Source organism: Streptosporangium fragile (assembly GCF_039534445.1).
In the GTDB taxonomy this organism is placed as follows: Bacteria; Actinomycetota; Actinomycetes; order Streptosporangiales; family Streptosporangiaceae; genus Streptosporangium; species Streptosporangium fragile.
On sequence record NZ_BAAAVI010000017.1, the window covers coordinates 56,040 to 112,106 of the forward strand.

The 56,067-nt window shown below is 72.9% G+C and carries 51 protein-coding genes (1 of these 51 cut by a window edge); 31 read left to right on the plus strand and 20 right to left on the minus strand.

Going from position 1 to position 56,067, the window contains the following annotated elements:
- A protein-coding gene (locus tag ABD841_RS13815) for an LCP family protein (RefSeq protein ID WP_344971302.1) crosses the window boundary here: on the minus strand, window positions 1–214 show its start. The gene continues 1,370 nt to the left of window position 1, outside the view; 214 of the gene's 1,584 nt are visible here — the first part of the coding sequence; it begins with the start codon at window positions 212–214; its stop codon lies beyond the left edge, outside the window.
- Window positions 215–1,275: 1,061 nt separating this feature from the next.
- Here ABD841_RS13815 and ABD841_RS13820 point away from each other — a divergent pair.
- Both ABD841_RS13820 and folP read left to right on the plus strand, forming a co-directional pair.
- The gene (locus ABD841_RS13820; RefSeq protein WP_344971304.1) at window positions 1,276–2,142 is read left to right on the plus strand and encodes a LysR family transcriptional regulator; all 867 of its coding nucleotides are present in this window, start codon (window positions 1,276–1,278) and stop codon (window positions 2,140–2,142) included.
- Window positions 2,143–2,235: 93 nt separating this feature from the next.
- Window positions 2,236–3,132, plus strand: a complete 897-nt coding sequence (gene folP / locus ABD841_RS13825) for a dihydropteroate synthase (RefSeq protein WP_344971306.1) — start codon at window positions 2,236–2,238, stop codon at window positions 3,130–3,132.
- On the opposite strand, the gene ABD841_RS13830 is transcribed toward folP, so the two are convergent.
- The 4 genes from ABD841_RS13830 to ABD841_RS13845 form a co-directional block, all read right to left on the minus strand.
- The gene (locus ABD841_RS13830) at window positions 3,123–4,541 is read right to left on the minus strand and encodes a pyridoxal phosphate-dependent decarboxylase family protein (RefSeq protein ID WP_344971309.1); all 1,419 of its coding nucleotides are present in this window, start codon (window positions 4,539–4,541) and stop codon (window positions 3,123–3,125) included. The genes folP and ABD841_RS13830 overlap by 10 nt on opposite strands.
- A 265-nt stretch (window positions 4,542–4,806) precedes the next feature.
- Window positions 4,807–5,445, minus strand: coding sequence for a TetR/AcrR family transcriptional regulator (locus ABD841_RS13835; protein WP_344971311.1), 639 nt, complete (start codon window positions 5,443–5,445; stop codon window positions 4,807–4,809).
- Between the two features lie 59 nt (window positions 5,446–5,504).
- A complete protein-coding gene (locus ABD841_RS13840; RefSeq protein ID WP_344971313.1) occupies window positions 5,505–6,905 on the minus strand; it encodes a sensor histidine kinase in 1,401 nt (466 codons plus the stop codon).
- On the minus strand, window positions 6,895–7,569 hold the full coding sequence (locus ABD841_RS13845) for a response regulator transcription factor (RefSeq protein ID WP_344971315.1): 675 nt from the start codon (window positions 7,567–7,569) through the stop codon (window positions 6,895–6,897). Before ABD841_RS13845 ends, ABD841_RS13840 begins: the two co-directional genes overlap by 11 nt.
- Before the next feature lie 157 nt (window positions 7,570–7,726).
- On the opposite strand from ABD841_RS13845, the gene ABD841_RS13850 reads away from it, so the two are divergent.
- The 4 genes from ABD841_RS13850 to ABD841_RS13865 all read left to right on the plus strand — a co-directional run bounded on the left by ABD841_RS13850 (window position 7,727) and on the right by ABD841_RS13865 (window position 11,881).
- Window positions 7,727–8,917: a LolA family protein gene (locus tag ABD841_RS13850; protein ID WP_344971317.1), complete on the plus strand. Its 1,191-nt coding sequence runs from the start codon at window positions 7,727–7,729 to the stop codon at window positions 8,915–8,917.
- A 505-nt stretch (window positions 8,918–9,422) separates the two neighbouring features.
- Window positions 9,423–10,400 carry an ABC transporter ATP-binding protein gene (locus ABD841_RS13855; protein WP_344971319.1) on the plus strand — a complete coding sequence of 326 codons (978 nt, stop codon included), beginning with the start codon at window positions 9,423–9,425 and terminating at the stop codon, window positions 10,398–10,400.
- Complete coding sequence (locus tag ABD841_RS13860; protein WP_344971321.1) at window positions 10,387–11,430, plus strand: ABC transporter permease; 1,044 nt, start codon at window positions 10,387–10,389, stop codon at window positions 11,428–11,430. The genes ABD841_RS13855 and ABD841_RS13860 overlap by 14 nt, the downstream gene beginning before the upstream one ends.
- Window positions 11,431–11,599: 169 nt before the next feature.
- Entirely contained in the window at window positions 11,600–11,881 is a 282-nt protein-coding gene (locus tag ABD841_RS13865; RefSeq protein ID WP_344971323.1) for a hypothetical protein, read from the plus strand.
- Window positions 11,882–11,957: 76 nt separating this feature from the next.
- Here the strand turns inward: ABD841_RS13865 and ABD841_RS13870 are convergent, their stop codons facing one another.
- The 5 genes from ABD841_RS13870 to ABD841_RS13890 form a co-directional block, all read right to left on the minus strand.
- Entirely contained in the window at window positions 11,958–12,173 is a 216-nt protein-coding gene (locus ABD841_RS13870; RefSeq protein ID WP_344971325.1) for a DUF3072 domain-containing protein, read from the minus strand.
- Between the two features lie 94 nt (window positions 12,174–12,267).
- Entirely contained in the window at window positions 12,268–14,319 is a 2,052-nt protein-coding gene (locus ABD841_RS13875; protein ID WP_344971327.1) for a beta-galactosidase, read from the minus strand.
- Between the two features lie 121 nt (window positions 14,320–14,440).
- Window positions 14,441–15,808: an ABC transporter substrate-binding protein gene (locus tag ABD841_RS13880; RefSeq protein ID WP_344971329.1), complete on the minus strand. Its 1,368-nt coding sequence runs from the start codon at window positions 15,806–15,808 to the stop codon at window positions 14,441–14,443.
- A gap of 43 nt (window positions 15,809–15,851) precedes the next feature.
- A complete protein-coding gene (locus tag ABD841_RS13885) occupies window positions 15,852–16,691 on the minus strand; it encodes a carbohydrate ABC transporter permease (RefSeq protein ID WP_344971330.1) in 840 nt (279 codons plus the stop codon).
- Window positions 16,688–17,599: a carbohydrate ABC transporter permease gene (locus tag ABD841_RS13890; protein WP_344971332.1), complete on the minus strand. Its 912-nt coding sequence runs from the start codon at window positions 17,597–17,599 to the stop codon at window positions 16,688–16,690. Before ABD841_RS13890 ends, ABD841_RS13885 begins: the two co-directional genes overlap by 4 nt.
- Window positions 17,600–17,826: 227 nt before the next feature.
- Between ABD841_RS13890 and ABD841_RS13895 the strand changes: the two genes are divergently transcribed.
- Window positions 17,827–18,876: a LacI family DNA-binding transcriptional regulator gene (locus ABD841_RS13895; protein WP_344971334.1), complete on the plus strand. Its 1,050-nt coding sequence runs from the start codon at window positions 17,827–17,829 to the stop codon at window positions 18,874–18,876.
- Between the two features lie 195 nt (window positions 18,877–19,071).
- On the opposite strand, the gene ABD841_RS13900 is transcribed toward ABD841_RS13895, so the two are convergent.
- Together ABD841_RS13900 and ABD841_RS13905 are read right to left on the minus strand one after the other, a co-directional pair.
- Window positions 19,072–19,800: a YcnI family copper-binding membrane protein gene (locus tag ABD841_RS13900; RefSeq protein ID WP_344971336.1), complete on the minus strand. Its 729-nt coding sequence runs from the start codon at window positions 19,798–19,800 to the stop codon at window positions 19,072–19,074.
- Window positions 19,801–19,851: 51 nt separating this feature from the next.
- Complete coding sequence (locus ABD841_RS13905) at window positions 19,852–20,409, minus strand: MFS transporter (RefSeq protein WP_344971338.1); 558 nt, start codon at window positions 20,407–20,409, stop codon at window positions 19,852–19,854.
- A gap of 140 nt (window positions 20,410–20,549) precedes the next feature.
- On the opposite strand from ABD841_RS13905, the gene ABD841_RS13910 reads away from it, so the two are divergent.
- From ABD841_RS13910 to ABD841_RS13935, 6 genes are all read left to right on the plus strand, one after another.
- The gene (locus tag ABD841_RS13910) at window positions 20,550–20,990 is read left to right on the plus strand and encodes a hypothetical protein (RefSeq protein ID WP_344971340.1); all 441 of its coding nucleotides are present in this window, start codon (window positions 20,550–20,552) and stop codon (window positions 20,988–20,990) included.
- Between the two features lie 523 nt (window positions 20,991–21,513).
- Window positions 21,514–21,657 carry a glycosyltransferase gene (locus tag ABD841_RS13915; protein ID WP_344971342.1) on the plus strand — a complete coding sequence of 48 codons (144 nt, stop codon included), beginning with the start codon at window positions 21,514–21,516 and terminating at the stop codon, window positions 21,655–21,657.
- Between the two features lie 35 nt (window positions 21,658–21,692).
- Window positions 21,693–23,840, plus strand: a complete 2,148-nt coding sequence (helR, locus tag ABD841_RS13920; protein ID WP_344971344.1) for an RNA polymerase recycling motor ATPase HelR — start codon at window positions 21,693–21,695, stop codon at window positions 23,838–23,840.
- A gap of 446 nt (window positions 23,841–24,286) precedes the next feature.
- Window positions 24,287–24,751: a hypothetical protein gene (locus tag ABD841_RS13925; protein ID WP_344971346.1), complete on the plus strand. Its 465-nt coding sequence runs from the start codon at window positions 24,287–24,289 to the stop codon at window positions 24,749–24,751.
- Window positions 24,752–25,168: 417 nt separating this feature from the next.
- Window positions 25,169–26,536, plus strand: coding sequence for a hemolysin family protein (locus tag ABD841_RS13930; RefSeq protein ID WP_344971348.1), 1,368 nt, complete (start codon window positions 25,169–25,171; stop codon window positions 26,534–26,536).
- Complete coding sequence (locus ABD841_RS13935) at window positions 26,533–27,546, plus strand: CNNM domain-containing protein (RefSeq protein WP_344971350.1); 1,014 nt, start codon at window positions 26,533–26,535, stop codon at window positions 27,544–27,546. Before ABD841_RS13930 ends, ABD841_RS13935 begins: the two co-directional genes overlap by 4 nt.
- A 215-nt stretch (window positions 27,547–27,761) precedes the next feature.
- Here the strand turns inward: ABD841_RS13935 and ABD841_RS13940 are convergent, their stop codons facing one another.
- A complete protein-coding gene (locus tag ABD841_RS13940; protein WP_344971352.1) occupies window positions 27,762–28,166 on the minus strand; it encodes a hypothetical protein in 405 nt (134 codons plus the stop codon).
- A gap of 234 nt (window positions 28,167–28,400) precedes the next feature.
- Between ABD841_RS13940 and ABD841_RS13945 the strand changes: the two genes are divergently transcribed.
- The 5 genes from ABD841_RS13945 (at window position 28,401) to ABD841_RS13965 (ending at window position 34,952) form a co-directional block, all read left to right on the plus strand.
- A complete protein-coding gene (locus ABD841_RS13945; protein WP_344971354.1) occupies window positions 28,401–29,168 on the plus strand; it encodes a DeoR/GlpR family DNA-binding transcription regulator in 768 nt (255 codons plus the stop codon).
- A 117-nt stretch (window positions 29,169–29,285) separates the two neighbouring features.
- Window positions 29,286–30,842 (plus strand): amino acid permease, encoded by a 1,557-nt coding sequence (locus ABD841_RS13950; protein ID WP_344971356.1) that lies wholly within the window; start codon window positions 29,286–29,288, stop codon window positions 30,840–30,842.
- Window positions 30,839–32,272, plus strand: coding sequence for an FGGY family carbohydrate kinase (locus ABD841_RS13955; RefSeq protein WP_344971358.1), 1,434 nt, complete (start codon window positions 30,839–30,841; stop codon window positions 32,270–32,272). The genes ABD841_RS13950 and ABD841_RS13955 overlap by 4 nt, the downstream gene beginning before the upstream one ends.
- Window positions 32,269–33,699, plus strand: coding sequence for an NAD(P)/FAD-dependent oxidoreductase (locus ABD841_RS13960; RefSeq protein ID WP_344971360.1), 1,431 nt, complete (start codon window positions 32,269–32,271; stop codon window positions 33,697–33,699). Before ABD841_RS13955 ends, ABD841_RS13960 begins: the two co-directional genes overlap by 4 nt.
- On the plus strand, window positions 33,696–34,952 hold the full coding sequence (locus tag ABD841_RS13965) for an NAD(P)/FAD-dependent oxidoreductase (protein WP_344971362.1): 1,257 nt from the start codon (window positions 33,696–33,698) through the stop codon (window positions 34,950–34,952). Before ABD841_RS13960 ends, ABD841_RS13965 begins: the two co-directional genes overlap by 4 nt.
- Before the next feature lie 61 nt (window positions 34,953–35,013).
- Here ABD841_RS13965 and lysA read toward each other — a convergent pair whose 3' ends face one another.
- On the minus strand, window positions 35,014–36,294 hold the full coding sequence (gene lysA / locus ABD841_RS13970; protein ID WP_344971364.1) for a diaminopimelate decarboxylase: 1,281 nt from the start codon (window positions 36,292–36,294) through the stop codon (window positions 35,014–35,016).
- Between the two features lie 144 nt (window positions 36,295–36,438).
- On the opposite strand from lysA, the gene ABD841_RS13975 reads away from it, so the two are divergent.
- The 5 genes from ABD841_RS13975 (at window position 36,439) to ABD841_RS13995 (ending at window position 41,532) form a co-directional block, all read left to right on the plus strand.
- Window positions 36,439–37,323: an ABC transporter substrate-binding protein gene (locus ABD841_RS13975; protein ID WP_344971366.1), complete on the plus strand. Its 885-nt coding sequence runs from the start codon at window positions 36,439–36,441 to the stop codon at window positions 37,321–37,323.
- Window positions 37,320–38,234 carry an amino acid ABC transporter permease gene (locus ABD841_RS13980; RefSeq protein WP_344971368.1) on the plus strand — a complete coding sequence of 305 codons (915 nt, stop codon included), beginning with the start codon at window positions 37,320–37,322 and terminating at the stop codon, window positions 38,232–38,234. Before ABD841_RS13975 ends, ABD841_RS13980 begins: the two co-directional genes overlap by 4 nt.
- On the plus strand, window positions 38,234–38,998 hold the full coding sequence (locus tag ABD841_RS13985; protein WP_344971370.1) for an amino acid ABC transporter ATP-binding protein: 765 nt from the start codon (window positions 38,234–38,236) through the stop codon (window positions 38,996–38,998). The genes ABD841_RS13980 and ABD841_RS13985 overlap by 1 nt, the downstream gene beginning before the upstream one ends.
- A complete protein-coding gene (locus tag ABD841_RS13990; RefSeq protein WP_344971373.1) occupies window positions 38,995–40,599 on the plus strand; it encodes an N-acyl-D-amino-acid deacylase family protein in 1,605 nt (534 codons plus the stop codon). Before ABD841_RS13985 ends, ABD841_RS13990 begins: the two co-directional genes overlap by 4 nt.
- Window positions 40,600–40,728: 129 nt before the next feature.
- Window positions 40,729–41,532, plus strand: a complete 804-nt coding sequence (locus ABD841_RS13995) for a serine hydrolase (RefSeq protein WP_344971375.1) — start codon at window positions 40,729–40,731, stop codon at window positions 41,530–41,532.
- A gap of 40 nt (window positions 41,533–41,572) precedes the next feature.
- On the opposite strand, the gene ABD841_RS14000 is transcribed toward ABD841_RS13995, so the two are convergent.
- Window positions 41,573–42,484 (minus strand): LysR family transcriptional regulator, encoded by a 912-nt coding sequence (locus ABD841_RS14000; protein ID WP_344971377.1) that lies wholly within the window; start codon window positions 42,482–42,484, stop codon window positions 41,573–41,575.
- Window positions 42,485–42,557: 73 nt separating this feature from the next.
- Window positions 42,558–43,121, minus strand: coding sequence for a CGNR zinc finger domain-containing protein (locus ABD841_RS14005; protein WP_344971379.1), 564 nt, complete (start codon window positions 43,119–43,121; stop codon window positions 42,558–42,560).
- Window positions 43,122–43,214: 93 nt separating this feature from the next.
- On the opposite strand from ABD841_RS14005, the gene ABD841_RS14010 reads away from it, so the two are divergent.
- From ABD841_RS14010 to ABD841_RS14025, 4 genes are all read left to right on the plus strand, one after another.
- The gene (locus ABD841_RS14010; RefSeq protein ID WP_344971381.1) at window positions 43,215–43,805 is read left to right on the plus strand and encodes a DinB family protein; all 591 of its coding nucleotides are present in this window, start codon (window positions 43,215–43,217) and stop codon (window positions 43,803–43,805) included.
- Entirely contained in the window at window positions 43,805–45,013 is a 1,209-nt protein-coding gene (locus ABD841_RS14015; protein ID WP_344971383.1) for a MalY/PatB family protein, read from the plus strand. The genes ABD841_RS14010 and ABD841_RS14015 overlap by 1 nt, the downstream gene beginning before the upstream one ends.
- Before the next feature lie 512 nt (window positions 45,014–45,525).
- Window positions 45,526–46,962 carry an MFS transporter gene (locus ABD841_RS14020; protein WP_344971385.1) on the plus strand — a complete coding sequence of 479 codons (1,437 nt, stop codon included), beginning with the start codon at window positions 45,526–45,528 and terminating at the stop codon, window positions 46,960–46,962.
- A gap of 137 nt (window positions 46,963–47,099) precedes the next feature.
- Window positions 47,100–47,948 carry a GNAT family N-acetyltransferase gene (locus ABD841_RS14025; RefSeq protein WP_344971451.1) on the plus strand — a complete coding sequence of 283 codons (849 nt, stop codon included), beginning with the start codon at window positions 47,100–47,102 and terminating at the stop codon, window positions 47,946–47,948.
- A gap of 16 nt (window positions 47,949–47,964) precedes the next feature.
- On the opposite strand, the gene ABD841_RS14030 is transcribed toward ABD841_RS14025, so the two are convergent.
- The 4 genes from ABD841_RS14030 to ABD841_RS14045 form a co-directional block, all read right to left on the minus strand.
- On the minus strand, window positions 47,965–48,741 hold the full coding sequence (locus ABD841_RS14030) for an ABC transporter ATP-binding protein (protein ID WP_344971387.1): 777 nt from the start codon (window positions 48,739–48,741) through the stop codon (window positions 47,965–47,967).
- Between the two features lie 3 nt (window positions 48,742–48,744).
- Entirely contained in the window at window positions 48,745–49,533 is a 789-nt protein-coding gene (locus ABD841_RS14035; protein ID WP_344971389.1) for an ABC transporter permease, read from the minus strand.
- 39 nt (window positions 49,534–49,572) lie between these two features.
- The gene (locus ABD841_RS14040) at window positions 49,573–50,343 is read right to left on the minus strand and encodes an ABC transporter permease (protein ID WP_344971390.1); all 771 of its coding nucleotides are present in this window, start codon (window positions 50,341–50,343) and stop codon (window positions 49,573–49,575) included.
- Between the two features lie 172 nt (window positions 50,344–50,515).
- Window positions 50,516–50,905 (minus strand): hypothetical protein, encoded by a 390-nt coding sequence (locus tag ABD841_RS14045; RefSeq protein ID WP_344971392.1) that lies wholly within the window; start codon window positions 50,903–50,905, stop codon window positions 50,516–50,518.
- Between the two features lie 110 nt (window positions 50,906–51,015).
- Here ABD841_RS14045 and ABD841_RS14050 point away from each other — a divergent pair, with 110 nt between their 5' ends.
- From ABD841_RS14050 to ABD841_RS14065, 4 genes are all read left to right on the plus strand, one after another.
- On the plus strand, window positions 51,016–52,053 hold the full coding sequence (locus tag ABD841_RS14050; protein ID WP_344971394.1) for an alpha/beta hydrolase: 1,038 nt from the start codon (window positions 51,016–51,018) through the stop codon (window positions 52,051–52,053).
- A 264-nt stretch (window positions 52,054–52,317) separates the two neighbouring features.
- On the plus strand, window positions 52,318–53,913 hold the full coding sequence (locus tag ABD841_RS14055) for a serine/threonine-protein kinase (RefSeq protein ID WP_344971396.1): 1,596 nt from the start codon (window positions 52,318–52,320) through the stop codon (window positions 53,911–53,913).
- Window positions 53,914–53,996: 83 nt separating this feature from the next.
- Window positions 53,997–54,812, plus strand: coding sequence for an ABC transporter ATP-binding protein (locus tag ABD841_RS14060; protein WP_344971397.1), 816 nt, complete (start codon window positions 53,997–53,999; stop codon window positions 54,810–54,812).
- A gap of 112 nt (window positions 54,813–54,924) precedes the next feature.
- On the plus strand, window positions 54,925–55,659 hold the full coding sequence (locus ABD841_RS14065; protein ID WP_344971399.1) for a DUF7873 family protein: 735 nt from the start codon (window positions 54,925–54,927) through the stop codon (window positions 55,657–55,659).
- The last annotated feature ends 408 nt before the right edge of the window (window positions 55,660–56,067 follow it).

The following is a 56,067-nucleotide window of genomic DNA, read 5'->3' on the forward strand; positions in this document are numbered from 1 at the left end:
CCGCGGTCGCCAGCAGCAGGCCGAAGATCCCGAGCAGGATGTAACCGGTGCGCCGGTGCCCGGCCCGCAGGTGCGCAGTGCCCGGGAGGATCGCCGACAGCGCGGTCCAGCCGATGAGCCCGGCGGGCGTCAGCGGTTTGGCGAACCGGGGGCGTCCCTTCTGCGCGGACCCGGCCGGTCCCCTGGAGGCCCCCGCGGCCTGGCCGGGCCGCACCCCCGGCGGAGTCGTGTCCGGACTCTCGGGCGCCTCCCGCGTGAGGACCGCGGCTTGCGTGGCGGCTTGCGCGCCCGCCGGTGCGGTGTCCTGCGGGCCCGGGACGCTGTCCCCGCCGGATGCGCCGGGGGAGGGGGCGTCCGCGTGGCCGGGGGCGCTCTGGGCGGCCACCGGGTCCGACGCGCCGTGAGGACCTGGAGGACCTGGAGGACCGGGAGGGCCGGACGGCACCGCGGAGCCGGAGCCGGGACCGGGTCCGTTCGCCGGGGCGGGGCCGGAGCCGGGTCCGTTCGCCGGGCCGGACGGTCCCGCCGGGCCGGGCGCACCACCGGGGGCGCGGCCTGTGCTACGCCGGCGGGAGCGCCGTTTCCCGCTTTCGTCGGCGAGATCCCCCGAGTCTTGCCCAAGGCGCATCGTTACACCGCTTCCTACTATGTATATCCCGGTCCACCAGGCAAAATGGCCATGGTTCCCCGATTCCACGGAATTGCCTGGATTCTAGTCCCCATACCGGAACATGGCGGACAGATGGCCAATCTATGGTGAATGACCTCTTAACCTATGGCGTCGAGGACGCCGGGCCGGTCAGGTGCCGTACGCCGGAGGCCCTGTCCTTCTCGCGATCCCGGCGGGGGCGGCGGTTGCCGTGGGCCGGGGAGCCGTGGTCGCGAGAAGGGCGGCGGCGGTGGCGGGGCCGGGCGGTCGTACGGCATCGGCCCCCGGGGCGGCGGTCCCGGCGGAAAGCTCCACCCGGGCGGGAATCCCCGCGGCGGTCCCCGCGACCACGGCTCCCGGGAGGAGGGTGTCCGGTCCGGCCGGCCCCGGTCGTCTCCGGGGCGGTGGAGGCGGCGGATGCTGGCCGCTGCCTGTCACTCCGCCTCCCCGGTAATCCGAGTGCCCATAGACCTGCAGGTCCGGACTTTTGCCGAATTTAGGGCGTAAGCATACTGATTTATCAGCCGTCACGGATGTCGCTGCGTTCGGTTACATTCCGAAATCATCCAAGGTGATCTCCGCGATGTCCGGGACCGCACCGGGTGCCGTGACCTAGCTTCGAAGTCATGAATCTGCAGCAGCTCCGCTATGTGGTCGCGACGGCGGAGCATCGCACCATGACCGACGCGGCCAGGTCGCTCTACATCGCCCAACCTGCGCTTTCCCGTGCGATCAGAGATCTGGAACGGGAGCTCGGGATGACGTTGTTCGCACGTTCGGGACGTGGGGTCGTCGTCACGGCGCAGGGACGTCGGGTGGTCAAGCTGGCCCGGGAGGCACTCGACGCCGTTCGCGAGATCGAGTCCCTGTCCACGCATGGCCACACCTCCGAGGCGGAGCTCCGCATCGCCTCGACGCCCAGCCTCGAATCGGGGCTGGCTGGACGCCTCCTCCCCGCCTACACCGCCGAGCACCCCGGGGTGCGCGTCCACATCGTCCGCTGTGACGGGCGCGACGGCGTGGTCAACGCCATCAGGGACCACCGGGCCGACCTCGGCCTGACGGACCTGCCCGTCCCCCCCGATCTGGTCAGCCACCCGCTGGAGCGCCAAGAGATCGTCCTGATCTCCCCGCCCGGCGTGGACCTGCCCGATCCGGTGCCGGTGAGGAGGCTCAACGGCATGCGGCTGGTGCTGCCGAGCCCCGGCAGCGCCCGGCGCAAGGAGTTCGACGCGCTCTTCGCCAAGCACGGTGTGGCCCCCGTGGTGGTGAACCACGTCGACGAGCGCGGCAACTGGCTGAGCGCGATCTCGGGTACGGCCTCGATGCTCTGGTACCGGGGGACGGCCGACCAGGCCGCCCGCGCCGGGCTCGTGGTCCGCACCCTCGATCCCTCGGTCCGCCGGGTGATCGCCCTTGTCCACGCGCGACGGCGGCTGCCCGCCATCGCCCAGGAGTTCCTGTCCGTGGCCGAAGGTGGGTCGGCCGCGTAAGGACGCCGTGGGTCGTCCGTTCTCCCATTCCCCCAGAGGCGGCGCAGGTGGGAGCGCCGTCCTCTCCGACACCGGGCGATAGGCTCGGTCTCGATGACTATCTTGCGCCTGCGCGGCCGTGAGTTCCGGCCCGGCGAATTCGCGATCATGGCGGTGGTCAACCGCACCCCCGACTCCTTCTTCGACCGGGGAAGGACGTACGGCTTCGACGCGGCCCTGGAGGCCGTGGACGCGGCGGTGGCCGCGGGGGCCGACATCGTGGACATCGGCGGAGTCAAGGCGGGCCCCGGGGACGAGGTCGACCCCGCGGAGGAGATCCGCCGGGTGGCCGACCTGGTCGCGGCGGTCAGACGGCGCCATCCCCGGCTCATCATCAGCGTCGACACCTGGCGTGCCGAGGTCGGCGAGGTCGTCGCCCAGGCGGGCGCCGACCTGCTCAACGACACCTGGGGCGGGGTCGACCCCGCGCTGGCCGGCGTCGCCGCCGAGCACGGCATCGGGCTGGTCTGCGCGCACGCCGGACGCGTCGCCCCGCGCACCCGCCCGCACCGCATCGCCTACACCGATGTGGTCGCCGACGTCGTCCGCTACACCGTGGACCTGGCCGAGCGCGCCGCCGCCGCCGGTGTGCCCAGGGAGTCGATCCTGATCGATCCGGCGCACGACTTCGGCAAGAACACCTGGCACTCCCTGGAGGTCAGCCGCCGCCTGGACGAGATGGTCGCCACCGGCTGGCCGGTGCTCGTCGCGGTCTCCAACAAGGACTTCGTCGGTGAGACCCTCGGCGGCCTGCCGGTCGCCGAGCGCCACGCCGGCACCCTGGCCACCCTGGCGGTCTCCGCGTGGCAGGGCGCCAGGGTCTTCCGGGTCCACGACGCCGCCTCCGCGCGCACCGCCCTGGCCACCGTCACCGGACTGCGCCGTCGACCCGGGCGTCCCGCCCCGCCGCCGGACGCGCCCGGTGACGGGAGGCGGACGAATCAGGAATAGATCACCGACAGGAAGCGGATCAGGATCTCCTCCCGCTTGCTCGCCGGAAGGGCGTCCAGGACCGCGTTGACCACGGCCATCTCCGGCTGGCCCGAACCGCCGAGGTCCACCCCGACCGAGGCCGCCAGCTCGGCGAACGCGGCGTCGTCCAGCGCGTCCAGGTCCAGCCCGGCCACCAGCTCCACCAGCCCCTCGGGCAGCCGCGCGGGACCCCGCTCGCGGGCCGCCCGCGCCGACTCCGCGATCACCTCCAGCATCGCCTCGACCCCCCGCAGGGTCACCCCCGTCACCGTGACGTGGATGTTGGCCGGGATGCCCGCGTAGGAGAGCTGCGGCTGCAGGAACCAGCCGCGCTTCCTGGCCTCGTCCGACAGTACGAACACGTCCAGCTCGTCCGAGCCGAAGGCCACCAGCGCCGACTCGGGGTCGCCGAGCACCCGCAGGCCCGGGATCGCGGCGAGCCCCTCACGGAGCCTGCGGGCGGCCGCCAGCGTGGCGCGGCCGAGCTCCAGGTAGCCCTCCCGGCCCAGGGCGTGCAGGGTGGCCCACGCGCCGCCCAGCGGCCCGGCGGACTTCGAGCTCTGCACGGTGGCGTTGATCACCGTGTAGCCGGGCCAGGACGCCGAGGCGAAGTACGCCCTGCGCCGCAGCGCCGGATCGGCGAACAGCACCACCGAGGCGCCCTTGGGGGAGTAGCCGAACTTGTGCAGGTCGCAGGAGAGCGAGGTCACCCCGGGCACCGACAGGTCGAACGGCGGGATCCGCGCCCCGGCCTCGCGCAGCCACGGCAGCAGCCACCCGCCCACGCACGCGTCCACGTGGCACGGCACGCCGCGTGCGGCGGCGATCCCGGCGAGCTCGGCGACCGGGTCGACCACGCCCTGCGGGTAGGACGGGGCCGAGGCGACCACCAGCACCGTGTCCTTGGTGATCGCGGCCTCGGCGGCCTCGGGGGAGGCCCGGAACGTCACCGGGTCCACCTCGACCGGGTCCACCTCGACCCCCAGGTAGTGCGCGGCCTTGTGGAAGGCCGGATGCGCGGTGACCGGGACCGCCATCCGGGGGCGCCCCGGCACCCGCCGCGAGTCCCGCGCCGCCTTCACGGCCAGCATGATCGACTCGGTGCCGCCGCTGGTGAAGATGCCGCAGCCGCCGCCCAGCAGCTCGGCGACCGCGCCGACGACCTGCTTCTCCATCTCCACGACGCTGGGAAAGGCCGTCGGGTCGAGGGTGTTGACCTCCAGCATCTCGAAGTAGGCCGCCGCCGCGGCCTCGTGCACCTCCGGCCGCCCGGTGTCGTAGACGTACGCGGTCACCTTGCCGCCGCGCACCGGCAGGTCGTCCTGCCGCAGACGGGCGATCTCGGCCAGCAGTTCCTCGGCGCCGCGGCCCTTCTCGGGCAGGCTCATCGGTCTCCTCGGGGGGACGGCTCGCGGGGAGCCGGAAAGGGACGGGACCCGGCGGGCACCGGGGGATGCCAGGATCACACAGATCGCGGGCGAGGGGATCACGGGGCGGCCGGGCGGACGCGGGGGAACGGGCCGGGGAGCCCCCCGGTGAGGGGACGGCGGCCGGGCAGGGGGCCCGGACGGGGTGTGCGGCGCGGCCGGGCAGGGGACCCGGTCAGGTGCGTGGCGTGGCCGGGCAGGGGACCCGGGCGGGCACGCGGCGCGGTCAGGCAGGGGGCCCGGGCAGGCCCGCGGCGCGGTGGACGGTCCGGTGCAGGTTGGTGCGGAACCAGCGCAGTGTGACGGGGTCCTCGGCACCCCCGAACCCGCCGTCCCTGTTCAGCACCCCGCCCATCAGGAAGCCGTTCACCGACCACATCAGCGTCCACATGATGTAGCGCAGGTCGACGTCGGGGCCGACGTGTCCGGCCTCCGCCGCGGCGTCGATCACCATGGAGACGAGGTCCATCAACGGTTTCATGTACTCGCGCTCCGGCTCGACGAGGTCGCCGGCGTCGGCGAGCCACCGGTGCATCCGGAGCGCCGGCGTCTCGGGATGCACCAGGCAGTAGTCGATGTAGTGGTCGACGATCCGGTGGATCACCGCCGCCGTCTCCTCGGGGGTGGACGGGACGAACCCCTTCAGCGCCGCCTCCAGCGACTCCCGCTCCGCCAGGTACGCGCGGTCGAGCACCGCGAGGTACAGCTCCCGCTTCCCGCCGAACTCCTCTCTCAGGACGTCGGGGCTCAGCCCGGCCGCCTCGGCGATCTGGCCGCTGGACGTCCCGTCGTACCCCAGGGCGGAGAACAGGCGGGCCGCGACCTGAAGGATCATCTCGCGCCGGTCCTCGTCACCCGAAGTCATGACTGCGACGGTAGGCGCGAGCGGATCACGTGACCAAGCACCTGATTGGCAAAGATCGGTCAAGATAGCGGAAGTCGTACGACCGCCCGCAGACCGGGAGAAGCGTCCTCCAGGTGGACCGCGCCCCCGTGGGCGTGGACGGTCTCGCGCACGATCGCCAGGCCCAGTCCGGCCCCGCCCTCGTCGCGGCTGCGCGCGCTGTCCAGCCGGGTGAAGCGGTCGAACACCCGCTCCCGGTCGGCTTCCGGGATGCCGGGCCCGTCGTCGGTGACGGTCAGCACCGCGTCGGCCCCCTCGGTCCGCAGCGCGACGACCACGGGGGCGGAGGTGTGCCGCAGCGCGTTGTCGACCAGGTTGACCAGCACCCGCCCCAGGTCCAGCGCGTCCCCGGTGACCACGATCGCCCCGTCCTCACCGGCGGGGCCGGTCGCGATCTCGACGGTGACCGCCTCGCCGTACCGCTCGACGGTCTGCGGCACGAGCTGGTCCAGCTCCACGGGCTCCCGGCGGGCCAGCGCGCCGCCCCGCTCGTCCAGGCGTGCCAGCGCCAGCAGGTCCTCCGCCAGCCGGGACAGCCGCATGGTGTCCTCCAGCACGCCCTCGGCCGTCTCCCGCCAGTCCTGGCCCTCCGGATGCCCCAGCGCCACCTCCAGCTGGAGCCGGATGCTCGCCAGCGGGCTGCGCAGCTCGTGCGCCGCGTCGGAGACCAGGGCCCGCTGCCGCTGGTCGGCCTTCTCCAGCCGGCCCAGCATGTCGTTGAGCGTGATGGCCAGGCTGTGCACCTCGTCGCGCGCCTCGGGAACCGGCAGGCGGCGCGAGCGGGCGGTGTCGGTGATCTCCTCCGCGCCCCGGCGCAACGCCGCGATCGGCCGCAGGGTCCTGCCGACGATCAGCCAGCTGGCCCCGGCGAGCTGCAGGAGCAGCAGCGGCGTCCCGATGAGCAGCACGTGCCCGGCCGTGGCGATGCTGGTCTGCACCTCGCTGAACGGGCGTGCGGCGATCACCGTCCGCCCGCCGTCGGCGCTGAGCACCCGGACGCGCAGCACGTGCGGGATGCCGTACGGCTCACCGTTCAGGAAACGCGCCTCGCCCTTGTGGATCGCCGCGGCCCGCTGCCGCGCGTCCAGCAGCGGGACCAGCCTGTCGGTGCCGGCGGTGGCGTGGGTGATCCGCCCGGAGGCGTCGAGCACCTGCAGCAGGACGCCGTCGGGGGAGCTCAGCTCGTCCGGCAGCCGCCCGGCGTCGGCCAGGGAGACCGTGCTCCTGGCCCGCTGGTGGATCGAGTCGTCGATCGTGATCAGCAGCGCCCTGCCGAGCACGTCGACCATCACGTACGCCGAGATCGCCAGCGCCACCGCGAGCACCGCCGAGGCCGCGGCGGTCACCCGGAAGCGCAGGCTCTTCCGCCGCCACCAGCCGACCGTGCGCCGCACTCTCTGCGGGGCCGGATCAGCCGCCATCGCCGGCCAGCCGGTAACCCGCTCCCCGCACCGTCTGCAGCGCGTTCCGGGAGAACGGCGCGTCGATCTTGCGGCGCAGGTAGCCGACGTAGACCTCGACCACGTTGGGGTCGGTGTCGAAGGTGTCCCAGACGTGCTCCAGGATCTCCGACTTGGAGACCACCTCGTCGCGATGGCGGAGCAGGTACTCCAGGAGGGCGAACTCCCGGGGAGTCAGCTCCACCGGCGTGTCGCCCCTGCTCACCCGCCGCCGCGCCGGGTCGAGCGTCAGGTCCCCGGCCCGCAGCACGGCCGGCCGCCGGTGCGCGCCGCGCCGCAGCAGCGCCCGCAGCCTGGCCACCAGCACGACGTACGAGAACGGCTTGGTCAGGTAGTCGTCCGCGCCCAGGTCGAGCCCGTCGGCCATGTCGTACTCGCCGTCCTTGGCCGACAGCATCAGGATCGGCACCCAGTTCTCCTCGGCGCGCAACTGCTTGCACACGTTGTAGCCGGAGACCCTGGGCAGCATGATGTCCAGCACCACGACGTCGTACTCGCCGTGGCGGGCCAGGTGCAGACCCTCCTCCCCGTCGTGCGCGAGATCGACCGCGAACCCCTCCGCCTGCAGCCCGCGCTGGAGAGCCGCGGCCATCCGCCGTTCGTCCTCCACGACGAGAACTCGCATCCCCACCCCTTCCTTGCCGGACCCCATTTTCGGCCAGCCGGCCTGAGAGCCGGCTGAGAACCCTGTGAGCCCTCTCAGTCTGTCTCAGCGTCGGCACAGGAGCCCTCCCGCAGTCTGGTGGTCAACAGGGATTGACGGCATACCGTGGAGGAGTGAAATGTCTGAGGAAGCGAGACGAGGTCGTGCGGTGAGGTGGGCCGTGCCGGTCGCCGCGTTCGCGGTGGTCGCCGGGGTCATCGGCGCGGGACCGGTCATCGCCGCCGTCCAGGGGGATCCCGCACTGCCGGAGCGCACCGCCGGGCAACTGCTCGCCGACGCCGCCCAGGCCAGCCGGTCCGGGTTGAAGCCCATGTCGGGCACGGTCATGCAGACCGCCTCCTTCGGCCTGCCGGGGCTGCCCGAGGTGCAGGGGGGCATGGGCGGAGCCTCGCCCACCGCGCTGCTGGTGGGCTCCCACGAGCTCAAGGTCTGGTACGGCGGGGAGAGCAAGCTCCGCCTCGCCCTTCCCGGCCGGATGAGCGAGACCGACCTGATCGTCAACGGCGACCAGGTGTGGCTCTGGGAGAGCGAGGCCAACAAGGCCACCCGGGTCAAGGTCGACGCCGGCGCGCACGAGAAGGCCGGCGGGCATCCCAAGCCCGAGGAGGCCCTGCCCACGGCGGTCACGCCGCAGCAGCTCGCCCAGCAGGTGCTGCAGGCGGCCGAGGCCGACACCGTGGTCAGCGTGACCAACACCGAGCGGGTCGCCGACCGCGCCGCCTACCAGCTCGTCCTGGCGCCCAAGGACGCGTCGTCGCTGGTGAAGGAGGTCAAGCTGGCGCTCGACGGGGAGACCTTCGTCCCGCTGCGGATCCAGGTCTACGCCAAGAGCTCGGCTGAACCGGCCTTCGAGGTCGGCTTCACCTCGGTCACGTTCTCCCCGCCCGCCGCGGAGAACTTCACCTTCACCCCGCCCGCGGGCGCCAAGGTGGAGGAGAAGTCACTCGGCACGCTCGTCGGGGAGCACGGGGCCGACCGCGGTGAGGGAGCGGATCCCACGCACGGGCGGTTCGAGGACGGCGAGCTCAAGGGCAAGATCAGGACCGTCGGCGACGGCTGGACCACGGTCGCGGTGCTCCCCGTCTCCGAGCGGGACCTCAGGACCCCGGACACCGGTGGGCAGAGAGGTCAGGACGCCGGCGCGATCGCCGACACCATCCTGAAGTCCGCCAAGCCGATCAGCGGGGCGTGGGGCAGCGGCAAGGTCATCCAGACCAAGCTGGTCTCCGCGCTGCTGACCGACGACGGCCGCCTGCTGGTCGGCGCGGTCACCCCGGAGAAGCTGGCCGAGGCCGCCGGGCGGAAATGAGCCGGACGCCGGGAACCGCCCGGTCCCGGGCGGTGTGCTCCGGGGTGTCCGGGCGGCACACTCCGGGGCCACCCGGGCAGAGCGGCTCGGGCTGTGCGCTCGGGCGCGCTCGGGCGCGCTCGGGCGCGCTCGGGTGGGCTCGGGCTCGGAACCGTCCGGGCCCGGGTGACGGGTGACCCCGCAGGCCGCGCGAGCGGGGCTTGCGGTGCGGAGCCCGGTGGGGATCCGGTGCGGGGCCGGTGAGAATCCGGGGGCGCCCGAGAGGGCGCCCCGGTCCCGGCGAGTCCCCGTCCCGGCGAGTCCCCGTCCCGGCCCCGCCGGGCCGTCCGGGATCCGCGCGGGGAGGTCCGGCGGGCGGGCCGTCCCGGCCGCCCGGGAACCGGCGGACCGTTTGAACCGACGAATCGATGAGCAGTGGGGGAGACGTGCCGATCGCCCAGAACGCGAGGACCGGGGAGGTCCCGCATGACACCCCGGAAGGGGACGGCAGGCGAGGAGGGGGGCCGTGCTGACCGCCGAGAGACCGGTACCGGGTGAGGCCGTCGCCGACGCGGACCTCTCGATCGTCACCGCCGGCCTGACCAAACGGTTCAGGAGCGGGCAGGTGGCCGTGGACGCCCTCGACCTGGCCGTACCCAGGGGGTCGGTCTTCGGCTTCCTCGGACCCAACGGCTCGGGCAAGACCACGACCATCCGCATGCTGCTCGGCCTGGTGGCGCCCACGTCGGGCAGCTGCCGGCTGCTCGGCACGCCGATGCCGGGCGGGGTCGGCACCGTGCTGCCGAGGGTGGGGGCACTGGTCGAGGGGCCGGCCTTCTACCCCTACCTGTCGGGCGAGGCGAACCTGCGCCGCTACGACGCGGCCGACCCGTCGGCCGATCCCCGCACCGCCCCGGCGAGGATCGGGCTCGCCCTGGAACGGGTGGGCCTGTCCGCGGCGGCACGCAAGCGCTACCGCGCGTACTCGCTGGGCATGCGCCAGCGGCTGGCCATCGCGGCGGCGCTGCTCGTGCCGAGGGAACTGCTGATCCTGGACGAGCCGACCAACGGCCTGGACCCGCAGGGCACCCGCGAGGTGCGGGCCCTGGTCAAGGAGATCGCCACCGACGGGACGACCGTGTTCGTCTCCTCCCACCTGCTGGCCGAGGTGGAGCAGATGTGCTCCCACGTCGCCGTCATGCGGGCCGGGCGGCTGGTCGCCCAGGGGCTCATCGCCGAGCTCCGGGCCGCCGAGGCGGTCAGGATCCGGGTGGAGACCCCCGACACCGCCGAGGCGGCGGCCGTGCTCGCGGGTCTCGGCCTGCCGGAGATCCGCCTCGGCGACGGTGAGGTCAGCGCGGGACTGGCGGCCGAGGCGCCGGAGCGGATCTGCGCCGCCCTGGTCACCGGAGGGGTCGCGGTCCGCGGCCTGGCCGTGCAGCGGCCCAGCCTTGAAGACGTGTTCGTCGGCCTGACCGGGGAGGGTTTCGATGTCGACGGTTAGCGGGAAGGAAGCCGTGTCCACCGAGAACGCCACGCGCGCCGCCTTCGGCCCGGTCGCGGCCCCGGCAGCGGGACCGGCCGGGGCCGCAACGACGGACCCGGCCGGGACCCTGGCGGCGGGGCCGGGCGGGGTACCGGGCCCGGTCGCGGAGGCGGGCGCCGTCCGGGCCGGGACCGGCGCCCCGCCCCGTCCGGTGGGCGCCGTCCGGGCGTGGCTGCGGCTGCTCGGCTCGGAGGTGGGCCTGACCCTCCGGCGGCCCAGGAACATCGCCATGCTGGCCGTCCTCGCCGTGATCCCGGTGCTGTTCGGCATCGCGCTGCGCGTGTTCGGCGGGCCCGACGAGGGCGAGCCCGGCGGCGGACCGGCGATCCTGCAGCAGGTCACCGGGAACGGGTTGTTCCTGGCCTTCGCCGCTCTCTCGGTCCTCGTGCAGTTGCTGCTGCCGGTCGCCGTCGCGGTGGTCTCCGGCGACTCCATCGCCGGGGAGGCCGGTACCGGCACCCTGCGCTACCTGCTCGCGGTCCCCGCCGGCCGGACCCGCCTGCTGGCCGTCAAGTACGCCAACACGGTCGTCTTCTGCCTGGCCGCCGTCACCGCGGTGGTGCTCTCGGCGCTCCTGACCGGCCTGGCGCTCTTCCCCGCGGGCCCGATCACCCTGCTCTCGGGCGGGACGATTCCCTTCGCCGAGGGGGTGCTGCGCATCGGCGTCGTCGTCCTGTACGTCACCGCGGGCATGGCGGCCCTGGCCGCCGTCGCGCTGGCCCTGTCGACGTTCACCGAGGTGTCCATCGGAGCCATCGCCGCGACCGTGGTCGTCGTCATCGTGGCCCAGGTCCTCGGCGTCGTCCCGCAACTCGCCGTGATCCAGCCCTACCTGCTCACCACGTGGTGGAGCGGCTTCGACGGCGTCCTTCGGGACCCGGTCGCCCTCGGCGACATGGCCGACGGCCTCCTGGTCTTCGGCGCCTACGCCGTCGTCTTCGGCTCCGTCGCCTGGGCCCGCTTCACCGGCAAGGACATCACCTCCTGACCCGCCGGCCGGTGCCCGGGGCCGTGCGCCGCGGTCCCGGGCACCTGCGTGTGTATCCGCAGGCCGGGCGGGTACGCGTGTCCTCGACCGCCGGTCCCGTGGGGTCGTGCGGTCACGTCGAGCGTGCCCGCCGGGCGCCGGTCCGCAGGCACGCGCCTGGGGAGGGAACATGAGCGAGCAGCCCGGACACGAGGAGCACCGGCCGGTCGAGCGCGGGGAGGGGGAGAAGACGGGCGGCGCGTCGCTGACGCCGGCCGAGGAGAGGAACCTGATGCGGCCCGCGGGTTCCACACCCGGCTCCGGGTCCGCACCCGGCTCCGGCGGCGCATCCGGCTCCGCATCCGGTTCCGGCGGCGCATCCGGCTCCGCATCCGGTTCCGGCGGCGCGGCCGAGGTGAGCGACGCCGAGTACATGCGGCTCAAGGAGCTGAACCCCGACGACTTCGAGTGACGCGGGAGGTCCCGGAGGCCGCCCGCGATCGGGCGGCCTCCGGGACGTCGCGGCGACCTTCCCGGACCGCCGGTGACTACCGGTCCGCGGGCCGGTCCCCCCGGCGCAGCCGCTCACTCCGGCCCTGGAGCTCGTCGATCAGCGTGGAGGCCTCGGCCTTGCTGAGCCCCTCCGGGACCTCCCGGCCCGCCTCCCGGGCGAGCGTGCGCAGGTACGACTCCTGAGGCGCGGTCATCGGCTCGTCCCCCGTCGCCCACTCTTCCGGGCTCTTCTCCACCGGTCCTCGATCCATGATGCTCCCCTTTCGAACCTCCGTTCGCCCTACCCGGTCGGTCGCGCGGTAACCGTCGGGGAGGGCGGACCGGCCGGGCGCGGCGGCCCGGAGGTCACGGGCGGCGGGTGCGCAGCACGACCAGGTCTCTCGGCGGGACCTCGATCCACCCTTCCGGGGCGTGCTCGGTCCCGGTGAGCAGGTCCGTGCCGCCCGCGCGGAGCCGGGCGGGGGCGTCGGAATGGTTGAGGGCGAACAGGAACTCCGCCTCCGGACCGCTGCGCCGCACCAGTTCAAGGCCCGGTGCGGCGTCGGCGGCCGGGGTCGCGCCGGCCTCGGCCCGGACCCGGACGAGCAGCGCGGCCATGGCCTCCGGGGCCAGCTGGGTGGCGACGTACCAGGCCCGGCCGGCACCGTACCGGTTGACCGTGACCGCGGGCACCCCGGCGAGCGGGCCGTCGGCGTAGCGGGCGACGGCGGTCGCGGTGTCCAGTTCGAGCAGTTCGGTCCAGTCGGCGGCCGTCCACCCGGGGCCGGCCGCGTCGGTGCGCACGGCGGTGGTGACGCCCGGCAGCAGGGGGAAGAACTCCTCCACCCGCACGCCGAGCAGGTCGCGGAAGGCGCCGGGGTAACCGCCGAGGCGGATGTGGTCGTTCTCGTCGACGATGCCGGAGAAGTAGGTCGTGAGCAGGTGGCCGCCCGCCTCGACGTAGGCGGCCAGGCGGCGGCCGGTCTCGTCGGTGGTCAGGTGCAGTGTCGGGGCCAGGACGAGCCGGTAGCCGGCCAGGTCCGTGCCCGGCGGGACCACGTCGACCTGGACACCGGCCTGCCACAGGGCCTCGTACCAGCCGAGGGCGATCTCCCGGTAACGCAGCCGGTCGCTCGGGTGCGAGTCGAGCTCGCTGGCCCACCACGACTCCCAGTCGAAGAGCAACGCGACCTCGGAGACCACCCGCGAGCCGGCGACCTCCGCCAGGGCGGCCAGGTCGCGGCCGAGCCCGACCACGTCGCGCCAGATCTTCGAACGGGTGCCCGCGTGCGGCAGCATGCCGGAGTGGTACTTCTCCGCCCCCGCCCGGGAGGCCCGCCACTGGAAGAAGCAGACCCCGTCGGCGCCGCGCGCGACGTGTGCCAGGCTGCCCAGCCGCATGCCGCCGGGCGGCGTGGCGACGTTCACCGGCTGCCAGTTGACCGCGCTCGTCGCGTGCTCCATCAGCAGCCACGGCTCACCGCCCGCCACGCCGCGCGTCAGGTCGGCGGAGAAGGCGAGCTCGACCTCGGGCCGGGCCCGCGCCCCCTCCGGGCAGGCCCGCGCCCCCTCCGGGTAGTGGTCGTTGGAGACCAGGTCCACGTCGCCCGCCCACGAGGCGTAGTTCATGTTCCTGGTCTCACCCATGATCATGAAGTTGGTGGTCACCGGCACGTCGGGGGTGATCCTGCGCAGCACGTCGCGTTCGGCGCGGAGTTGGTCGCGCAGCGCGTCGGAGGAGAAGCGCGCGAAGTCGAGCTGCTGGGACGGGTTGACGAAGGAGGCGGCCAGGCGCGGGGGGAGGATCTCCTCCCAGTCGGAGTAGACCTGGCTCCAGAAGTCGGTGCCCCAGGCGGCGTTGAGCGCGTCCAGGGTGCCGTGCCGCTCGCGGAGCCAGCCGCGGAACGCGGCCGCGGAGACGTCGCAGTAGCAGCGGGCGTTGTGGCAGCCCAGCTCGTTGGAGACATGCCACAGGACCAGCGCGGGGTGCCCGCCGTAGCGGGTGGCGATCTCCTCGGTCAGCCGCAGCGAGTGCTCGCGGTAGATCGGGGAGCTGGGGCACCACGCCTGGCGCCCGCCGTGGTGCAGGCGACGGCCCTCGCGGTCGATCGGCAGCACCTCGGGGTGGGCGCGGGTCAGCCACGGCGGGGGAGAGGCGGTGGCGGTGGCCAGGTCGACGGAGATCCCGCCCTCGTGGAGCAGGTCCAGGACCCGGTCGAGCCAGCCGAACTCCCACGTCGTGGGGGTCGGCTGGAGACGTGCCCAGGAGAATATCCCGACGCTGACCAGGTTGACACCGGCTTCGCGCATGAGCCGGACGTCTTCGTGCCAGACCTCCTCCGGCCACTGCTCGGGGTTGTAGTCGGCGCCGTAGGCCAGGCCGGCGGGCCGGGGCCAGCGGATCCAGCGGTGGGGCATGTCCGTCCTTCGGGGGAGATTCCGGCGCGTGCACCGGAAAGGAGGGGCCGGGGACTCCCCGGCCCCTCGGCGGGCGTGCGAGATGGGGTTCCGGTGGGTGCGTGGGAAGGGGCGGGGCGGGTCAGGATCCGGAGACCGTGAAGCCCTGCTGCCGCGCATACGAGGTGATCTGCTCCTGCCAGGCGGTCAGGCCCGCGTTGACGTCGCCCGCCCCGGCGATGGACTGGCCCACGGTGTCCTTGAAGACGCTGTTGGCGTACACCTGGAACGGCAGGTACTGCCAGCCCTTCGCCACCTGGGCCGAGCCCTCGGCGAACACCTTGTTGGCCTGCTGGTCACCCAGGAACGGGATCTTGGCGTCCAGGAAGTCGGGGCTGTTCAGCAGCTCCTTCGTCGCGGGGAACAGGCCGGAGGCGGTGTTCAGCGACCTGACGGCCTCGGGGTCGGAGTTGAGCCACCGGGCGAAGCCGACCGCGGCGAGGGGGTTCTTGCTCTGCGCGAGCACCGCCACCCCCGAGCCGCCGTTCTCGGCGTTGGCGGGCGCCGCGGCGTCCCACTGGGGCATGGGCGCGGCCCGCCACTTGCCCTTGGTCTGCGGGATCGTGCTCTCGATGGCGCCCGGAGCCCAGGCCCCGGCCAGCCACACCGCGTACTTGCCGGCGGCCATGCTCTGCCACCACGCGTCGTTCCAGCCGGCGACCGGGTCGACGAGCTTGTCCTGGGAGAGCTTCGTCCAGAACCCGGCCCACCGCTTGGTGGCCTCGTCCTGCAGGTTGATCCGGGTGGTCGTGGCGTTCTCGATGGCGAACGGCCTGCCGCCCGCCTGCCAGATCAGGCTGTCAACGCCGCCGGCGTCACCGGGGTCGATGCTGGTGACGAACGCCCCGGGGTCGTCCTTCTTGATCTTCTCGGCGACGGCGGCGAACTCGTCCCAGGTCTTCGGCGGCTCCAGGCCGAGCCGGTCGAAGACGTCCTTGCGGTACATCATGGTCATCGGGCCGGTGTCCTGGGGGACGGCGTAGACGCCGCCGTTGACGCTCACCTGCTCCCAGGCCGAGGCGCTGAAGGCGTCCTTCATCCCGGCGGCGCCGTACGGGCCGAGGTCGATCACGGCCTTGGAGAGCGCGAACTGCGGCAGGGCGAAGTACTCGATCTGCGCGACGTCGGGGGCGCCGCTCCCGGCCTTCACCGCCGACTGCAGCTTGGTGTACTGCGCGGCGGACTGGCCGGCGTTGACCAGGTTGATCTTTACCTTGGGGTACTTCCGCTGGAACAGGGCGACCGTCTTGTCGATGTTCGGCACCCACGACCAGAAGGTGAGTGTCGTGTCGGTCTGCAGCGCCTTCTCGATGTCGGCGGCGCTCGCCTGGCTCGCCGGAGCCTGGGCCGCGGGAGAGGGCGACCCGCCGCACGCGGTGAGGGCGAGCAGGGAGAGGGAGAGCGCGGCGACCGCCGTCGCCCGCGCGGTCGAACGTGGAGCCGAACGCATGGTGGAAACCTCCCGGGGGTGAGTGGACTGCTGACCGGCGGGGCTACTGCTTGACGGCGCCGGCCGCCAGGCCCGACTGCCAGTAGCGCTGGAGGAAGAGGAAGGACAGGATGAGCGGGACGATCGCGATGAGCGACCCGGTGAGCACGAGGTTGTAGACGGCCTGGCCGCCCGAGGCGCTGCCGGCCTGGCTGTTCCACTGGTTCAGCCCGACCGTGAGCGGGTACCAGTCGGGCTCGCTCAGCACGATCAGCGGCAGGAAGTAGTTGTTCCAGGTGGCCACGAGCGTGAACAGCAGCACCGTGACCAGCCCCGGCCGCAGCAGGCGGAGCGAGATGCTGAGGAAGATGCGCAGCTCCCCGGCGCCGTCCAGCCGGGCGGCCTCGATCATCGAGGTCGGCACCGCGTCGGCGGCGTAGACGCGCATCAGGTAGAGCCCGAACGGGCTGGCCAGCGCCGGGATCAGCACCGCCCACGGCGTGTTCACCAGCCCCAGCTTGGTGAACAGCAGGAACGTCGGCACGGCGAGCGCGGTCGTGGGCACCGTGATCGCGCCCAGGACGATCGCGAACAGCACCTTGGACCCGGGGAAGTCGTACTTGGCCAGCGCGTATCCGCCCAGGGCGGCGATCGCGGTGGCGCCGCCCGCGCCGACCCCGGCGTACAGCAGCGTGTTGAGGAACCAGCGGCCGTAGGCGCCGTCCTGGTAGGTGAAGACCTGCCGGACGTTGTCGAGGAGGGCGACGTCGTCGGCGAACCAGAGGCCGAAGCTGTCGAACAGGCCCGTGTTGCTCTTGGTGGCGCTGAAGAACAGCCACACCAGCGGCAGCAGGCAGTACGTCAGCATGGCCAGCATCGGGACCGTCAGCACGGCGCGCTTCACGACAGGCGCTCCCTTCGCGCGGTGATCAGCTGCACGGCGTAGGCGACGGCGATGGTCACGCCGCCGAGTACTACGGCGATCGCGGCGGAGTAGTTGTACTGCTGGCCGTTGAAGGCGAGGTTGTAGGCGTACATGTTGGGCGTGTAGTAGGTGGTGATCTCCGCCGGGGCGAGCGTGGCCAGCACGTTCGGCTCGTTGAAGAGCTGGAAGCTGCCGATGATCGAGAAGATCGTGGCCAGCAGCAGGGCCGGGCGGAGCGCGGGGAGCTTGATGCTCACGGCCTTGCGGATCTCCCCGGCGCCGTCGATGGCCGCCGCCTCGTACAGTTCCTCCGGGACCGTCCGCAGCGCGGCGTAGAGGATCAGCATGTTGTAGCCGGTCCACTCCCAGGTGGCGATGTTGCCGATCGAGACGAGGATCCACGAGCCGGAGAGCGCCTCCCCGCCCAGCAGGCCGAACTCGTCGCCGTACAGGTAGCCCCACATCAGGGAGGCGACGACCGCCGGGACCGCGTAGGGAACGAAGATCCCGACGCGGTAGACCCCGGCGAAGCGCAGCCGGCCGCTGTCGATGGCGAGCGCGGCGAGGGTGGCGATGCCGAGCATGATCGGGACCTGGACGGCCAGGAAGAGCGCCACCCGGAGCAGGCCGACGTGGAACAGCCGGTCCTCGAAGGCCGCCACGTAGTTGGCCAGACCCACGAAGACGTTGCCGCCCACGAGCCTGTCCTGGAAGAGGCTCAGGTATACGGCGTAGGCCAGGGGGGCCACGATCGCGATGAGGAAGACCACGCAGAACGGGGCGCTGAAGGCCCAGCCCGCCCAGTGCTCCCGGGTGGGCCCCCGGCGAGGCCGGACGCGGGAGGCGGGTCGCTCGACCGTCCTCACGCTTGTGGGCGCGTCTGCCATGTGATTTCTGCCCTCCTTGCCCGTGTTAGCGCTGCCATGGCTGCACGGCATGAGCATCACAGTGCGCGATCAGCCCGTCAATAGGATCCCGTGGCGAGCAGGAAACATTTCTGTAACGCGCCCCTGCCGTCGGGGCGCACCGTAGCGCTAGTGTGTTAGCGCTGCCATAAGAGTCCGGGTAACCGGGTGGGACATGGCACCATTCTGCGGGGAGAGGGGAGGCGTAGGTGACCGCAGTCGACGGCGGGTCGCGGGCCGGCCGGGGGCGTGGCCACGGGGCCCCGTCCATGGCCGATGTGGCACGGCTGGCCGGAGTGTCCCCCCAGACCGTGTCCCGGGTGGCCAACAACCGCACCAACGTCGAAGAGGCGACGAGGGAACGGGTGCTGGCGGCGATGCGGGCGCTGGGCTACCAGCCCAACATCGCCGCCCGGGCCCTGGCCACCGGCAGGTTCGGCACGATCGGCGTGATCAGCTTCACGCTGAACAGGTACGGGAACGTGCGCACCCTGGACGGCATCACCACCGCGGCCCGCGCGGAGGGGTTCTCCATCAGCCTCGTCGGCGTCACCGCCCTGACCCACCAGGAGGTCAACGACGCCTTCACCAGGCTCACCACCCAGGCGGTCGACGGGGTGGTGATCATCGAGTCCGAGGTGCTCGACATGCGGTCGCTGCGCCTGCCGCCGGGCGTGCCCGTCGTGATCTCCGACGGGCACGGCGGCGAGGAGTTCCCGGCGGTCGACTCCGACCAGGCCGGCGGCGCGCGCCTGGCCACCGAGCACCTGCTCGACCTCGGCCACCCGACCGTCTGGCACGTGGCCGGGCCGCCGGATTCCAACTCCGCCCGGCACCGCCACGCCTCCTGGCGGCAGACCCTGGAACGGGCCGGGCGTCCCGTGCCCCAGGTGCTCTTCGGCGACTGGACCGCCGAGTCGGGATACCTGATCGGCGGCTACCTGGCCGCGCTCCCCGAGGTCAGTGCCGTCTTCGCGGCCAACGACCAGATGGCCCTGGGCGTGATCCGCGCCCTGCACGAGGCCGGCCGCGCCGTCCCCGGCGACGTCAGCGTGGTCGGCTTCGACGACATGCCCGAGTCGGCCTACTTCTGGCCCGGCCTCACGACGATCCGCCAGGACTTCGACCAGGGCGGCCGGATCTGCGTCGACATCCTGCTGGAGCAGATCCGCATGCGGAGGCCGGCCGAGAAGGGCATGCGCGTGGTCCCCGTCGAGCTGGTCGTGCGGGGCAGCTCCGCCTCCTGGCGAGGGGCGTGAGCGATCATCGGGGTCTGCCCGGCCGGCGACGGCGTACCCCGCCTCCCGGCGGGGGTGTGACCGATCACCGAGGTCTGCCCGGCGGCGACGGCGCCCTCCGCTCCATGGCGAGAGAGGTGACTTCCCGGCCCGCCGGGCCCGCGACCGGTCCCCGCGTCCTGGTCACCGGCCGCTGACGTGCCCGGCGGGGCGGCTTCAGGAGGCCCGGCCGGCGCGGCGCAGGCCGAGGACGCCGATCACGGTTCCGACGACCCCCACCGCCAGGCCGGCCCCGCCGAGCAGGCGGGCGGTGCCGTCCGAGGCGGCCGGGGCGGCGGCGACCGGGGCGACCGACGGGGCGGCGGCGGACGCCGAGGGGGTGGCGGCGCCGTGGCCGCCCGCCGCGGAGGCGGGGGTGAGCTTGAGCACCGGTGCCGGGCGCTCGGGCTCCGACCCGTCGGCTCTGGGCTCGTCGGCCCACTTGACGGTCTCGCCTCCGCTGTAGGTCTGGGTCGCGGGGAAGACGAGCCGGTCGGTGCCGGTGGGCAGCATGCCCATGGACACCTCGAACTCCTGGAACTGGCCCGGCTCGATCTTGCCGCCCGACCAGGTGATCTTCGTGACGGCCTCGGTGATCTCGCCGTACTCGGTCGTGACCGGCGTGGGGAGCTTGCTCTCCACCACCTTCACGTCCCAGCCCGGCACCGGCTTGACCGAGACGAAGGGCAGCGGGTGGTCGACCGGGAAGGCGATCTCCAGCTTGGTGGTCGAGGCGTCGTCACGCTCGTTCGGCACGCGGAAGGCGACCTTGGTGAAGCCGCCCTGCTCGGCGCTCGCGGGGTTGACGGTGACATGCGCGAGGGCGGGCAGCGCGATACCCACGGTGAGAGCGGCGGCACCTGCGGTGACGACCGCGAGGCGGCGGCAAGCATGCGAAAACGACACGGGTGTTCTCCACTTCGATACGTCGGAACGTCGGGAAACGCGGGGATGAGGTCAGCCGGCGCGGAGTGGAGGGCCGCGCCGGCTGACGGAGTGCCGTAGGACCGCGCCCGCCGGCAGCGGCGCGGGGACGGCGCGGTGCCGGGCACCCGGGACGACCCGGGGCGCGGGCGGGGCCACCGGCAGCGGGAACGCCGCGAGCAGGCGACGGCCGGCCGAGCGGAGCAGCGACCACAGCGCGTCCTCACCCCGCGAGAGCCACCAGCCGGTGATCAGCGTCGCGGTGAGGTGCGCGGCGAGCATGCCGAGGCTCTCGCCCAGCCCCTTGGCGTGCAGGTGCGGGGCCAGGGACGTCCCCGCCGGGTCGCCGAGGGCGAACAGCTCGTGCAGCAGCAGTTGCAGGGCGGAGAGGCCGGTGCTGATCGTCACCGCCGAGCGCTCGCGCCCGGCGAGCAGCACGGCCGCCGCGGTGACCGCCGACCCGCCGGTGACCACCGCCCACGCCGCCGGCCCCGAACCCCCCGCGGCCACGTGGCCGAGGACGGCGAGCGCCACGCAGACGGCCGAGAAGGCGGCCGCGCGCGTGAGGCGTAACGGAAGGCGGGCGCGCATGGTGCTCCGTATGATCTCACGCCCGCGTAACACCTGCCGCTGTGCGATTTTTGCCGCTATGGTGGCCGCGACCGCGACACGTCCTCGACGCCTAGGTGGTGGGCATGCGGCATGTCTTCGGGCTGCTTGTCGGATTGGTCATGACCGCTGTGCTGCTCCTCGGCGCGGGATGGGCCGTGCAGGAGGCGGAGGCGGGCCTGGCCCCGGAGTTCGCCCAGGGCGGCCCGAAGGTCTGGATCGCGTTGGGGGCGATGGCCGCCGCCGGCCTCCTGGTCGGCCTGGTGGTCGCCGGGCGCGTCTCCCCGATCGCCACCTTCGTCCCCTCGATGGTGCTGCTCGCCTGGACCGTGGTCTACGCCCTGGACGCCAGGCGCGCCGTGACGCTGGTCCCCGCCGACCCAGCCTTCCCCGAGCTGCTGCTCCAGGCCGGTCAGGGCATGGGCCGGCTGCTCACCACCGGTGTCTACGCGCTCCTGGGCGTCGTACTGTTCCTGCCCGTCATGATGCCCTCGCGCTGGAGCCCGCGGGCGGGTGACGACGAGGAGGAGTACGAGGAGTCGGACGACCAGGGCTACTACTGAGCCCCGGACCGCCGCCGAGGAGTCCGCGCCCCCGCGCGGCGTGCGAACTCCGCGACCGGCCCCGTCGCCGCTACGGCGCCCCGGGAAACACGACACGGAGAAAACCTGCGAAAGACAGTGTCGCGGTCACCGATCGGCAGGTCCGCCGCCGGGGCGGCGTAAGTGGGGCCGCGCCGGCGGAGAAACGCGGTGCCCGCGCCAGTACTCGGCGGCGTTGTCGGCGGCTCGGAGACCGAGTGAGGCTCTGGCGCGGTACGGAATCGCCGTCATCGGCAAAGGTGACCATGACCTGGCGGCGGTGTCGGTCTGTGAGGGCCTGACGGTGTGGTGCAACGGGGAGCGGTTCTGGTGGTACGCCGGGCCCCGAAGAGCTTGTCCGTCCACGGCGGACGATGAGGGGAAAGGGGAGTACCCACTCCTTTCCACTCCCAACGTATAGCGCACCGGGGGGCTTGCCACAAGACCCGGGTCGTGCCGCAGAATCGTCGGCCGAGGCCAGAACCTGCGGAAACGGGGATGCGAAATGCGGGTGTTGTTGTCGACGTACGGGTCGCGCGGGGATGTCGGACCGGTGGTGGCACTCGCGGTGCGGTTGCGGGCACCCGGCGCGGAGGTGCGGGTGTGCGCGCCGCCGGACGAGGAGTTCGCGGAGCGGCACCGCGCGTAATGGTTGCAGGCGACCCCCAGATCGGAGCTGATGACGTGAACCCCCTGACCACCAGCGCGTTCGACCTTCCCGACCACCTCTCCCCCAAGGCCGACCCGACGCTGATCGCCGGCGATGAGCAGCACTTCGCGGCCATCGCGGAGAGTCTCGGGCAGTCGATCGCCGACCTGTCCGACCGCCTCGACGCCGAGCGCAGGGCGCCCGGCGGCATAGGCCGGCAGGCGATGGACCGGGACCTGGAGATCCACCGGCTGGCCGCTCGCCTGCGCGCGCTGCGTCGCTTCGGTTTGGACCTGTGCCTCGGACGCATGGTCGGCGCGGACGACCCCGAGCCCGTGTACGTCGGACGACTCGGCCTCACGGACAGCACGGGTCGCCGGCTGCTGCTCGACTGGCGCTCCCCCGCGGCTGAGCCGTTCTTCGGAGCCACCCACGCCAACCCGATGGGGCTGGCGAGCCGCCGCAGGTACCGCTGGACCCGCGGCCGGATCAGCGACTACTGGGACGAGGTGTTCACCTCGGACGGGCTTGTCGGGCACGCCGCGCTCGACGACCAGTCCGCCTTCATCGCCAGCCTGGGCGGCAGCCGGTCGTCCCGGATGCGAGACGTGCTCGGCACCATCCAGGCCGACCAGGACGCCGTCATCCGCGCGGGATCCCACGGCGCTCTCGTCGTCGACGGCGGTCCGGGCACGGGGAAGACCGTCGTCGCTCTGCACCGCTCCGCCTACCTCCTCTACGCCGACCCCCGCCTCGGTCACCGCCGGGGCGGCGTGCTGTTCGTCGGTCCGCACCAGCCCTACCTGGCCTACGTCGCCGACGTCCTCCCCAGCCTCGGAGAGGAGGGCGTGCAGACCTGCACCCTGCGGGACCTCGTCGCCGAGGGAGCCGCGGCGGCGATCGAGGCCGACCCGGACGTGGCCCGCCTGAAGTCGTCCGCGAACATGGTGAAGGCGATCGAGCCGGCCGTCAGGTTCTACGAGAACCCGCCCACCAAGGGGATGACGGTCACGACCGACTGGTCCGACATCTGGCTGAGCGCCGACGACTGGGCCGAGGCGTTCGAAGCAGCGGAACCCGGCACTCCGCACAACGAGGCGCGCGACCGGATCTGGGAGGAGCTGCTCACGATCCTGGTGGACAAGCACGACGGCGACGCACCGGAGCACCTGCTCCGCAAGTCGCTGCTGCAGAACAGGGAACTGCTCACGACCTTCAACAGGGCGTGGCCGCTGATCGAAGCGGCCGACCTCGTCGGAGACCTGTGGTCGGTACCCGCCTACCTGCGGATGTGTGCTCCCTGGCTCAGCCCCGACGAGGTCCGGAAGCTGCAGCGCGCGGACGCCCAGGCCTGGACGGTGTCCGACCTGCCGCTCCTGGACGCGGCACGGCAGCGGCTCGGCGACCCGGAGGCGTCACGGCGCAGGCGCCGGAATGACGCCGCCATCGCCGCCCAGCGCGAGCACATGGCGCGGGTCGTCGACGACCTGATCGAGGCCGACGACTCCGAGATGCTCGTGATGTCGATGCTTCGCGGTGAGGACATGCAGAACACCCTGGTCGACGAGACCGCGCTGCCCGGCACCGATCCGGACCGGCTCGCCGGCCCGTTCGCCCACATCGTCGTGGACGAGGCTCAGGAACTCACCGACGCGGAGTGGCAGATGCTGCTGCTCCGCTGCCCGTCCCGGAGCTTCACCATCGTCGGGGACCGCGCCCAGGCCAGGCACGGGTTCACCGAGTCGTGGCAGGAGCGGCTCGAGCGGGTCGGGCTCGACCGGATCAACCTGGCCTCCCTGAGCATCAACTACCGGACGCCGGAGGAGATTATGGCGGAAGCCGAGCCGGTCATCCGGGCCGTGCTCCCGGACGCCAACGTGCCGACCTCCATCCGCAGCAGCGGCGTCCCCGTCGTCCACGGACCCGCCTCGGATCTGGGCGCGGTCCTCGACACCTGGCTCGCCGGGCATGCCGACGGGATCGCCTGCGTCATCGGCGATCCCACGTTCCAGGGGACGTCCCGCGTCCGGTCGCTGACCCCGGAGCTGTCGAAGGGGCTCGAGTTCGACCTGGTCGTCCTCATCGACCCGGAGAAGTTCGGCGAGGGCATCGAAGGAGCGGTCGACCGCTATGTCGCGATGACCCGGGCGACCCAGCAACTCGTCATCCTCACGAGCTCCTGACGTCGGCCGGACGAACGCCCGCTCCCGGCCGAGGCCGGTGACCTCCACTCCGACGACCCGCGGAACGGGGGTCACCGGCCCCGGCCGGTTGATGCGCTCCGGACCCCGGCCGGAGCCGAGGCTGAGAATCGGCGACGGCACCGAGCAGCCGCACCGCAGCCCCGGGCACAGGCAGGATCACGATCGAGTCGACGGGGACCGAAGGAGGACCATGGGCGAGCCTGACGAGCACGCCATGCCGGGCGTGCGCGAGGCGCCGGCGACGATCGCCGCGGCGGCGCGCTCCGCCTGCGCCGACGGCTCCGATCTGCGGGTGCGCTCCTCCGGCATCGACAGGTTTATCTGGGGTTGTCAAGTGAACTGGCTGGTCAGAAGCTTGAAGGTCGTTAAGGCGCGTCAGGCAAGTAGGCTGACCGCGATCGCCCACGACGGTGAAGGAGCTGCTCGTGACCACCGACCCAACGATGACCCGGATCGGCCAGGGGGTGGAGTTGCATCACCACCAAGGTCAGCGTGAAGCCGCTCGCGACTTGTTCGCGCAGATCTGGGACGACATCGGCGGTGAGCAAGGCGACCCGCTGCATGTTTGCGTCCTCGCCCACTCGATGGCCGACGTGCAGGACGACGTGCACCAGGAGCTGATGTGGGATCTGCGGGCGCTTGCCGCCGTCGATCTCGTCACCGATGAGCGGGTGGCCCAAGCCGGGGTGCCACTTTCAGCGGCCGGCTTGTATCCGTCGTTGCACCTGAACTTGAGTGAGTGCTATCGCAAGCTGGGCGATTTCGGCCGCGCCCGTGAGCACCTCCAGCAGGCGCGGGCCAAGATCGGCGCGCTTGGCGACGACGAGTATGGGCAGCTCATCAGGGGCGGCCTGGAGCGGCTGGCCGAACAGTTGGGTGAGGCCACTTGATTGCGCCCCGGCGAATTCTCTGCACCAGCTGTTGATCTCCTTCGTGGATGCTTTGAGCCGGGGTGCCCTCAGGCCGGGAGCCCCAGGGACGCGATGCGTCCGCAGGCGGCTGCCGTGACGTGAAGGCGGTCCTGGTAGGGGGATCGCGTCGATCGTGGCGCGCGGGCGGGCCGGCTCCGCAACGGCGGCCCCGGGGGATCAGCCGGTATGACCCTCGCCACAGGCGGAACTCTCCCGAACCCGGCGGCGTTGACCTGGGCAAAAGGCTCCCACCGCCGGGGGCGGATGCAGCCGTGCCGACACCGCGCGGGAAGATGAGACGGCCACGAGTGCCGATGGAAGGGATGAGGTGGTGGCGTCCGTGTCGTCGGACCCCAGCCATAGTAAGGATCGCCTGCGACGGGGCGGGGCGCCGCGGTGAGCATCGCTCTTGGCCTGCTGGCCGTGCTGGTGCTGACGCTGGCCACCGGCTACTTCGTCGCCCAGGAGTTCGCCTACGTCACCGCCGACCGCCTGGCCCTGTCCCAGCAGGCCGCCGAAGGTGACAGGAAGGCCGCCCGCGCGATCAAGGTCATGGAGCGGCTGTCGTTCATGCTCTCGGGCGCCCAGCTCGGCATCACCGTCACCGCCCTGGTCGTCGGCTTCATCGCCAAGCCCGCCCTGGCCGAGCTCATCGCCCCCGCGCTGCGCGCGGCCGGCCTGACCGGCGGCGCGGTCGATGCCCTCGCCCTGGCCCTCGGCTTCGCCCTGGCCACCATCATCCAGATGGTGCTGGGCGAGCTGGCCCCCAAGAACCTCGCCCTGGCCAAGCCCGAGCCGCTGGCCCGGGCCCTGGCCGCCTCCACCCTCGTCTACATGACGATCGCCGGGCCCGTCATCCGGCTGTTCGACACCGCGGCCAACCGGCTGCTGCGCGCGGTCGGCATCGAACCGGTCGAGGAACTGCACCACGGCGCCACCCTGGAGGAGCTGGGGCACATCATCGGCGAGTCCGAGGCCCACGGGCACCTGCCGGGCGAGCAGGCCGACCTGCTGGAGCGGGCGCTGGCCTTCTCCGACCACACCGCCGAGGAGGTCATGGTCCCCCGCGCCGACGTCGTCACGGTCGCCGGCTCGGCCTTCGTCCCCGAAATCGACGAGGTCATCGCCCGGTACGGCCACACCCACTACCCGGTGCTCGGCGACGGCGTGGACGAGGTGGTCGGCATCGTCGGCCTGCGCGAGCTGGTGCTCGTCCCCGCCGGCAAGGCGGCCGCCACCCGGGCGGCCGACATCGCCCGCGAGGTGCCGGTGGTGCCGTTCTCGATGCCGCTGCCGGACCTGGTCGCGCAGCTGCACGCCCGCGGTGAGGAGGTGGCCTGCGTGCTGGACGAGCACGGCGGCCTGGCCGGCCTGGTCACCTGGGAGGACGTCGCCGAGGAACTCGTCGGCGAGATCGCCGACGAAAACGACCTCGACATCCCCCCGGTCGTCGAGGTCGCAGGCGGCTGGGAGGTCGCCGCGGGCCTGCGCGTCGACGAGGTCGCCCTGGCCACCGATCTGGAGCTGCCGGACGAGGACGACTACGACACCATCAGCGGCCTGATCCTGCACCGCCTGGAGCGTTTCGCCGCGGTCGGCGACACGGTCGTCGTCGAGCTGGTGCCGTCCATGGCCGAGGGCGCGCCCACCCGTCTGGAGATCGAAGTGGTCAGCGTGGACCGGCATGTGCCCGAGCGGGTCCGGCTTCGCCCGGTCCGCAGCACCACCGTCAGCGCCCAGCACGAGGAGCGGGAGGACACGTGAACCTGCCCACCGGTCTGGCCCTGACCATCGCGCTGCTGGCCGGCAACGGGTTCTTCGTCGCCGCCGAGTTCGCCCTGGTCGCCGCCAAACGCCACCGGCTGGAAAAGGCCGCCGCCCACGGCAGCCGGGCGGCCGCCGCCGCGGTCAAGGGCATCCGCGAGCTGTCGCTGATGCTCGCCGGCGCCCAACTGGGCATCACCTTGTGCTCCCTGGGCCTGGGCGTGGTCTCCGAGCCGCTGATCGCCGGCACCCTGACCCCGCTCTTCGCCGCCGCCGGCCTGCCCGAGGCCGCCGCGCACGCCGTCGCGTTCGCCATCGCGCTGGGCGTCGTGACGTTCCTGCACATGGTCATCGGTGAGATGGCGCCCAAATCCTGGGCCATCGCCCACCCCGAACGCTCGGCCACCATCCTGGCCCTGCCGTTCCGTGCCTTCACCGTGGCCGTCCGGCCGGTCCTGACCACGCTCAACGGCGTCAGCAACCTGCTGCTGCGCGCGGTCCGGGTGCAGCCCCGCGACGAGGTGTCCACCCCGCGCACCCCCGCCCAGCTGGAGCGCCTGGTGGAGGAGTCGCGCAGGCTCGGCCTGATCGACCCCGCCGACCACGCCGTGCTCAGCCGGGCGCTGCGCGCCCCGGCCGCCGAGATCACCCCGCTCGTCGTCCCGCGCTCCGACATCGTCGGCGTCCCGGGCACGGCCCCGCCCCAGGAGGTGATCGACACCTCGGCCCGCACCGGCCGGACCCGCCTGGTGGTGTGGGACGGCGAGCGCCTCGCGGGAGTCGCGCACGTTCGCGACGCCTATCTGGCCCGCCGGCGCGGCGCGACCATCCCGGCCGCCGACCTCGCCCACCACCTGCCCGACCTGCCGTCCGACATCTCGATCACCGACGCGGTCGCCACGCTGCGCGCCGCCCGCAGCCAGCTCGCGGCCGTCCGCGCCGCCGACGGCACCCCGGTGGGAGTCGTCTTCCTGGACGACCTGCTGGCCACGCTGCTCATCACCGCGTAGCGCGCCGCCCCGGTCCGGGTGCCGCCCCGGTCGGGGCGGCACTCAGCACGTCACCAGCAGCTCGTAGACATTGGGAAACATCGTCACGGCCCACAACGCGACCGCCGAGAGGGGGTGCCGTAGTGATTGCCCGGTTCCCCAGCACTTTCTGAGGCCCGGGAGTATGAGAGGGCGGTGTTCGGTCAGGCCGCCCGGGATCGTTCTGCCGGGAGTTCTCACCCTCCCGGACAGTCGCTGTCCCCGCCGCTGCGCTCGACGCAGTAGCCGGGCGGCAGCGGCTCCGGAGACGGGACCGAGCTGACCCGGAGATCCACGGAGACGAGCACCGCACCGGCAACGAAGCAGAGGGCCGCCGCGACTCCGAACACCAGCGCGGCCCCCTCCCTCCGGGTCTTTCCGGCGACGATGGCCGCGAGCGCGGGCGCGGTGACTCCGACGACAGCCGCGGCGATGAGGAACCGCATGGCGCGGTCGCCATCGGAAGGACCTCCGCGCGAGGCTCGCAACCCTTCCGCGAACACCTGCAGGAACAGGAGCGGGGTCCCGATCAGCCAGATCAGGGTCAGGACGACCAGGGCGAGGCCGCTCCACGGCCCCGGCTTTTCGGTTGCCGACTCCATGATCTGGATTATCTCTCCGAGATCGCGGTCATGGTGCCGGGAGTCCGGCGGGAGCGACCGGCCTTTCGGGCTTCCGGTGTCCTCCGTGATCGCCCGGCGGGGCCGGGCGATCACGGAGGATGCCGGCTCGTGGCGGACCGGAGCGAATGCGTTACTCCAGTGTATTGACGGTGTAACACCATCCATCCATACTTTCCGTCATGGAGACACAGAAGTCCACAGAAGCGGGCAGTCGTGCTCCCGGCTGAGCGGCACTCGCGGATCGGGGAGGCGCTCCGGGCCTCCCGCGTGGTCAGCACGGAGGAACTCGCCCGCGAGCTCGGCGTGTCGGTGGAGACCATCCGCCGCGACCTCCTCCTCCTGGAGCGTCGCGGCGTGCTGGCGCGCGTGCACGGGGGCGCCACGATCGCTCTCGGGCCGCCGACGGGGGAGGAGGCCCCGTTCGCCGAGCGGGCCGGGTCCGGCACGGAGGCGAAGAGGCTCATCGGACGGGCCGCGGCGGCGCTCGTGCGGACCGGCCAGACGATCGTGATCGATGTGGGGACCACCGCCGTCAACGTGGCCCGCGCCCTGCCGCTGGACTTCTCCGGTACCGTGGCCACCTGCTCCCTGCTGGTCGCCGCCGAGCTCGCCGAGCGGCCCGGTCTCGACGTCCTGGTCTGCGGGGGGAGGCTGCGCGGGGGAGACCTCGCGCTGTCCAACGCGATCGCCCAGTCGTTCTTCGCCGACCTCCACCCCGACCTCGCGTTCCTCGGATCCGGCGGGGTCGACGCCGCGACCGGCCTGACCGACTACTACCTGGACGAGGTCGCCGTGCGCAGGACGATCCTGCGGAACGCGGCCCGATCCTACGTGCTCGCCGACTCCGGCAAGTTCGGCCGGATCGCCCGCCACCGGGTCGCCGGCCTGGACGAGTTCACCGGTCTCATCACCGAGACCGACCCGCCGTCGAGCATCCGTGACGCCGTCACACGCAAGGGCGGCGAGGTCGTCCTGCCCTGACGGCCCCGATCGTCCCACCCCCACGGCCCCGATGAGCCGGGCGGCGCGGCAACGCCACCCGGCTCGGACCACCCAGCCGATGCACCGTTGAGAAGTAACAAAGGAGTCGGGCAGCCAATGACCCAGTATTCCCCATCCGCACCCGGCGGCCGGACAGCCGACGCCGGCGTCGAGGAGTTCGGCTACAGGCAGGAGATGAGGCGCGGCACCGGCCGGTTCGCCTCCTTCGCCGTGGCCTTCGCCTTCGTCTCGATCGCCACCGGAATCTTCACCACCTACGGCTCGGTGCTGAACAGCTCCGGACCGGCCGGCATCTGGACCTGGCCGATCGTGATCGTCGGGCAGACCGCCGTCGCCCTCATCTTCGGCGCCCTGGCCGCGCGCATCCCCGTGACCGGCTACTCGTACCAGTGGGTCTCCCGCCTGGCCAATCCCGTCCTCGGCTGGATTATGGGCTGGATCTCGTTCACGTTCCTGGCCGTCGTGGTCGTCGCGGTCGACTACACCATCGCCTCCACCGTCCTGCCCGTCCTGCTCCAGTACGAGGGGACGGCGCTGAACGCGTGGGTCATCACCGCCGTGGTCCTGCTGTTCCAGGCGCTGCTGGTGGGTCTGTCCACCCGGTGGACCGAGCGGGTGAACAACTTCGCCGTCACGGCCGAGCTCATCGGCATGATCGCCCTCGTCGTGCTCCTGCTGGCCGTCGGCTTCGTCGCCCGGGAGCTGAACGTCGCGAACCTGTTCAGCACCGGCGCCGTCCCCGCCCAGGGGTATCTGAGCCCTGGCACGCTCACCTCGGCGGGCCCGTGGATGCTCGGCTTCCTGCTGGGTGCCTTCACGATCGTCGGCTTCGAGTCGGCGGCCAACCTCGCCGAGGAGACCAAGGACCCGGCCCGCGTCGTCCCCCGTGCCATGTGGCAGGCGGTCCTCGCCTCCGGCGTGCTGGGCTTCCTCTTCCTCATCGCCGTCACCCTGCTCGCCGGCGACCCCGTCGAGCTGGCGAAGTCGGGCACGCCGATCGCGGACGTGATCGCCCGGGTGCTGGGCCCGTTCGTCGGCACCGCCCTGCTGGTGCTCGTGGTGATCGCGATCTTCGCCTGCGGCATGGTGATCCTCATGACCGGTGTGCGCCTGGTGTGGGCCATCTCCCGTGACGAGCGGTTCCCCGGGTGGCGGGCCTGGCGGCAGGTCTCGCCGCGTTTCGGCACGCCGCTGAACGCGACCGCGTTCATGTTCGCCGTCGGCGAGCTGATCCTGGCGGTCTTCGCCACCCGGACCGACGCGCTCTTCAGCCTCTTCGCCGCCGCCACCCTGCTGCCGGCCGTCATCTACACCGGGACCGTGGTCATGTACGTGGTCAAGCGCCGGTCGCTCCCGCCGAGCAAGGGGTTCGCCCTGGGCCGCTGGGAGAACCCGGTGCTCGCGGTCGCGCTGGTCTGGCTGGCGTTCGAGCTGCTGCTGTTCCGCGACGCCTCGTTCGTCGGCCCATGGATCTACGTGCTCGTCATGCTCGCGCTGGGCGCCGTCTACCTGGCGTACCTGCTGGTCAGGAGGGGCGGGGCGAAGGGGCTGGCGATGCCGGACATGCGTTCGGTCGACGCCGAACTCGACGCCGGCGCCACGACCGCGGCCGCGAACGGGACCGAGACGGGGAAGGGAGCGCACCGGCGGTGACCACCGTACTGGCCATCGACCAGGGGACGTCGGCCACCAAGGCGATCGTCGTCGATGACGGCGGCACGGTGCTCGGCCTCGCCGAGCACCCCGTCCGCCCCGCCTACCTGCCCGGCGGAGGCGTCGAGCAGGACCCCCGGGAACTGCTCGACTCCGTCCTCGGCGCCGGGCGCGAGGCCGTCGCCCGGGCCGGGACGCGGATCGACGCCGTGACCCTCGCCAACCAGGGCGAGACCGTCCTGGCGTGGGACCCCGCCACGGGCGACCCCCTCTCCGCCGCCGTCGTCTGGCAGGACCGCCGCTCGGAGGGCGTCTGCGCGGAGCTGGACGGCGCCGCGCCGCGGATCGCCGCCGTCACCGGGCTGGTCCTCGACCCCTACTTCTCCGCGCCCAAGATGGCCTGGCTGCGCCGGAACGTGACCGGGGAGGGGGTGGTCACCACCTCCGACTCCTGGATCGTCCACCACCTGACCGGCGAGTTCGTCACCGACGCCGCCACCGCCAGCCGGTCGCTGCTCACCCGGCTCGACGACGTCGAGTGGGACCCGGAGCTGCTGGAGCTGTTCCACCTCGGCGGTGAGCGCCTGCCGCGCATCGCCTCCTGCGACGAGGTGGTCGGCCACACCGCCGCGTTCGGCGGACGCGTCCCCGTCGCCGGGCTCGTGGTCGACCAGCAGGCGGCGCTGCTCGCCGAGAACTGCCTCGCGGCCGGTGAGGCGAAGTGCACCTTCGGCACCGGCGCGTTCCTGCTGGCCAACACCGGCGCCTCCGCCGCACGCTCCACCGCCGGGCTGGCGGCCTCCGTCGCCTGGCGCGTGCGCGGGGAGACCTCCTACTGCCTGGACGGCCAGGTCTACACGGCCGCCTCCGCCGTACGGTGGATGCAGGACCTCGGTTTCGTCCGCACCGCTGCGGACCTCGACGCCGTCGCCGCGGCCGACGCCGGAGGCGTCCTGTGCGTCCCGGCGCTGGCCGGCCTCGCCGCCCCCTGGTGGCGCCCGGAGGCGAAGGCCTCCTTCACCGGGATGACCCTCTCCACCGGTCCGCAGCACCTCGTGCTCGCCGTCCTGCAGGGTATCGCGGCGCAGGTCGCCGACCTCGGCGACCTCGTCGCCGCCGACCTCGGCAGCCCGCTGGCCACCCTCCGGGCGGACGGCGGGCTCACCCGCAGCCGCGTCCTCATGCAGGCCGTCGCCGACCTGGCGCAGCTCCCCGTCGAGGTCTACCCCTCCCAGCACGCCACGCCGCTGGGCGCGGCGGCGCTGGCCCGCGCCGCGCTCGACCCGTCGCTCTCCCTGGCGGACGCGGTGCACCCGTGGGACCCCAGTACGACCTACGAGCCCCGGTGGTCCGCGGACCGCGCCGGTGACTTCCGCTCCCGCTGGCGTGCGGCCGTCACCGCGACCCTGGGACAGGAAGGACAGCGGTGAACACCACACCGTCCGGCACGTTCGACGTCGCGGTGATCGGCGCCGGCATCGTCGGCTCCGCCATCGCGCGGAAACTGGCGGGCTACGAGCTCGGCGTCGCGCTGCTGGACGCGCGCGACGACGTCGGCGACGGCACGAGCAAGGCGAACACCGCCATCCTGCACACCGGCTTCGACGCCCGGCCCGGCACCCTCGAGGCCCGTCTCGTCCGCGAGGGCTACCGCCTGCTCTCCGAGTACGCCGGGAGGACGGGCATCCCCGTCGAGCGCACCGGCGCCCTGCTGGTGGCCTGGAACGCCGAGGAACTCGCCGCCCTGCCCGGCCTGCGGGAGAAGGCCGAGCGCAACGGGTACGACAGGACGGAGATCGTCGGCCCCGACGAGGTCTACCGGCAGGTCCCGCACCTGGGCGAGGGGGCGCTGGGCGGCCTGACCGTCCCCGACGAGTCCATCATCTGCACCTGGACCGTCAACCTGGCCCTGGCGACCGAGGCCGTCCTGCGCGGCGCGACGCTGCTGCTGAACCGGGCGGTGCGCGCGGTGGAGGAACGCGACGGCGTGACCGTGCTGCGCACCTCCGGCGGGGAGGTCCGCGCCCGGTGGGTCGTCAACGCCGCCGGGCTCGGCGCCGACGTCATCGACCGGCTCTTCGGCCACGACCGGTTCACCGTCACTCCGCGCCGCGGCGAGCTGCTGGTCTACGACAAGCTCGCCCGGCCCCTGGTCGACCGGATCGTGCTGCCCGTGCCCACCGCCCTGGGCAAGGGGGTTCTGATCAGCCCCACCATCTACGGCAACGTCATGCTCGGCCCCACCGCGGAGGACCTGACCGACCGCACCGACACCGCGACCTCGGCGGAAGGGCTCGCGTTCCTGCTCGGCAAGGGGGAGAAGCTGATGCCCGAGCTCCTGCGGGAGGAGGTGTCGGCGACCTACGCCGGCCTGCGCGCGGCGAGCGACCACGCGGACTACCTCATCGAGGCCGACGCCGGGCGCCGCTACATCCTGGCCGGCGGGATCCGCTCGACCGGCCTCACCTCCGGCATGGCCGTCGCCGAGCACGTCGCCGAGCTGGCCGGCGAGGCCGGCCTGCCGCTCGTGCCGCGCGAGGACCTGCCGGAGCCGCCCCGGATGCCCAACCTCGGCGAGGCGTACCTCCGCCCCTACCAAGACGCCGCCCGCATCGCCGCCGACCCCGCGTACGGGACCGTGGTCTGCTTCTGCGAGCGGGTGACCGCCGGGGAGATCCGCGACGCCTTCCGCTCGCCGATCCCACCGGCGAGCCTGGAAGGGCTCCGCCGCCGCACCCGGGTGATGAACGGGCGCTGCCAGGGGTTCTTCTGCGGTGCCGAGGTCAAGAAACTGATGGGCGCCGCGGGCGGGAGCGCCCCCGCCCCGTGCCCCCCGTCGCCGGAGGACGGCCGATGACAACCGGAACCACCACTCTCACCCCGGCCGTCGTGATCGTCGGCGCCGGGCCGTCCGGGCTGAGCGCGGCCCGCGAACTCGCGCCGAAGGTCGACGGCGGCGTCCTCGTCCTCGAACGGGAGAGCACCGCCGGGGGGATCCCACGGCACAGCGACCACCCCGGCTACGGCATCCGGGACATGCGGCGTTTCATGAGCGGGCCCGCCTACGCCCGCAGGCTCGTCCGGCAGGCCGAGGCCGCGGGCGCGACGATCCGCACGAACGCCACCGTGACGAACTGGGCCGGCGACCGCGTGATCGAGGCCACCACCCCGCAGGGGCGCATCCGGGTCGAGGCGCGGGCCGTCGTCCTGGCCACCGGGGCCCGCGAGCGCCCCCGCCCGGCCCGTCTCATCCCGGGCGACCGCGCCCGCGGCGTCTACACCACCGGGCACCTGCAGAACCTCGTCCACCTGCACCACGGGAAGGTCGGCAGGCGGGCCGTGATCGCCGGGGCCGAACTGGTCAGCTGGTCGGCCGCGCTGACCCTGCGGGAGGCCGGGTGCCGGACCGTCCTCATGACCACCGAGTACCCGCGACCGGACTCCTATCTGCTCTTCTCCGCCCCGGGCAGGCTCCTCTTCGGCACCCGGGTCGCCACCCGCACCCGCGTGACGAGGATCATCGGCCGGCCCGCGCTCGAAGCCGTCGAGATCGAGAACCTCGACACCGGCGCGCGGCGGATCGTCGAGTGCGACACGCTCGTCCTCACCGGTGACTGGATCCCCGACCACGAGCTCGCCCGGACCGGGGGCATCGCGCTGGACCCCGGCACGAAGGGGCCGCTGGTCGACAGCGCGCTGCGCACCGACCGGCCCGGCGTGTTCGCCGCGGGCAACGTGCTGCACCCGGTCGACACGGCCGACATCGCCGCGCTGGACGGCGTCCACGTGGCCCGCTCGGTCCTCGCGTGGCTGGACGGCCGGGGCACGCCCGCCGGGCAGGTGCGTCTCGTCGCCGACCCGCCCTTCCGCTGGGTGGCGCCGGAGATCCTCCGGCCCGGCGACCCCGCCCCGGCCCGCCGCCGCCTGCTGCTGTGGACCGACCGCCACATCCCGTTCCCCCGGATCGTGCTGCGGCAGTCGGGGAAGGTCGTCGCGAGCAGGCGGCTGTGGTGGCCCGCCGCCCCCGGCCGGGTGTTCCGCGTCCCGTCGGACGTCCTGCGGGGGGTGGATCCCGCGGGCGGCACCGTGCACGTGGGCGTGGACGCCTGAGCAGCGGGTACGGAGGCCGTGGGCTCCGGTCGCAGGGCCCCGGCGGCGGGGGAGGACCCGCTCAGGAGTAGAGCCGGAGCAGGTCCTCCTCGGTCTCGCGGCGCACGATCACCCTGGCCGAGCCGTCGCGGACGGCGACCACCGGGGGCCTGGTCACGTGGTTGTAGTTGCTGGCCATCGACCGCTGGTAGGCCCCCGAGGCGGGGACGGCCAGCAGGTCGCCGGGTCGTACGTCGGCGGGCAGCGGCAGGCCGCGGACGAGCACGTCGCCGCTCTCGCAGTGCCTGCCCACCACGGTGACCTCGCGAGGCGGGGCCGCTGAGAGGCGGGACGCCAGGATCGCGGTGTAGGCGGCGCCGTACATGGCGGGGCGGGGATTGTCGCTCATCCCGCCGTCGACGCTGACGTAGGTGCCCACGCCGGGGATCTCCTTGACGGTGCCCACCTCGTAGAGGGCGACGGTCGTGGGCCCGGCGATCGAGCGGCCCGGCTCGACGGCCAGGCGCACGCGGGCGGGCACGGCCTCGCGCAGCGCCGCGACCACCTCGGCCGGGCCCGGCGGGACCGGGTCGCCGGGCCGGTGGACGATGCCCAGGCCGCCGCCGAGGTCGAGCCTGGGGATCGTCACGCCGTGCTCGCGCTCGGCGGCGAGCAGGAAGCCGGACATCCGGCGGGCGGCCAGGGTGAAGCCGCCCAGGTCGGTGATCTGCGAGCCGATGTGGGAGTGCAGGCCGGTCAGCTCCAGGGAGGGGGCGGCCAGCACCCGGCGGACCGCCTCGGCGGCGAGCCCGGCGTTGAGGGAGAACCCGAACTTCGAGTCGTCGCCCCCGGTGGCGATGAACTCGTGGGTGTGCGCCGCGACGCCGGGGGTGACCCGGACCATCACGCGCTGCCGCACCCCTGCCTCGCCCGCCAGGGCGGCCAGCCGCTCGATCTCGGCGAAGGAGTCGACGACCACGCATCCGACGCCCCAGGCGACGGCGCGGCGCAGCTCGGCCACGGACTTGTTGTTGCCGTGGAAGACCACCCGGGCGGGGTCCATGCCGCCGGCCGCGGCCACCGCCAGCTCGCCGCCGGTGCACACGTCGAGGCAGAGCCCGGCCGCCTCCAGCCAGCGCACCACCTCGGGGCAGAGGAACGCCTTGCCGCCGTAGTGCACCTCCCCGTCGGGGAGCGCCTCCCGCCACAGCGCGCAGCGGGCGAGGAACTCCTCCTCGTCGAGCACGTAGGCGGGCGTGCCGAACCGCGCGGCGAGTTCCCGCACGCCGATCCCGCCGAGGCGCAGTTCCCCGTCCGTCCACGCCGCGCTCCGCGGCCAGCCGTTCTCGATCACCAAGCTCATGGGGTCGAAGGTAGGGCTTTGAGGGTTTTGTCCGATCTGAGCATCGGTGTTTTCGACGCTGAGGGTCGCAAGCGTTCACCTGTGTTGGGGCCGTTACCTGCCGTCGACACCATGAGTTCACCCATTTGCAAACCGGGAGACTATATGACAAAGAGGCTTCAATCGGTCATTGTCGCGGCGCTGGTCGTCTCGGCCCTCACGGCGGGCTGCGGGCGCTCGTCGTCGGGGAACGACGCGAGCGCGGGAGCCGCCGCCGCGGCCGGCAAAACCGCCAGGGACCTGGTGCCCGAGGCCGTGCGCAAGACGGGCGAGCTCCGCATGGCGACCTCCGAGGGCTACCCGCCGATGGAGATGTACAAGCCGGGCACCCAGGAGCTCACCGGCGTGGACCCCGACCTCGCCACCGCGATCGCCGGCAAGCTCGGACTGAAGGCGACGGTGACCAACGCCGCCTTCGACGGTCTGCTCCCCGGCCTCCAGGCCGGGCGCTGGGACGTGGTGATGTCCTCGATGAGCGACACCGAGGAGCGCCGCGCCGCCGTCGACTTCGTCGACTACTTCAACGCCGGCGGCGCCATCATGGTCAAGAAGGGCAACCCCGAGGGCGTCAAGAACCTCCAGGACCTGTGCGGGCGCACCGTCGTGCTGGCCAAGGGCAGCTCGAATCTCGCGATCGGGCAGCGCCAGGACGAGAAGTGCGCCGAGAAGATGAAGATCCTCCAGAGTGAGGACGCGCCGACCGGCCTGCTGAGCATCGACTCCGGGCGCGCCGTCGCCACCATCGTCGACTCGCCCGTCGCGGCCATGTACGCCAAGGAGACCGGCAAGTACGACGTGCTGCCCGAGCAGTACGACGCCGGCCCCTGGGGCATCGCGATCGACCGGCGCAACACCGGGCTCCGCGACGCCGTGGCCAAGGCCATGCAGGAGCTGATGGCCGACGGCGGCTACAAGGCGATCCTGGAGAAGTACGGCGTGGGGGCCAACGCCGTGTCAGAGGTCATGGTGAACACCAAGCCGTGGAAGTGACCAAGATTTCCGGGGCCGTCGAGGCCCCGGAACTGCCGATCGACGCGGTCCGGCCGCCCCGGCCGGGCCGGTGGGCCGCGGCGCTGCTCGCCGGGTTCGCCCTGGTCTGGCTGGCCTACACGATCATCGTCAACGAGAACCTGCACTGGGACGTCATCGTCGCCTACCTGGGCGACGGCAGGATCATGGGGGGCCTGTGGGTCACCATCCAGCTCACCGTGCTGTCGATGGCGATCGGTCTGGCCCTGGGGATCGTCGCCGCGGTGATGCAGCTGTCCGGCAGCCCGGTCCTGCGGGGGGCCGCGGCACTCTACACCTGGTTCTTCCGCGGCACCCCGCTGCTGGTCCAGCTCATCTTCTGGTTCAACATCGGCCTGGTGTTCCCCACCTTCGGCATCGGCGTCCCGTTCGACGGTCCCAAGCTCGTCGAGTGGCAGGCCAACGAGCTGATCACCCCCTTCACCGCGGCCCTGCTCGGCCTGGCGATCAACGAGGGCGCCTACATGGCCGAGATCGTCCGGGCCGGCATCCGCTCGGTCGACCCCGGCCAGCGCGAGGCGGCCGAGTCGCTCGGCATGTCGCACCGGCAGGTGCTCCGCAGGGTGGTGCTCCCCCAGGCGATGCGCGTGATCATCCCACCCACCGGCAACCAGTTCATCTCGATGCTGAAGACCACCTCGATGGTCTCGGTCATCGCGGGAGCCGAGCTGCTGACCGTGGCCCAGCGCATCTACCTGGGCAACTTCGAGGTCATCGCGCTGCTGATCGTGGCGTCCATCTGGTACATCGTGCTCACCACCATCGCGAGCATCGCCCAGCACTTCGTCGAGAAGCGGTTCGAGCGCGGCCACCACGCGCTCCCGGCGAGGGTCCGCCGCAACCTGCGGCCGTTCGACAGGGGGAGTGCGTGATGGCCGGACCCATGGTGAGCATCCGCTCGGTCCGCAAGTGCTTCGGCCCGGTCGAGGTCCTCAGAGGCATCAGCCTGGACGTGCCCGAGGGCGGCGTGGTCTGCGTCGTCGGCCCCTCCGGCTCCGGCAAGTCGACGCTGCTGCGCTGCGTCAACCGGCTGGAGACCATCGACTCCGGCCGCATCTGGGTCGACGGCGACCTCATCGGCTACGCCGAGCGGGGCGACCGGCTCCACCACCTCGCCCCCGCCGAGCTCTGCCGCCAGCGGCAGGACATCGGCATGGTCTTCCAGCGCTTCCACCTGTTCCCGCACCGCACCGCCCTGGAGAACGTCATGGAGGGCCCGGTCGTCGTCAAGGGCGTCCCCAGGGAGCGGGCCCGGAAGCGGGCGCTGGAACTGCTGGAGCGGGTGGGCCTGGCGGACCGCGCCGGCCACTATCCCGCCCAGCTCTCCGGGGGCCAGCAGCAGCGGGTGGCGATCGCCCGCAGCCTGGCCATGGACCCCAAGCTGATGCTGTTCGACGAGCCGACGAGCGCCCTCGACCCCGAGCTCGTCCAGGAGGTGCTCACGGTCATGCGGGACCTGGCCGCCAGCGGCATGACGATGATGGTGGTGACCCACGAGATGGGCTTCGCCCGCGAGGTCGGCGACAACCTGGTCTTCATCGACGGGGGAGTGATCGTCGAGCAGGGCCACCCCCGTGAGGTGCTCGCCGCCCCCCGCCACGAACGCTTCCGCGCCTTCCTCGGGCAGGTGCTGTGACCCGCTTCGACCTGCTGCTCCGGGGCGGCCTGGTGGTCGACGGCACCGCTCCGCCCGGCGCCGCCCGCCACGCCGACGTCGGCGTCCTGGACGGCCGCCTCGCCCTGCTGCCCCCGGGAGCCGCGGCGGACGCCGACCGGACCGAGGACGTGACCGGCCTCGTCGTCGCCCCCGGCTTCATCGACGTGCACACCCACTCCGACGGGGTCACCCTGATCGCCGGCGAGGTCGGCCGTGACATGGTCCGGGCCGCCGTCCTGCAGGGCGTCACCACCGAGCTCTGCGGTAACTGCGGCTCCAGCCTCTTTCCCGCGCTGCCGGAGCGGCTGGCCGCGATGCGCGCGGAGGCCCGCGTCCACTTCGGCGGCGACGTCGGGGCCTACGAGGGCTTCGCGGAGTTCGCCGCCGCGCACGCCGCCGTGCCCCGGACCAACCACCTGATCTCGCTGGTCGGGCACGGCACGCTGCGCAGCGGGGTGCTGGGCCCCGTCGACCGGCCCGCCACCCCCGGCGAGCTGGACGCCATGTGCGCGCTCCTGGACCGGGCGCTCTCGGCGGGCGCGGCCGGACTGTCGACCGGACTGATCTACACCCCCGGCACCTACGCGGGCACGGACGAGGTGGTCGCGCTCGCCGCCGTCGCCGCCCGGCACGGCAAGCCGTACGTCACCCACCTCCGCGACGAGATGTCGCGCGTGGAGGAGGCGCTGGAGGAGGGAGTGGAGATCGCCCGCCGGAGCGGCGCCGCGCTGCACATCTCCCACCACAAGACCGCCGGCAAGCATGCCTGGGGACGCACCGAGCGCACCCTGCCCAGGATCGCCGCCCTCCGCGCGGCGGGCATGGACGTCACCTGCGACGTCTATCCCTACACTGCGGGAAGCACCGTGCTGGCCGCCATGCTCCCCCCGTGGGCCTCCGACGGAGGGATCTCCGCGCTGACGGCGCGGCTGGCCGATCCCGGCGAGCGGGACCGGATGCGCCGGGCCATCGCCGAGGGCGTGCCCGGCTGGGAGAACACCGTCGGCAACGGCGGCTGGGACCGCATCTCCGTCGCCTGCGCGCCACGCCACCCCGAGACGGAGGGCCGCACGATCGCCGAGCTCGCCGCCGTACGCGGCCAGGACCCCTTCGACGTGGCCGTCGAGATGCTCCTCGCCGAGCGGGGCGAGGTCACCATCATCAGCCACTCCATGATCGAGGACGACGTGCGGCGCGTGCTGGCCGCGCCGTACTCGATGATCGGCTCCGACGGCGTGCCCAAGCCGGGAGGCCGCCCCCACCCGCGCTGGGCGGGGACGTTCGCGCGGGTCCTCGGCCACTACGTCAGGGAGCTGGGGCTGCTCGACCTGGAGACGGCGGTGCACAAGATGACGGGCATGGCCGCGGTCAGGTTCGGGCTGGCGGGGCGCGGTGTGATCAGGGACGGGGCCCACGCGGACCTGGTCGTCCTCGATCCCGGCACCGTCGCCGACGGCGCCACCTTCGCCGCCCCGCTGGTCCCGCCGTCGGGGATCCACTCGGTTGTCGTCGCGGGCGAGACCGTGGTCCGGGACGGGGAGGAGACCGGCGCCCGGCCGGGTACGGTGCTGCGCACATGAGCGGGCACCGCGGGACCGCGGACCACCCAGGCGGGAACGACCGCCGGGACGGCCGGGAAGACCGGGACGGCCGAGAAAACGGGAACGGTGACGGAGGCCGGGACGGTCACGCAGGAAGGGGAGGGTCGCATGGACCGGGAGGGGAACGGCGGCGCCGTCACGGTGGCCGTCTCGGTGCCGGGGATGATCTCCCTCGGCGAGGACGCCGAGCTGGTCCTCGCCAGCACAGGAAAGCTGCTCCTGCTGGCCGCGGCGGCCCGGGGGATCGCGGCCGGGGAACTGGACCCCGCCGAGGTCGTGGAGCTCCGCGACGACGACCGCTGCGGCGGTTCGGGGCTCCTCGGCGCCCTGTCCGGGCTCCACTGGACGATCGGTGACCTCGCCGTGCTGACCGCGTCGGTGAGCGACAACACCGCCACCAACGCGCTGCTGCGCCGGATCGGCCTGGACCGGGTGGCCGAGGGCGCCGCCGAGCTGGGCCTCGTACGGACGCGGATCCTCGACCGGATCCGCGATCCGCGGCTGCCGTCGCACCCGCCCGCCTTTGCCGTGGGCACGGCGGGCGAGCTCGCCCGGTTCGCCGCCGGGCTCGACGGGCGGCGGGAGTGGACCCGGATCCTGCTGGGCTGGATGGCCCGCAACACCGACCGGGGCCTGGTCCCCGCCCTGCTGCCGCACGACCCCGAGGACCGCGAGGTGCCCCGCGCGGCCCCCGAGGGGATGGTCTGGGTGGCGAACAAGACCGGCACCGACACCGGCGTGCGGGCCGACGTGGGCGTGATGGCCGGCCCGGAACGCCGGATCGGCTACGCCGTGCTGGCGAACGGGCCCGCCGGGAGCGAGCACGCGCTGGTGACGGCCGTCCGCCGGGCCGGCCTGGACATCGGCCGCCTGGCCGGCCTGCCCCCGGCTGACGGCCCCGGCGCCCGCTGAGGCGTCCCGGCCCCGGAGCAGTCGCCGTCGCGGGCCTGGTTCAGCGCAGGGCGTTGCGCATCTGGGCGGAGGCGTCGCGCAGGTAGGCGATGAAGGAGCGCAGCGCCGGGTTGGGGTTGGTCGGGCGGACGGCCGCGCCGATCCTGCGGTAGAGCCGGGGGCCGTCCAGGCGGCAGATCTGGATGCCGGACGCCCCGTGCGCGCCGAGGCTGGGTACCAGGGCCACCCCCAGCCCGGCCCGCACCAGCCCGAGCGTCACCTCGTAGTGGTCGCTGCGGCAGCGGATCATCGGGCTGAACCCCTCCAACGCGCTCGCCCGCTCCAGCACCGACACCGGGGTGTCGGTGCCGTACGTGGTGATCCACGGTTCGTCGGCCAGGTCGGCCAGGCGCACCCGCTGCCGTTGGCCCGCCGGGTGGCCCGGCGGCACGACCAGGAGGTGCGGCTCGTCGAAGAGGTGGGTGACCTCCACCCCCTCCGGCGGCTTCCAGGGGTCGAGCGCGTGCTCGAAGACCACGAGCACGTCGAGCGCGCCGCGCTCCAGGTCCGGCAGGAGCTCGTGAGGCTGGCCGAGCACCAGGTCGAGCTCCACGGCGGGGTGGCGCGCGGCGAAGGTCGACAGCGCCAGCGGCAGCAGCCGGTATCCCGCGGAGGCGAAGAACCCGATCCGCAACTGCCCGGCGTCGGCCCTGGCCTGCGCCAGCAGGTCCTTCTCCGCGGCCTCGATGATGTCGAGCACCTCCTGCGCGCGGGTCGCCAGCCGCCGCCCGGCCGCGGTCAGCCGCAGGCTCTGCGCGCCCCGCTCGACCAGGCCCACGCCGGCCTCCTCCTCCAGCTTGGAGAGCTGGTGGGACACGGCGGACGGCGAGAGCCGCAGGGTACGCGCGGCTCCCGCGATGCTTCCCGTACGGAAGACCTCCAGGAGAACCCGGAGGCGGTGGCTGCTCAGCACGGTTAACAGTATCTGCCCCGGCCCGGACCCGCTTCCGGCGTCGCCGCGAGCCCCGCCCGGTCCGCCGAGGCTCTCAGCCCCCCGCGCCGCCGGCGGCCACGGCCCTGCTCTTGCGGGAGCGGTAGTTGGCCGCCTTGACGCGGTTGCCGCACTCCTCCATGCCGCACCATTGGCGGTTGCCGCCACGGGAGCGGTCGATGAAGATCCGTGTGCACTCCGGGCGGCTGCACTCCCGGATCCGCAGCTCGCCGAGGCCGCCCAGAAGGTCGACGGCCGAGCGGGCGACCTCGGAGGCGACCGCCCCGGCGTCGCCGACCCGTACGACGCCGGCCGGGGTCAGGATCATCCGTGGCGGCATGCCGCCCGCCTCCTTGTTGACGACGCGCAGGTCGTCGTCGGGCCAGGGGCGGCGTTCCATGCCGTGGAACACGAGCCGGTAGACCGCCTCGCGCAGCGTGCGCAGCCGTCGCAGCCCGGCCGCGTCGACGGGGGGCTCCTCGGTCATGACGCCCGCCTCGACCGCCCAGCGCGCCAGGTCACCGGGTGTCGCCAGCAGCTCCTCGGGGTCGCTCCGCCGCCACTTGAGCGTGCCGGCGAAGTCCAGTGCGAGGTCGCCGCTGACGAAGACAAAGCTCATGTCACCATCTTGACAGGTGACGATTCGGGGGCGCAATGTTGGCGTCACCTGCTTAGCAGGTGACGAATTGCTTCGGTGGCTCTTGGAGCGGAATTGATCACAGATGACGACTACCTGTACTACGTCGACCGGGCCCTGGACGGCATGACCGGCATCGTCGCCGGGCTCGGCGACGAACTCGCCAACGAGAGGCCGCCGATCCCGGGCGCGAACTCGCCGTATGCGCTGCTCACCCACTGTCTGGGCGTGGTCTCCTTCTGGGGCGGAGCCATGGTGGCGGGCCGCGAGGTCGTCCGCGACCGCGACGGCGAGTTCACCAGCGCCGGTCCGGTGGGCCCGCTGCTCGACAGGGCGGCGGCGGTACGCGCGCAGCTCGCCGAGGACGTGCGCGCCGCCGCCTACGGCGAGGGACTCCGCGGCACCCCGCCGCCCGGCTTCCTCGGCCCCGACCGCGAACTGACCCAGGGCGCGGCGCTGTTCCACGTCTACGAGGAACTCGCCCAGCACCACGGTCAGATGGAGATCCTGCGCGACGCCATCCTCGCCGGGCGGGCGCGGCAGGCCGGGTATCCCGGCCGGGTCGAATCCGCCGGACGTTCCGAGCCGGTCGGGCCGGTCGGGCGGGCCGGACGTTCCGAGCCGGTCGGGTGGACCGGGCCCGCCGAGTCAACTGGAATGTACTGATGAACCGCGAACCCTCCGAAACCACCACCTTCTCCGCGCCCGCCGACCCGTTCGCGGCCATCGACGTCGAGCGCCTGCGCTCGGGGTACGGCGTCAAGTGGGGCTCGCTCGCTCCGGGCACCATCGGGGCCTGGGTCGCCGACATGGACTTCGGGGTCCCGCCCGCCGTGCGGGAGAGCATCCTCCGGGTGACCGAACGCGAGGACTTCGGGTATCCGTACTGGCCGGGGGAGGACCCCGTGATCGAGGCGTTCGAGGAGCGGATGGCCGGACGCCACGGCTGGCGGCCGGAACCCGGGCGGACACGCGTGTTCACCGACCTCATCCAGGTGCTCCAGGTGATGATCGAGCACGCGACCGAGCCCGGTGACGGCATCGCGATCCACGTCCCCTCCTACCCGCCGTTCCTGGCGAGCATCGCCCGTTCGGGGCGGCGGATCGTGCCCCTGCCGATGGTGCGGGGGGAGACGGGCTGGGGCTTCTCGGCCGACGGGCTCACCGAGCACCTGCGTGAGCAGGGCTGCCGCATGCTCGTGCTCGTCAACCCGCACAACCCGACCGGCCGCGTCCTCACCCCCGCCGAACTCGCCTCCCTGGCGGAGACCGCCGAGGAACTGGACCTGGTGGTCCTGGCCGACGAGATCCACGCCGACCTCGTCTTCGCCCCGTACCGCCACGTTCCCTTCGCCTCGTTGGGCGCCTCCGCCGCCGGGCGGACGATCACCGCGACCTCGGCCACCAAGGCGTTCAACATCGCCGGGCTTCGCTGCGCCGTCGCGCACGTCGGGCCGGAGCGCGTCCGGGACGCGCTGGACAGGGCTCCGCTCGACTACTTCGGGACCCCGGGCATTCTCGGCAGGGTCGCCACCGTGGCCGCCTGGCGGCAGGCCGACGACTGGCTCGCGGCCCTCATGCGCACCCTGGAGCGCAACCGGCTCCTGATCGAGGAGTGGGCCGCGGCCCTGCCGTGGGACCCGCGCTACCACTCCCCGGAGGGGACCTACCTGAGCTGGTTCGACTTCACCGGCGGTCCGTCCGGGGGCGTCGCACCCGCCGAGCACCTCGAACGCGTGGCGAGGGTCAAGCTCAGCGAGGGAGCCGACTTCTCCCGGGGGACCGCCGTCGACACCGGCGCGTTCGCCCGGCTCAACTTCGCGACCAGCCCGTCCAACCTTGAGGAGGTCCTGGCCCGCCTCGCGGCCGCCTGACCCGTCTCCCGCCTTCACCCGGCATACGGGCAGTCCTCCCGCGTCGGCGCGGTGACCGGGTCTCCCGCCGCCGGGGCCGCCCCGGCGGTGCGTCGCCCCGCGGCCGCACTGTCATGCGCCCATGCGCCCGCACCGTCATGCGGCCATGCCAACCGTGCGGCCACACCGTCATGCGCCCATGCGGTCATACCGTCATACCGTCATGCGGCCATGCGCCCATGCGGCCGTGCCGCCCTACGGCCATGGCGTCCCGCGGCTCTGCCGTCACGTCACCCTGTCGCCATCCCGGTGCGAACACTCCCGCCGCGCGCGCCGGGTCGTGCGCGCGCGCCCCTCACGGCGGCGCGAAGCCGCTGTGCAGAACAATAACAAAGCGTCACCCTCTTGACTGGTGACGATTGGTGCACTCAAGCTGTTCATCATCTCGTCACCTGCTAAGAAGGTGACTTTTCCTTGGTCTTGCCCGGCCCCGCCCGGCCGCGGCCGGGGAACCCGTTTTCGAAGGAAGCACCATGCCTGACGCACGATCCGGCTCGGTCGAACCGAACGTCCACCCCATCCCGTCCGGCGGGACCGCGGCCCCGGCCCCGGCCATCGCTCAGACCGCTTCCCCGGCCGCCGTCTCGGCCCGCCTGGAGCGGTTGCCGTGGAGCCGCTTCCAGCGCGGGCTCTTCCTGGTCGTGGCCACCGCCTGGCTCTTCGACTCGATCGACCTGGCCGCCATCACCTTCCTGCTGGCGCCGATCAGCCAGGAGTTCGGCCTCACCCCCGCCCAGGCGGGCCTGCTGGGGAGCGTGAGCTTCGCGGGCATGTTCGCCGGGGCGGTCTCCGCCGGTGCCCTGGCCGACCGGTTCGGCCGCCGCCGGGTGTTCCAGTACAGCATCGTCATCTGGGGCCTGGCCAGCCTGGGCCTGGTCTTCGCGTGGAACCTGCCCAGCCTGCTCACGTTCCGCTTCGTCCTGGGCGTCGGGATGGGGGCCGAGTTCCCCGTCGCCGCGGCCCTCGTCGCCGAGTTCATGCCGGCGTCCCGGCGAGGGCGCTACGCCGCGCTGCTGGAGGGGGCCTGGCCCATCGGGTTCGTCGTCGCCGGGGCCCTGGCCTACCTGATCGTGCCCGCCTCGGGCTGGCGCACCTTCTTCGCCCTGCAGGCATGCCTGGCCCTGTGGGCGCTGGTCGTCCGGCGCGGTGTCCCGGAGTCGCCGCGCTGGCTCGCCTCCCGCGGTCTCAGCGAGCAGGCGGAATCGGTCATGGCGTCCATCGAGCGCCGGGTCGCCGGTCTCACCGGGCGCGCGCTGCCCGAACCGGTGATCGCGGCCGGGCAGGACACGGCCGCGGGCGGACGCGCCGGGCTCCGGGTCCTGTTCTCACCCGCCTACCGCCGCCGCACGCTCACACTGTGGGCCACCTGGTTCGCCATCCTGTTCGGCTACTACGGCCTGACCACGTGGATGGGCAAGCTGCTGGCCGACAACGGCTTCGACATCGCCAAGAGCATCGGCTTCATCGTGCTGATGGCCCTGTGGGGCGTGCCGGGCTTCCTCTCCGCCGCCTACCTCATCGAGATCATCGGCCGCCGGTCCTGCCTGGCCCTGTACACGGTCGCCTCGGCGGTGGCCGCCTTCTTCTACGGCCAGGCCTCCGACCAGCTCGAACTGATCGTCTACGGCTCGATCCTGCAGTTCACGTTCTTCGGCATGTGGTCCTCCATCTACGCCTTCACCCCCGAGCTCTTCCCGACGCGCGTCCGCGGCATCGGGGTGGGGACGGCCACGGCCGCGGGCCGGGTCGGCGCCCTGCTCGGCCCCATCGTCGTACCGCTCCTCCTGGCCGAGGGCGGCGCCCCGCTGGTCTTCACCGCCAGCGCGGGCCTGTTCGTCCTCGCCGCGGTGCTCGTGCTGCTGCTCCTGCCGGAGACCAAGCAGTCCGTCCTGGAGGACATCTCCGCCTGAGGTGGACCGGTGGCACCCGAACGGCCGGTGCCGGCCCCGGTGACCGGGGCCGGCGCGATCTCGGGACGTCGTGGCACCGCGCCCGGCCCGATTCGGCGGACCGCGAGGACCCGTGCCACAGTAGGGCCGTGACAGACATGCTCGTCAGGGAGGCGACCGCCGCCGACGTGGCCGCCATCGCGGTGGTGGCCGTCGCCGCCGGGGAGACGGGGGAGTGGACGGGCGCCGACCCGGCCTATGTGGGGCACCTGCTCTCGCACGGCCGGGTGGTGGTCGCCGAGCACCGCGGCGAGGTGACGGGGTTCGGCGCGACCCGGCCGATCGGCCGCGGCCCGGCCGCGGTCGGCATGCTCTGCGACCTGTTCGTCGACCCCCGCTCCCACGGCCGGGGCGCCGGCCGGGCCATGCTCGACGTCCTGTGGCACGACGCCCCGCGGCGGATGACGTTCAGCAGCCTGCACGCCCACGCGCTGCCGCTGTACACCTCCTTCGGCCTCGACGCCTGGTGGCCCCTGCTCTACCTGGCCGGAGACGTGCGCGCGTTGCGCGCCCCGGCCGGCTGGTCGGTCTCGACCGCGGACCCCGGCGAGGTAGCCGCGCTGGAGGAGCGGTGGACCGGCGTCGACCGCTCCGCCGACCACCGCGCCTGGGCCGCCCGGCCGTCCGGGCGCGCGGTCGTGGCCGACAGGGCGGGCGAGGCGCTGGCCGCGGGCACCGTGGCCGGCGCCGGGCCGGAGTACGGGATCGCGCACCTGATGTCGGCCTCCCACGCGGGCGAGGACACGGCCCGTGACGCGGTCATCGCCGTGCTCGCCTCCCTGGACCCGCCCGGCGGCCGGGCCCAGGTCTGCCTGCCCGCCCCGCACCCGGCGGTCCGCCCCCTGCTCGCCGCCGGCTGGCGCAACGACTCCATGGACCTGTTCATGGCGACCGATCCCGCCTTCCTCGACCCGCTCCGCGCGGTCCCCTCCCCGGCGCTCGCCTGACCGCGGCTCCCGCCGATCACCCCTCCGCCGGGAGGGCCGGGGACCAGCCGGTGTACAGGCGGGCGACGACGTCCTCGATGGAGTCCTCCTCGGGGGCGGTGGCGCGCAGGTCGTCGAGGGTGCCGTCGAAGGCGAGGCTGCCGTGGTCGATGAGCATCACCCGGCGGCAGAGCTTCTCGATGTCGCCCAGGTCGTGGGTGGTCAGCAGGACGGTGGTGCCCCGTTCGGCGTTGAGGCGGCGGAGGAAGTCCCGCATGGCGGCCTTGCTGACCACGTCCAGGCCGATCGTCGGCTCGTCGAGCACCAGGACGGCGGGGTCGTGCAGCAGGGCGGCGGTGAGGTCACCGCGCATGCGCTGGCCGAGGCTGAGCTGGCGGACCGGGGTGGCCAGGAAGTCCGCGAGGTCGAGCAGTTCGGTCAGCTCGGACAGCCGCCGCCGGAAATCGATTTGATCTACTTTGTAAAGATGGCGGACCAGTTCGAAGCTGTCACGCAGCGGGAGGTCCCACCACAGGGTGGTCCGCTGGCCGAAGACCACCCCGATCCTGCGGGCCAGCGACGTGCGGCGGCGGGTGGGATCGAGCCCGGCCACCCGGAGGCGGCCCGAGGTGGGCGCCAGGATGCCGGTGATCATCTTGATGGTGGTCGACTTGCCGGCGCCGTTGGGGCCCAGGTAACCGACGAACTCCCCGGCCCGCACGGTGAACGACAGATCCTGGACGGCGTGCACGGTCTTCCTGGTCCTGCGGCGGCCCACGGTGAACGAGCGGCCGACCCCGTCGAGCTCGATCATGTGTCAACTCCCCGTCGAGCGGTAGCGGCGGACGCCCGCCCGCCAGGCGAGGGCGGCGAAGGGGGGCGCGGCGGGCGCCGCCCCGGGCGCGGGGGGACTGTACCAGTGGGGGGGGCCGCGGGGGGCGTCGCGGTCCAGCACGAAGAGCGCGGGCTGCCAGTTCACGAAGGCCAGCGGCACCACGAAGGTCACGCCCCGGACGAGCTCGGCCCCGTAGACGCTCAGTGGGTACTGGGTCAGGGCGCTGCCGCCGTAGGTGAAGGCGTTGGCCACCTCGGGGGCGTCGGTGAGCAGGAACTGGAGGGCCCCGCCCAGGGTGAAGATCGAGGTGAAGATGACGATCCCGCACAGGATCATCAGCGGGATCATCCACGCCCTGCTCCAGGGGACGTCGAGCTGGGGCAGGGCGATGGCGAGCACCACGACGGCCTGGGTGACGCGGCCCAGGCGCTGCACGCCGAAGCGGTCGACGGCCATCTGCACGAACGCGCTCGCCGGGCGGATCAGCATGGTGTCGAAGCCGCCGGTCCTGATCTGCTCGCTGAGCCGCGTGACGTTGCCGAAGAGCATGTCGGAGGTGGCGAAGGCCAGCTCGGCGGTGCCGTACAGGAACATCACCTCGGCCAGCCCGAACCCGGCCAGCGACTCGGTGTGCCGGAAGATCACCAGGATCGCCGCCACGTCCAGGACGTTCACCGCGAAGGAGCCCAGCGTCATCATGGCGAGCTGCGCCCGGTACTGCGCCGCCGCCCTCAGCCAGGTCCAGGCCAGCAGGAGGTACGTCCTCACCATGGGCCGTCTCCTCCGGGTCGCCGCGCGGTGGTCACGCGGTCAGCCACCCTGGATCACGACCTTCCGGCGGGCGGCGCGCGTGGCCAGCGCGCCCAGCAGCAGCAGCGCCGCCGCCCAGGCGGCCTGGAAGCCGAGCGCCTCCCAGGCGTCGCGTTTGCCCAGGTAGACGTCGGCGGGGACCTGGACCATCGCCGACCAGGGGAGGGCGTCGGCCAGGACGCCGAGCCAGCCGGGGAACAGGTGGAGCGGCAGGGTCATGCCGCTGAAGAAAAGCGTCAGCACCAGGGACAGCGCCTGCACGCCCCGGTCGTCGATCACCCAGCAGGCCGAGAGCGCCACCAGGTAGCGCCAGCCGAAGCTGACGATCACCGCGAGGACGAAGCTGACCGTGAAGAACAGCCAGGTCGCCGGGGCGTCCGGCAGGACGATGCCGAACAGCGCGGCGCCCAGGGCCACCGGCGGCAGGCTGCGCAGCAGGAAGAGGTAGGCGGCCCGGCCCAGGTCGTCGGCGAGGCTCCACATCTGCAGGGACGCCGGGCGGACGAGGTCGATGGCGACGTCTCCGGTGCGTACGCGGCCGGACAGCCCCAGGCCGCCGAAGACCTGCATGGGGCCGATGCAGGCCTGGCTGAGGAAGCAGAAGGTGACGGCGTCGGCGACGTCGTATCCGGCGAGCCCGGGGCGGGCCTGCCAGAGGGCGATCAGGACGTAGGCGCGCAGGATGCCGAAGACGGTGTTGGTGAACGCTCCGGCGAGGGCTGCGGCACGGTAGACGGAGTGGCGGCGGAAGCCGTATCCGGCGATGCGCATGTAGAGCAGGAAGACTGCCTCCCGGGGACATCAGGGCAACCCGCCTATTTTCCTCGGCGTCTCCGGGCGCCGCAACGGATTTTCCGCCGCCCGCCGGTCGTCGTCCGTCGCCCGCCGTCCGGGGCCGGTCGTCCGCCGGTCAGTGGCCGACCGGCCGGTGGGCGGCGGGCGGTCAGCGGTCGGTCAGCCGGTAGACGAACCGCAGCCCCGACCAGACCGCGTCGATCGAGGCGACCTTGTTGTCCACCAGTCCCCGCGCCAGGCCGTACTCCCGTACGACACCGTCTCCGAGGTCGGTCGGCACCCTGCTCGCCCGCTTGGGCCAGCACACCCACAGGCCCCCGTTCTTCGCCAGGCGGGCCTTCGCGCCGGGGAAGCGGTCGTGCAGGGCCGCCTGGTCGGGGCAGAAGAGCACGATCACGTCGTACGGCTCGGGTCCGGGCCGTCGGTGGTGGTCCACGCCCCGCAGTTCGAAACCGCCGGGGGAGCCGGTCAGCAGAACGCGGTGGCCCGGCTTGATGCCGAGTTTCCGGGGAAGCGGTGTGCCGGAGTATTCAGCCATGGCGTAAGGGTGGCATGGGGCAGGAGGTTACACATCTGTAATCTTCGCGATACATCCACCCTTCGATAGAAGGATGTTCTGCGGGGGAATGATCTGCGGTGGAGGTGCACATGCATGACGAGGTCGACATCGATGTCTGTCCCGCGTATCCCTTCAGCTGGCAGGCCGCCGCTCTCAGCATGATCATGCATGGCACCTTCAAGCCGATCTCCGGCCTGCTGCTCCGGACCGGGGCCGGTATCGCCGCGGCCTCCCGGATCGCCGCGCTGGCCGCGAAGCTGCCGCTCCGCCTGCCCGCCCACGTGACCGTGACGCCGGACGGCGACGGGCCCTGCCCCAGCGAGTGGGTTCGCGCGGGGGAGGAGCTCGACGAGGGCAAGGTGCTGCTGTATTTCCACGGCGGCGGTTACTTCACCTGCTCCCCGGCGACCCACCGGCCGATCACCTGGCGCCTGTCGGCCGCGGCGGGGCGGCCGGTGCTGGCCGTCGACTACCGCCAGGGCCCGGTGCACACGATCGTCGAGTCCCTGAACGACGCGCTCGACGCGTACCGGGGTCTCCTGGCGCGCGGCTACGACCCGGCGGACGTCATCGTCGCCGGAGACTCCGCGGGCGGGCATCTCACCCTGGCGACCCTCCTGGCGCTGCGCGACCGTGGTGTGCCGCTGCCCGCCGCCGCGGTGTGCCTGTCGCCGTGGGCCGACCTCACCGACGCGCCCCGGCGGGTCAACCGCCTGCTGGACCCGATGATCCCGGCCGGCCGCGTCGACTGGCTCGCCCGCCGCTGGACGGCGGGACTCGACCCGCACGACCCGTTGGTCTCCCCGGTGCTCGGCGACTACACCGGACTGCCGCCGCTGATGGTCGTCACCGGCTCCACCGAGGTCCTGCGTGACGAGGGCCGCCGGGTCGTGGCGCGGGCGCGTGCCGCCGGGGTGCCGGTCACGTACGAGGAGTGGCCCCGCATGCCGCACGTCTTCGCGATCCTGGCCGACGTCCTCCCCGAGGCCCGCCGTGTCTACCGGCACATCGCCCGCTTCCTCGCCGCGGCGCAGGGCCTGCCCGCCCATGAGGTGCCCGGCGGGGGCACGCCCGCCTCTCCGGCCCGCGGGGAGCCGCCCGCGCGTGCGGAGTCCGCGGCCGCCTGAACCCGCCCCGCCGGGCTCCCCGCCCCGGGCCCCTCACTCGCCCCCGCCGGGCTCCCCGCCCCCGGACCTCTCCCGACCCGCCGTCTTCCCCCGGTCACACCGGCACGTCCGGCACCGGGGAACGCCTGTCGCATCATGGGTGACTTACCCCGGAGGATCATTCGTCTTACCTGCCATACCCCTTGCGACGGGTCGACGGCGAAGCCCCCGCGAATCCGGTCACAGTGTGCTTGCCGTAGCCAGTACACGAGAGGCGCAACGAGGATGGCACGTGGGGGAACCGGTCCCGGGAACGGCATGCCGCCCGGCGTGCGGCCGCTGACCGTCGGCGACCCGGTCGTCATCGGGCGTTACCTTCTGCTCGGCCGCCTCGGTGCCGGCGGTATGGGCGTGGTCTATCTGGCCGAGCACCCGCAGGGCGGGGTGGTGGCGCTCAAGACACCGCATCCGGCGCATCTCCACGATGCCACGCTTCGCGCCCGGTTCGCCGAGGAAGTGGAATTCTCCCGGCGGGTGGTCCCGTTCTGCACCGCCGCGGTGGTGGAGGACGGCACCGACCGCGACCGCCCCTACCTCGTCTCGGAGTACGTCCCCGGCCCCGCCCTGTCGCAGGTGGTCGCCGCCCGGGGTCCGCTCACCCCGGACCTGGCCTACGGCGTCGCCCTGGGCGTGGCCGCCGCGCTGGTGGCGGTGCACGAAGCGGGGCTGGTCCACCGCGACCTCAAACCGGGCAACGTCCTGCTCTCGGACACCGGCCCGCGGGTGATCGACTTCGGTATCGCCAGGGACGTCGAGGCCGTCGGCGCGCACACCCAGGCGGGTCAGGTCATGGGCAGCCCCGGCTGGGTCGCGCCGGAGCGTCTGACCGGTGGGCCCGCGCTGCCCGCCTCGGACGTCTTCGCCTGGGGCTGCGTGATCGCGTACGCGGCCACCGGCCACCATCCCTTCGCCGGCGGCGGCGAGCACGACGCGCTGACGCGGAGCATCCTGCTGGAGGCGCCGCGCCTGGCCGCGGTGCCCGCGCTGCTGCGTCCCGCCGTCGGGGCCTCGCTGGCCAAGAACCCGGCCGACCGGCCCGGGGCCGCCGACCTGCTCGGCGCGCTGCTGGCCGCCGGCGGTGTGGGTGACCCGTGGGACCTGCGTGAGGCGGTCGCGGACGTGCTGGCGGAGATCTGGACCCCGGTGCCGTACCCGCCGGGAGCCGGGCGGGTACGGCTCGCACCGGCAGGGGCGGCCGAGCCGGTGCGCGAGCGGACGCCGATCCCGGGGAAAGCCGCCCGCCGAGCCCGGTCACGCAGGGGCGCGCACCTGTCGCAGGCGAGCTTCGCGGCGCTGGCCACGGTGTCGATGGCGGCCGTCACCGTGATCGCGGCCAGCGGCGGCGGGGTCAGCGCCGGCGACGGCTCACGCGTGCCCGACCCGGTGCCGATGGTCGTCCCGGCCGAGGGCACCACGTCGAGTTCCACGTTCCGCGGCGCCCGGCCGCCCGGCGGCAGTCCCCGGACGCCCGCCCGGGTCGCGCCCCCCACCGTCCGGGTCACCGCGACCAGGACGATCGCGGCGCCCGAGGTCGAGGACACCGGCCGCCGGGAGCCCGGTCCCGGGCACTCGCAGGGGCCCGGCGGCTCGGCCGACGACGGCGAGGAGCCGCAGACCTGCGCCGACGTCACCGCGAAGAACCGGGGCGGGGGCCGGGAACGTGACTGCCCGACGTCCTCGGGCGGTCCCCGGCCGTCCTTCACGCAGATCCCGCAGACCGGAGACGGGGAGAGCCCGTCCCCGTCACCCACCTCCGTCCCCTCGGGCACGACGATCGCCCCGCAGCCGAGTCCCGGCGTCTCGTTCCCGATAGGCGGCTGAGCGTCCTTGCCCCCGGTTTTCCGGGGATGCACCGGCATATCGGTTAAAGTGAGCGCCGCGAGTCGATGCGGAGGGGGATACGGATGGGCGAGCCGGTGCCCGGCGCGGTGGAGCTGAGCGACGTCGGCGTACGGGTGGTGGGCCGGACCCTGCTGGCCGGCGTCGACTGGCGGGTGGAGTACGGCGAGCACTGGGTGGTGCTCGGCCCCAACGGGGCCGGCAAGACCACGCTGCTCTCGCTGGCCGCCGCGGTGCGCCACCCCACCGAGGGGGCCGTCACCGTGCTCGGCCAGCGGCTGGGCCGGGTCGACCTGCGGGAGCTGCGCCGTCACATCGGCCTGGTCGCGGCCAGCCAGCGGCTCGTCGACGAGGAACTGCTGGAGGAGGAGCAGGCCACCGCGCACACCGTGGTCCTGACCGGCCACACCGGTACCAGCGTCCCGCTGTGGGACAAGTACGGTCCCGCCGAGCACGAGCGCGCCCATCTCCTCCTGGCCGACCTGGGGTGCAAGGACCTCGCCGACCGGCTCTTCCGCGTCTGCTCCCAGGGCGAGCGGGCCCGCATCCGCGTCGCCAGGGCGCTGATGGCCGACCCGGTGATCCTGCTGCTGGACGAGCCGTTCGCCGGGCTCGACCTGCCCGCCCGTGAGGATCTGATCACCGCGGTGGAGAACCTCGCGGAGACTCGCCCGGCGCTGACCACGATCACCGTCACCCACCATCTGGAGGAGGTCCCGGCCACCACGACCCACGCCCTGCTGGTGCGCGACGCGCGGATCCAGGCGAGCGGCCCGGTGGCGGAGATCCTCACGGGGGAGAACCTGTCGGAGTGCTTCGGGCGCCCGCTGCGCGTCGACCATGTCGACGGCCGCTGGTCCGCGCGGGCGCTCCGCGTCTGACGGGCCGCCGGGTACGCGGCCGGTTCGCGTCCGGGGCACGGCGGTATCCCGATGTCAGGGGATATGCCGAAAAAAGATGTGATGCGGTGATCTTCCCGATACGGTGACACGCATGGCGACCAAGCTGAACCAGATCCTCGCCGTCGAGAAGGGCGTCAAGTCCGACACCCATCGCAAGGTGACCGACGCGTACCACACGATCCAGAAGAACGCCCTGCTGTCGGGCCTGTCGCGGACCTACCAACCCGTCGACGACGAGGGTGAGCGGCTGCCGCCGGAGTCGACCCGGGTGCAGGTGCAGGCCGAGGAACTGCTCAAGCAGGTCGGCGCCGCGCTGACCCGGCTGTTCGACGTGACCGCGACCAAGGACTGGGCCAACTGCACCGCGCGCGCCGACGTCAAGGTGGACGGCAGCACCCTGCTGGAGGACGTGCCCGTCACCTACCTGCTGTTCCTGGAGAAGCAGCTGGTCGACCTGCAGACTTTCATCGCCAAGCTCCCCGTGCTGGACGCGGCCGAGACGTGGACGCTGGACCAGTCGACCGACTGCTGGCGGACCGAGCCGGTCAAGACGACCCGGACCAAGAAGGTGCCCCGCAACCACGTCAAGGCCGAGGCCACCGACAAGCACCCGGCCCAGGTCGAGGTGTACCACGAGGACATCGTGGTCGGTTACTGGACCAAGGTCACCTTCTCCGGCGCGGTCCCGCAGAAGCGGATCAACGAGCTGCTGGAGCGGGTCGGCAGGCTGCAGAACGCGGTGAAGTTCGCCCGGGAGGAGGCCAACGGCACCGAGGTCGCCTACCAGCGCGTCGGCGAGAAGGTGTTCGGCTACCTGTTCGGGTAAGATCCAAAGACTCCCCGTGGGAGCGCGGGGACGCGCGCGAGCGCGAAAGCTGAAACTGAAACGTCAGACTGACACGCGGTGACAGTGGGGGTTCGACTCCCTCTCCCGGCATCCACCTGCCGGGATGGCCCAACCGGTAGAGGCAGCCGCTGAAACTCAGACTCTCGCTCCAGATTCAGCATTCGCCGCCGAGCGCCGGATCGACCGGGAGCGGGCGAAGATGGTCGGGTGCGGGTTCGAATCCCGCTGGATGCTCCACGTGCATCCATAGCTTAACGGCAGAGCGCGACATCATTACGGATGACCCGCATCCCTTAAACGTGCCGGCGCCGCGACATGGCGGCACACCAGGCCCTCGGGGAATGGACAACGTCCCCGGGGGCCGCCGCGTTCGCCGGCCCGCCGGGG

Excerpts from the sequence above, each read along its gene's own strand:
- ABD841_RS13820 (WP_344971304.1), top strand. The coding sequence starts at position 1,276 with ATGAATCTGCAGCAGCTCCGCTATGTGGTCGCGACGGCGGAGCATCGC.
- folP (WP_344971306.1), top strand. The coding sequence starts at position 2,236 with ATGACTATCTTGCGCCTGCGCGGCCGTGAGTTCCGGCCCGGCGAATTC.
- ABD841_RS13830 (WP_344971309.1), bottom strand. The coding sequence starts at position 4,541 with ATGAGCCTGCCCGAGAAGGGCCGCGGCGCCGAGGAACTGCTGGCCGAG.
- ABD841_RS13835 (WP_344971311.1), bottom strand. The coding sequence starts at position 5,445 with ATGACTTCGGGTGACGAGGACCGGCGCGAGATGATCCTTCAGGTCGCG.
- ABD841_RS13840 (WP_344971313.1), bottom strand. The coding sequence starts at position 6,905 with ATGGCGGCTGATCCGGCCCCGCAGAGAGTGCGGCGCACGGTCGGCTGG.
- ABD841_RS13845 (WP_344971315.1), bottom strand. The coding sequence starts at position 7,569 with ATGCGAGTTCTCGTCGTGGAGGACGAACGGCGGATGGCCGCGGCTCTC.
- ABD841_RS13850 (WP_344971317.1), top strand. The coding sequence starts at position 7,727 with ATGTCTGAGGAAGCGAGACGAGGTCGTGCGGTGAGGTGGGCCGTGCCG.
- ABD841_RS13860 (WP_344971321.1), top strand. The coding sequence starts at position 10,387 with ATGTCGACGGTTAGCGGGAAGGAAGCCGTGTCCACCGAGAACGCCACG.
- ABD841_RS13865 (WP_344971323.1), top strand. The coding sequence starts at position 11,600 with ATGAGCGAGCAGCCCGGACACGAGGAGCACCGGCCGGTCGAGCGCGGG.
- ABD841_RS13870 (WP_344971325.1), bottom strand. The coding sequence starts at position 12,173 with ATGGATCGAGGACCGGTGGAGAAGAGCCCGGAAGAGTGGGCGACGGGG.
- ABD841_RS13875 (WP_344971327.1), bottom strand. The coding sequence starts at position 14,319 with ATGCCCCACCGCTGGATCCGCTGGCCCCGGCCCGCCGGCCTGGCCTAC.
- ABD841_RS13880 (WP_344971329.1), bottom strand. The coding sequence starts at position 15,808 with ATGCGTTCGGCTCCACGTTCGACCGCGCGGGCGACGGCGGTCGCCGCG.
- ABD841_RS13890 (WP_344971332.1), bottom strand. The coding sequence starts at position 17,599 with ATGGCAGACGCGCCCACAAGCGTGAGGACGGTCGAGCGACCCGCCTCC.
- ABD841_RS13905 (WP_344971338.1), bottom strand. The coding sequence starts at position 20,409 with ATGCGCGCCCGCCTTCCGTTACGCCTCACGCGCGCGGCCGCCTTCTCG.
- ABD841_RS13910 (WP_344971340.1), top strand. The coding sequence starts at position 20,550 with ATGACCGCTGTGCTGCTCCTCGGCGCGGGATGGGCCGTGCAGGAGGCG.
- ABD841_RS13915 (WP_344971342.1), top strand. The coding sequence starts at position 21,514 with ATGCGGGTGTTGTTGTCGACGTACGGGTCGCGCGGGGATGTCGGACCG.
- ABD841_RS13940 (WP_344971352.1), bottom strand. The coding sequence starts at position 28,166 with ATGGAGTCGGCAACCGAAAAGCCGGGGCCGTGGAGCGGCCTCGCCCTG.
- ABD841_RS13950 (WP_344971356.1), top strand. The coding sequence starts at position 29,286 with ATGACCCAGTATTCCCCATCCGCACCCGGCGGCCGGACAGCCGACGCC.
- ABD841_RS13965 (WP_344971362.1), top strand. The coding sequence starts at position 33,696 with ATGACAACCGGAACCACCACTCTCACCCCGGCCGTCGTGATCGTCGGC.
- lysA (WP_344971364.1), bottom strand. The coding sequence starts at position 36,294 with ATGAGCTTGGTGATCGAGAACGGCTGGCCGCGGAGCGCGGCGTGGACG.
- ABD841_RS13975 (WP_344971366.1), top strand. The coding sequence starts at position 36,439 with ATGACAAAGAGGCTTCAATCGGTCATTGTCGCGGCGCTGGTCGTCTCG.
- ABD841_RS13985 (WP_344971370.1), top strand. The coding sequence starts at position 38,234 with ATGGCCGGACCCATGGTGAGCATCCGCTCGGTCCGCAAGTGCTTCGGC.
- ABD841_RS13995 (WP_344971375.1), top strand. The coding sequence starts at position 40,729 with ATGGACCGGGAGGGGAACGGCGGCGCCGTCACGGTGGCCGTCTCGGTG.
- ABD841_RS14005 (WP_344971379.1), bottom strand. The coding sequence starts at position 43,121 with ATGAGCTTTGTCTTCGTCAGCGGCGACCTCGCACTGGACTTCGCCGGC.
- ABD841_RS14015 (WP_344971383.1), top strand. The coding sequence starts at position 43,805 with ATGAACCGCGAACCCTCCGAAACCACCACCTTCTCCGCGCCCGCCGAC.
- ABD841_RS14020 (WP_344971385.1), top strand. The coding sequence starts at position 45,526 with ATGCCTGACGCACGATCCGGCTCGGTCGAACCGAACGTCCACCCCATC.
- ABD841_RS14025 (WP_344971451.1), top strand. The coding sequence starts at position 47,100 with ATGCTCGTCAGGGAGGCGACCGCCGCCGACGTGGCCGCCATCGCGGTG.
- ABD841_RS14030 (WP_344971387.1), bottom strand. The coding sequence starts at position 48,741 with ATGATCGAGCTCGACGGGGTCGGCCGCTCGTTCACCGTGGGCCGCCGC.
- ABD841_RS14035 (WP_344971389.1), bottom strand. The coding sequence starts at position 49,533 with ATGGTGAGGACGTACCTCCTGCTGGCCTGGACCTGGCTGAGGGCGGCG.
- ABD841_RS14040 (WP_344971390.1), bottom strand. The coding sequence starts at position 50,343 with ATGCGCATCGCCGGATACGGCTTCCGCCGCCACTCCGTCTACCGTGCC.
- ABD841_RS14045 (WP_344971392.1), bottom strand. The coding sequence starts at position 50,905 with ATGGCTGAATACTCCGGCACACCGCTTCCCCGGAAACTCGGCATCAAG.
- ABD841_RS14050 (WP_344971394.1), top strand. The coding sequence starts at position 51,016 with ATGCATGACGAGGTCGACATCGATGTCTGTCCCGCGTATCCCTTCAGC.
- ABD841_RS14055 (WP_344971396.1), top strand. The coding sequence starts at position 52,318 with ATGGCACGTGGGGGAACCGGTCCCGGGAACGGCATGCCGCCCGGCGTG.
- ABD841_RS14060 (WP_344971397.1), top strand. The coding sequence starts at position 53,997 with ATGGGCGAGCCGGTGCCCGGCGCGGTGGAGCTGAGCGACGTCGGCGTA.
- ABD841_RS14065 (WP_344971399.1), top strand. The coding sequence starts at position 54,925 with ATGGCGACCAAGCTGAACCAGATCCTCGCCGTCGAGAAGGGCGTCAAG.